This is a genomic window from Kitasatospora sp. NPDC091276, from assembly GCF_040684355.1.
Classification (GTDB): domain Bacteria; phylum Actinomycetota; class Actinomycetes; order Streptomycetales; family Streptomycetaceae; genus Kitasatospora.
The window spans coordinates 1-57,671 of record NZ_JBFBFU010000025.1; the positions used below are offsets into that span (position 1 = coordinate 1).

General features: G+C 72.3%; 39 protein-coding genes (1 of these 39 running past the window's edge). 23 read left to right on the top strand and 16 right to left on the bottom strand.

All coding sequences use genetic code 11. The features are described from left to right. From AB0O19_RS27615 to AB0O19_RS27630, 4 genes are all read right to left on the bottom strand, one after another. The coding region (locus AB0O19_RS27615; protein ID WP_363623291.1) for an amino acid adenylation domain-containing protein at window positions 1–8,832 on the bottom strand (8,832 nt) is incomplete at its 3' end. Between the two features lie 182 nt (window positions 8,833–9,014). Beyond that, window positions 9,015–9,227 (bottom strand): MbtH family protein, encoded by a 213-nt coding sequence (locus tag AB0O19_RS27620; RefSeq protein ID WP_363585184.1) that lies wholly within the window; start codon window positions 9,225–9,227, stop codon window positions 9,015–9,017. 61 nt (window positions 9,228–9,288) lie between these two features. Continuing rightward, entirely contained in the window at window positions 9,289–9,417 is a 129-nt protein-coding gene (locus tag AB0O19_RS27625) for a hypothetical protein (protein WP_363623293.1), read from the bottom strand. 358 nt (window positions 9,418–9,775) lie between these two features. Next, window positions 9,776–11,008, bottom strand: coding sequence for an IS256 family transposase (locus AB0O19_RS27630; protein ID WP_363623295.1), 1,233 nt, complete (start codon window positions 11,006–11,008; stop codon window positions 9,776–9,778). A 337-nt stretch (window positions 11,009–11,345) separates the two neighbouring features. Between AB0O19_RS27630 and AB0O19_RS27635 the strand changes: the two genes are divergently transcribed. Next, complete coding sequence (locus tag AB0O19_RS27635; RefSeq protein WP_363623297.1) at window positions 11,346–12,329, top strand: helix-turn-helix transcriptional regulator; 984 nt, start codon at window positions 11,346–11,348, stop codon at window positions 12,327–12,329. A 60-nt stretch (window positions 12,330–12,389) separates the two neighbouring features. Here the strand turns inward: AB0O19_RS27635 and AB0O19_RS27640 are convergent, their stop codons facing one another. The 4 genes from AB0O19_RS27640 to AB0O19_RS27655 all read right to left on the bottom strand — a co-directional run bounded on the left by AB0O19_RS27640 (window position 12,390) and on the right by AB0O19_RS27655 (window position 20,717). Then, window positions 12,390–14,906 carry an ABC transporter permease gene (locus AB0O19_RS27640; protein ID WP_363623299.1) on the bottom strand — a complete coding sequence of 839 codons (2,517 nt, stop codon included), beginning with the start codon at window positions 14,904–14,906 and terminating at the stop codon, window positions 12,390–12,392. Between the two features lie 56 nt (window positions 14,907–14,962). After that, complete coding sequence (locus AB0O19_RS27645; protein ID WP_363623301.1) at window positions 14,963–15,643, bottom strand: ABC transporter ATP-binding protein; 681 nt, start codon at window positions 15,641–15,643, stop codon at window positions 14,963–14,965. Between the two features lie 2 nt (window positions 15,644–15,645). Next, on the bottom strand, window positions 15,646–16,179 hold the full coding sequence (locus AB0O19_RS27650) for a PadR family transcriptional regulator (protein WP_363374032.1): 534 nt from the start codon (window positions 16,177–16,179) through the stop codon (window positions 15,646–15,648). Between the two features lie 158 nt (window positions 16,180–16,337). Continuing rightward, the gene (locus tag AB0O19_RS27655; RefSeq protein ID WP_363623303.1) at window positions 16,338–20,717 is read right to left on the bottom strand and encodes a LamG-like jellyroll fold domain-containing protein; all 4,380 of its coding nucleotides are present in this window, start codon (window positions 20,715–20,717) and stop codon (window positions 16,338–16,340) included. A gap of 524 nt (window positions 20,718–21,241) precedes the next feature. Between AB0O19_RS27655 and AB0O19_RS27660 the strand changes: the two genes are divergently transcribed. From AB0O19_RS27660 to AB0O19_RS27690, 7 genes are all read left to right on the top strand, one after another. Next, window positions 21,242–28,201: an RHS repeat-associated core domain-containing protein gene (locus AB0O19_RS27660; RefSeq protein WP_363623305.1), complete on the top strand. Its 6,960-nt coding sequence runs from the start codon at window positions 21,242–21,244 to the stop codon at window positions 28,199–28,201. 106 nt (window positions 28,202–28,307) lie between these two features. After that, complete coding sequence (locus tag AB0O19_RS27665; RefSeq protein ID WP_363623307.1) at window positions 28,308–28,721, top strand: hypothetical protein; 414 nt, start codon at window positions 28,308–28,310, stop codon at window positions 28,719–28,721. Between the two features lie 182 nt (window positions 28,722–28,903). Then, complete coding sequence (locus AB0O19_RS27670) at window positions 28,904–29,377, top strand: hypothetical protein (RefSeq protein ID WP_363623309.1); 474 nt, start codon at window positions 28,904–28,906, stop codon at window positions 29,375–29,377. A 280-nt stretch (window positions 29,378–29,657) separates the two neighbouring features. After that, window positions 29,658–29,855 (top strand): hypothetical protein, encoded by a 198-nt coding sequence (locus AB0O19_RS27675; RefSeq protein ID WP_363623311.1) that lies wholly within the window; start codon window positions 29,658–29,660, stop codon window positions 29,853–29,855. A 107-nt stretch (window positions 29,856–29,962) separates the two neighbouring features. Further along, window positions 29,963–30,385: a hypothetical protein gene (locus AB0O19_RS27680; protein WP_363623313.1), complete on the top strand. Its 423-nt coding sequence runs from the start codon at window positions 29,963–29,965 to the stop codon at window positions 30,383–30,385. 211 nt (window positions 30,386–30,596) lie between these two features. Beyond that, window positions 30,597–30,953 (top strand): hypothetical protein, encoded by a 357-nt coding sequence (locus tag AB0O19_RS27685; protein ID WP_363623315.1) that lies wholly within the window; start codon window positions 30,597–30,599, stop codon window positions 30,951–30,953. Beyond that, window positions 30,950–32,233 (top strand): hypothetical protein, encoded by a 1,284-nt coding sequence (locus AB0O19_RS27690; RefSeq protein ID WP_363623317.1) that lies wholly within the window; start codon window positions 30,950–30,952, stop codon window positions 32,231–32,233. Before AB0O19_RS27685 ends, AB0O19_RS27690 begins: the two co-directional genes overlap by 4 nt. A 57-nt stretch (window positions 32,234–32,290) precedes the next feature. On the opposite strand, the gene AB0O19_RS27695 is transcribed toward AB0O19_RS27690, so the two are convergent. Further along, window positions 32,291–33,733 carry a M1 family metallopeptidase gene (locus AB0O19_RS27695; RefSeq protein WP_363623319.1) on the bottom strand — a complete coding sequence of 481 codons (1,443 nt, stop codon included), beginning with the start codon at window positions 33,731–33,733 and terminating at the stop codon, window positions 32,291–32,293. Window positions 33,734–33,756: 23 nt separating this feature from the next. Next, window positions 33,757–34,740 carry a M20/M25/M40 family metallo-hydrolase gene (locus AB0O19_RS27700; protein ID WP_363623321.1) on the bottom strand — a complete coding sequence of 328 codons (984 nt, stop codon included), beginning with the start codon at window positions 34,738–34,740 and terminating at the stop codon, window positions 33,757–33,759. Window positions 34,741–34,883: 143 nt separating this feature from the next. Between AB0O19_RS27700 and AB0O19_RS27705 the strand changes: the two genes are divergently transcribed. The 6 genes from AB0O19_RS27705 to AB0O19_RS27730 all read left to right on the top strand — a co-directional run bounded on the left by AB0O19_RS27705 (window position 34,884) and on the right by AB0O19_RS27730 (window position 40,494). After that, on the top strand, window positions 34,884–35,609 hold the full coding sequence (locus AB0O19_RS27705) for a response regulator transcription factor (protein ID WP_350881019.1): 726 nt from the start codon (window positions 34,884–34,886) through the stop codon (window positions 35,607–35,609). After that, complete coding sequence (locus tag AB0O19_RS27710; RefSeq protein ID WP_363623324.1) at window positions 35,599–37,512, top strand: ATP-binding protein; 1,914 nt, start codon at window positions 35,599–35,601, stop codon at window positions 37,510–37,512. Before AB0O19_RS27705 ends, AB0O19_RS27710 begins: the two co-directional genes overlap by 11 nt. A gap of 44 nt (window positions 37,513–37,556) precedes the next feature. Next, on the top strand, window positions 37,557–37,922 hold the full coding sequence (locus AB0O19_RS27715) for a PadR family transcriptional regulator (protein ID WP_363585158.1): 366 nt from the start codon (window positions 37,557–37,559) through the stop codon (window positions 37,920–37,922). Beyond that, window positions 37,919–38,926 carry a hypothetical protein gene (locus AB0O19_RS27720; protein WP_363623326.1) on the top strand — a complete coding sequence of 336 codons (1,008 nt, stop codon included), beginning with the start codon at window positions 37,919–37,921 and terminating at the stop codon, window positions 38,924–38,926. The genes AB0O19_RS27715 and AB0O19_RS27720 overlap by 4 nt, the downstream gene beginning before the upstream one ends. A gap of 171 nt (window positions 38,927–39,097) precedes the next feature. After that, the gene (locus tag AB0O19_RS27725) at window positions 39,098–39,751 is read left to right on the top strand and encodes an RNA polymerase sigma factor (RefSeq protein ID WP_363623328.1); all 654 of its coding nucleotides are present in this window, start codon (window positions 39,098–39,100) and stop codon (window positions 39,749–39,751) included. Next, entirely contained in the window at window positions 39,748–40,494 is a 747-nt protein-coding gene (locus AB0O19_RS27730) for a hypothetical protein (protein WP_363623330.1), read from the top strand. The genes AB0O19_RS27725 and AB0O19_RS27730 overlap by 4 nt, the downstream gene beginning before the upstream one ends. 330 nt (window positions 40,495–40,824) lie before the next feature. Here the strand turns inward: AB0O19_RS27730 and AB0O19_RS27735 are convergent, their stop codons facing one another. The 4 genes from AB0O19_RS27735 to AB0O19_RS27750 form a co-directional block, all read right to left on the bottom strand. Further along, window positions 40,825–41,595 (bottom strand): ATP-binding cassette domain-containing protein, encoded by a 771-nt coding sequence (locus tag AB0O19_RS27735; protein WP_363623332.1) that lies wholly within the window; start codon window positions 41,593–41,595, stop codon window positions 40,825–40,827. A 166-nt stretch (window positions 41,596–41,761) separates the two neighbouring features. Next, entirely contained in the window at window positions 41,762–42,325 is a 564-nt protein-coding gene (locus AB0O19_RS27740) for a winged helix-turn-helix domain-containing protein (protein ID WP_363585150.1), read from the bottom strand. A gap of 359 nt (window positions 42,326–42,684) precedes the next feature. After that, window positions 42,685–43,314 carry a hypothetical protein gene (locus AB0O19_RS27745; protein WP_363623334.1) on the bottom strand — a complete coding sequence of 210 codons (630 nt, stop codon included), beginning with the start codon at window positions 43,312–43,314 and terminating at the stop codon, window positions 42,685–42,687. A gap of 715 nt (window positions 43,315–44,029) precedes the next feature. Then, complete coding sequence (locus AB0O19_RS27750; protein ID WP_363623336.1) at window positions 44,030–44,449, bottom strand: hypothetical protein; 420 nt, start codon at window positions 44,447–44,449, stop codon at window positions 44,030–44,032. Between the two features lie 329 nt (window positions 44,450–44,778). On the opposite strand from AB0O19_RS27750, the gene leuC reads away from it, so the two are divergent. Genes leuC through AB0O19_RS27775 form a run of 5 tightly spaced genes read left to right on the top strand, consistent with a single transcriptional unit; the run spans window position 44,779 to window position 50,423 of the window. After that, complete coding sequence (gene leuC, locus AB0O19_RS27755) at window positions 44,779–46,179, top strand: 3-isopropylmalate dehydratase large subunit (protein WP_363623338.1); 1,401 nt, start codon at window positions 44,779–44,781, stop codon at window positions 46,177–46,179. A 35-nt stretch (window positions 46,180–46,214) separates the two neighbouring features. Next, the gene (leuD, locus tag AB0O19_RS27760) at window positions 46,215–46,898 is read left to right on the top strand and encodes a 3-isopropylmalate dehydratase small subunit (protein WP_363585142.1); all 684 of its coding nucleotides are present in this window, start codon (window positions 46,215–46,217) and stop codon (window positions 46,896–46,898) included. Beyond that, window positions 46,895–48,094 (top strand): pyridoxal phosphate-dependent aminotransferase, encoded by a 1,200-nt coding sequence (locus AB0O19_RS27765; protein ID WP_363623340.1) that lies wholly within the window; start codon window positions 46,895–46,897, stop codon window positions 48,092–48,094. Before leuD ends, AB0O19_RS27765 begins: the two co-directional genes overlap by 4 nt. Further along, window positions 48,091–49,119, top strand: coding sequence for a TauD/TfdA family dioxygenase (locus tag AB0O19_RS27770; protein WP_363623342.1), 1,029 nt, complete (start codon window positions 48,091–48,093; stop codon window positions 49,117–49,119). Before AB0O19_RS27765 ends, AB0O19_RS27770 begins: the two co-directional genes overlap by 4 nt. Further along, the gene (locus tag AB0O19_RS27775) at window positions 49,116–50,423 is read left to right on the top strand and encodes an MFS transporter (protein WP_363623344.1); all 1,308 of its coding nucleotides are present in this window, start codon (window positions 49,116–49,118) and stop codon (window positions 50,421–50,423) included. The genes AB0O19_RS27770 and AB0O19_RS27775 overlap by 4 nt, the downstream gene beginning before the upstream one ends. 86 nt (window positions 50,424–50,509) lie before the next feature. Here the strand turns inward: AB0O19_RS27775 and AB0O19_RS27780 are convergent, their stop codons facing one another. Continuing rightward, the gene (locus AB0O19_RS27780; protein WP_350880992.1) at window positions 50,510–51,154 is read right to left on the bottom strand and encodes a response regulator transcription factor; all 645 of its coding nucleotides are present in this window, start codon (window positions 51,152–51,154) and stop codon (window positions 50,510–50,512) included. Continuing rightward, window positions 51,142–52,410 carry a sensor domain-containing protein gene (locus tag AB0O19_RS27785; protein ID WP_363585134.1) on the bottom strand — a complete coding sequence of 423 codons (1,269 nt, stop codon included), beginning with the start codon at window positions 52,408–52,410 and terminating at the stop codon, window positions 51,142–51,144. The genes AB0O19_RS27780 and AB0O19_RS27785 overlap by 13 nt, the downstream gene beginning before the upstream one ends. A 298-nt stretch (window positions 52,411–52,708) precedes the next feature. Here AB0O19_RS27785 and AB0O19_RS27790 point away from each other — a divergent pair, with 298 nt between their 5' ends. The 4 genes from AB0O19_RS27790 to AB0O19_RS27805 form a co-directional block, all read left to right on the top strand. Then, on the top strand, window positions 52,709–53,443 hold the full coding sequence (locus tag AB0O19_RS27790) for an ABC transporter ATP-binding protein (RefSeq protein ID WP_063351478.1): 735 nt from the start codon (window positions 52,709–52,711) through the stop codon (window positions 53,441–53,443). A gap of 3 nt (window positions 53,444–53,446) precedes the next feature. Further along, window positions 53,447–56,017: an FtsX-like permease family protein gene (locus tag AB0O19_RS27795; RefSeq protein WP_363623346.1), complete on the top strand. Its 2,571-nt coding sequence runs from the start codon at window positions 53,447–53,449 to the stop codon at window positions 56,015–56,017. Between the two features lie 298 nt (window positions 56,018–56,315). After that, complete coding sequence (locus AB0O19_RS27800) at window positions 56,316–57,530, top strand: serine hydrolase domain-containing protein (RefSeq protein WP_363623348.1); 1,215 nt, start codon at window positions 56,316–56,318, stop codon at window positions 57,528–57,530. 18 nt (window positions 57,531–57,548) lie between these two features. After that, a protein-coding gene (locus tag AB0O19_RS27805) for an amino acid adenylation domain-containing protein (protein ID WP_363623350.1) crosses the window boundary here: on the top strand, window positions 57,549–57,671 show its 5' end (the start). It continues 6,222 nt past the right edge of the window; the window shows 123 of its 6,345 coding nt (coding positions 1–123); it begins with the start codon at window positions 57,549–57,551; its stop codon lies beyond the right edge, outside the window.

Consider the following 57,671-nt stretch of genomic DNA (forward strand, 5'->3'; position numbering starts at 1 on the left):
GGCGGTGAGGGAGGGGCGGCCGGTGTAGCCGCGGGCGAGTCCGGCGCCGGCGATGTAGAGCTCGCCTGCCACGCCGGCGGGTACGGGCTGCAAGGCGGTGTCGAGCACGTATGTCCGGGTGTTGGCCAGCGGGCGGCCGATCGGCACCACGTTCGGGACCGCCGAGGCGGTCGGCATCGGGAACTGGGTCGCGCACAGCGTCGTCTCGGTCGGCCCGTACAGTGCCCGCACCGCGATGCCCGGGACGGCCTCCAGCACCCGGCGGACGGCCGGGGCGGAGACGACGTCCCCACCGGTCAGCACCTCGCGCACGCCGGTGAAGATGCCCGGGTCCTCCTCCGCGATGACGCGGAACAGCCCGGCGGTGACGTGCACGTGGGTGAGCCCGTGCGCCCGGACCAGCTCGCGGATGGCGGAGGCGTCCAGGTCGCCCTGCGGTGCGACGACCACCTGGCCGCCGGAGAGCAGCGGCGCCCACAGTTCGTAGGTCGAGGCGTCGAAGGCGTGCGGGGCGTGGAAGAGCACCCGCAGCCCGTCGGGGTGGTGCCAGCACGGGTCCGTCGCGAGCTGCACCACGTCCCGGTGGGTGATGGCGATGCCCTTGGGCACCCCGGTGGATCCGGAGGTGAACATCACGTACGCGAGCTGCTCAGGGTGGAGCCCGGCGGGCTGGGCGCGCCGCCTGCGCGGGCCGTCGAACCAGCCCTCGGTGAGCGGCAGGACGGGGCAGGGGGCGTCGGCGGCCAGCGGGTGGCCCTGGTGGGCGGGATCGACCAGGACGAGCGCCGCCCGCGTCTCGGCGGTGATCTGCCGCAGCCGCTCGGCCGGGTGCCGGTCGTCCAGCGGGACGTAGGTGCCGCCGGCCTTGGCCACCGCCAGGATCGCCGTCACCAGGTCGGCGGAGCGGTCCATCAGGAGGACCACCGGGGTGTCGGCGCCGACGCCCGACTCGGCGAGGTGGGCGGCCAAGTGTTCTGCCCGGGAGTCGAGTTCGGCGTAGCTGAGCTGTTCGGTGCCGGTGATCAGGGCGGGGGCGTCGGGGGTGGCGGCGGCCTGGGCCTCGAACAGCTGCGGCAGGGTGGCCTCGGGCACCGGCGCGGTCGGTCCGTTCCAGCCGGTGAGCAGGTGCTCGCGTTCGGCGGGGTCGAGGATCTCGATGCTGCCGATCGGGGTGTCCGGGTCGGCGGTGACGGCGCGCAGGACGCGCAGCAGGCGCTCGGCGAGGGCGGTGGCGGTGGCGTGGTCGAAGAGGTCGGCCGCGTACTCGACCGCCACCGACAGGCCCGCCTGGGAGCCCTGTTCGGTGAAGCGGAAGGACAGGTCGAACTTGGCCACGTCCAGCTCGAAGGGGTGGTCCGCGCAGGCCAGGTCGCCGAAGGCGGCGGGCACCGCCGGGCCGCTCTCCAGGGCGACGAGCGACTGGAAGAGGGGATGGCGGGTGGTGCGCGGGGGGTTGAGGTGTTCGACCAGGCGCTCGAAGGGGATGTCCTGGTGGTCGTAGGCGTCGAGGTCGGTGCGGCGGACGCGGTCCAGCAGTTCCCGGAAGGTGGGGTTGCCGGACGTGTCGGTGCGCAGCAGCAGGGTGTTGACGAAGAAGCCGACCAGGTCGTCGAGGGCTTCGTCGGTGCGGCCGGCGACGGGGGTGCCGAGCGGGAGGTCGGTGCCCGCGCCGAGGCGGGTGTAGAGGGTGGCGACGGCGGCTTGCAGGGCCATGAACAGGCTGGCGTTCTGCGTGCCGGCCAACTCGGCCAGGGCGGTGTGCAGTTCGGCGCCGACCTCGAACTCGGCGGAGCCGCCCCGGTGGCTGGGCGCGGTCGGGCGTGGCCGGTCGTAGGGGAGCGCCAGCTCCTCCGGGAGGCCGGACAACGCCTGCTGCCAGTGGGCGAGTTGTTCGGTGAGCAGGGTGGTGGGTTGTTGCGGGGTGCCGAGGAGTTCGTGTTGCCAGAGGGCGTAGTCGGCGTACTGCACCGGCAGCGGCTCCCACTGCGGTGCGGCGCCGGCCAGCCGGGCCTGGTACGCGGTGGCGAGGTCGCGCAGGAGCGGGGCGACGGACCAGCCGTCGGTGGCGATGTGGTGCATCAGGACGAGCAGGACGTGCTCGTCGTGCGGGAGGGAGAACAGCGTGGCGCGGACGGGCAGGTCGTGGGCGAGGTCGAAGACCTCCCCGCCGGCCTCGGCCAGGGCGGCCCGGAGCGCCTCCTCGGTGGCCACGGGTATGGCCCGCAGGATCGACTCGGGGGCCTCGGCGACCAGTTGGTGCGGCTGGCCGTCGGTGGTCGGGAAGACGGTGCGCAGCACCTCGTGTCGGGCCACCACGTCCCGCAGCGCGCCTTCCAGCGCGGTGCGGTCGAGGGTGCCGGTCAGCCGGAGGGCGACGGGGGTGTTGTAGAGCGCGCTCGGGCCCTCGAACTGCTCGATGAACCAGAGGCGTTGCTGCGCGGAGGACAGCGGGACGCGCTCCGGCCGGGTGGTGGGCCGCAGGGACGGGCGGGCCGCGCCGGAGGCGGGCAGGGCGGCGGCCAGGGCGGCCACCGTCGGGTGGTCGAAGAGCGCGCGGATCGGCAGCTCCGTGCCGAGGGCGGCGCGGACGCGGCTGACCAGCTTGGTGGCGAGCAGCGAGTGGCCGCCCAGGTCGAAGAAGCTGTCGTCGATGCCGACCGAGGCCAGTCCGAGGACCTCGGCGAAGAGCGTGCAGAGCGCCTGCTCGGTGCCGGTGCGCGGGGCCCGGCCGGCGGCGGCGCCGCTGTAGTCGGGGGCGGGCAGGGCGCGGCGGTCGACCTTGCCGTTGGGGGTGACGGGCAGCGCGTCGAGGGCGACGATCGCGGCGGGCACCATGTAGCCGGGCAGGCGGTCGGTGACGAAGGCGCGCAGTTCGTCGGGCCGGACGGGGCCCGTGACGTAGGCGACCAGGCGCTTGTCGCCCGGCTGGTCCTGGCGGACCATGGCGACGGCCTGGCCGACGGCCGGGTGGGCGGTGAACGCGGCCTCCACCTCGCCGAGTTCGATCCGGAAGCCGCGCAGCTTGACCTGGTCGTCGGCGCGGCCGACGAACTCCAGTTCGCCCGTGGTGGTCCAGCGCACCACGTCGCCGGTGCGGTACATCCGGCCGCCGGGCTCGCCGAAGGGGCAGGCCACGAAGCGCTCGGCGGTCAGGCCGGCGCGGCCGACGTAGCCCCGGGCCAGCCCGGCGCCCGCGACGTACAGCTCACCGGCGACGCCGACGGGGACCGGGCGCAGTCCGGCGTCCAACGCGTACACCCGGGTGTTGGGCAGCGGCCGCCCGATCGGTACGGCGGCCGGCACCTCGGCGGCGGTGGCCATCGGGTGGCGGGTCGCGAAGGTGGTCGTCTCCGTCGGCCCGTAGCCGTTCACCACCCGCAGGCCGGGGCAGTGCTCCAGCACCCGCCGGATGGCGGCCGGCGAGACGATGTCCCCGCCCGTCCACACCTCGCGCAGCCCGGCGAAGGTCTCCGGGGCCTCGGCGGCCAGCACGTTGAAGAGCCCGACCGTCATCCAGGCGGCGCCGACCCGCCCCCGGCCGATCGCGGTCGCCAGCTCGGCGACGCCGAGCCGCCCGGCCGGGGCGACCACCACGCGGCCGCCCGAGAGCAGTGGCACCCAGAGCTCGTAGGTGGAGGCGTCGAAGGCGACGGGGGAGTGCAGCAGGACGCGCTCGTGGCCGCCGCCCGCGAACGCCCCGCCGAGCGCGAGGTCCACCACGGACCGGTGGGTGACGCCGATGCCCTTGGGCACGCCGGTCGAGCCGGAGGTGTGCATCACGTACGCCAACTGGTCCGCGCTCAGAGGGAGTCCGAGGTTCCCGGCGGTCTCGTCGCCCTCGGGGTCGAGTACGTCCGAGGGATCGAGCACCTCCAGCCCGGCCAGCGCGGGGTGCGCCCGGTGGGCGGTGTCGGCCAGCACCAGCCGGGCCCCGGAGTCCGCGAGGACGGCCCGCAGGCGCTCGGCCGGCTGCGCGCCGTCCAGCGGCACGAAGGCGCCGCCGGCCTTGAGTACGGCCAGGATCGCCACCACCAGGGCGGCCGAGCGCTCCATCAGCAGTGCGACGGGAGTCTCCGGGCGGACCCCGGCCTCGACCAGCCGCACCGCCGACCCGTTGGCCCGTGCGTTGAGTTCGGCGTAGGTCAGCTCGACGTCGCCGGCCGTGAGCGCGACCGCGTCGGGCGTCGCGGCGGCCCGCGCCTCGAACAGCTCGGGCAGCGCGGCCTCCGGCAGCGGCGCGGTGGCGCCGGTCCCGCCGGTCAGCAGCCGTTCGCGCTCCTCCTCGGTCAACACCTGGACGGTGCCGACGAGTTCGGCCGGGTCGGCGACGATCCGGTCGAGCAGGGCGAGGAAGCGGTCCAGCAGGGTGCGCGCCTCGGCGGGGGTGAAGGCGTCGGGCCGGTGGTCCAGGCGCAGTTGGAGGCCGTCGCCCGGGGTGAGGGCCAGCAGCAGCGGGTAGTGCGCGCTGTCGACGTCCTCGACCAGGGTGACGTGGGTGGCGCCGCTCGGGTCGGCCTCGTCCAGGGCGGACGGGTCCGGGTAGTTGCCGTACACCGTGACGGTGTCGAACAGGCTTCCCAATCCGGCGAGTTGCTGGATCTCGGTGAGGCTGAGGTGCTGGTGGTCCAGCAGCGCGGACTGCTCGTGCTGGAGGCGCAGCAGCAGCTGCCCCCAGCTCTCGGCCGGGTCGAGGGTGACGCGCACCGGCACGGTGTTGATGAGCAGGCCCACCATCCGCTCCACGCCCGGCAGGTCGTGCGGCCGGCCGGAGACGGTGGTGCCGAAGAGCACGTCCTCGCGCCCGGTGAGCCGGGCCAGCAGCACGCCCCAGGCGGCCTGGACGAGGGTGTTGAGGGTGACGCCGTAGCGGCGGGCGGTGCGGGCCAGCGCCTCGGTGGCCGCCGGGGTGAGGCCGGTGTGCAGGCGCAGCGGCAGCTGCGGGGCGGCGGCCGAGCGGCCGGGGGCCAGCAGGGTGGGCTCGTCGGCGCCCGCCAGGGCCCGGGCCCAGGCGGCGCGGGCGGCGGCGCCGTCGCGCCGGGTGAGCCAGCGCAGGTACTCGCGGTAGGGGGCGGCCGGGGGCATCGGCTGCTGGAAGTACAGGCCCCACAGCTCCTCGGCGAACAGCGGGGTGGACCAGCCGTCGAGCAGGATGTGGTGCGCGGCGGCGATCAGCTGGTGGCGCCCGGGGGCGAGGGTGAGCAGGGTGTAGCGCAGCAGCGGCGGCCGGGCGAGGTCGAAGCGGCGGCCGTACTCGGCGGCGGCGATCCGCGCGGCCTCGGCCCGCGGGTCGGCGTGCGCCGTCAGATCGAGGACGGTGAAGGGCAGTTCGACGCCGTCCGGCACGGCCTGCACGGGCGGGCCGTCGGGGCGCTGGTGGAAGCCCGCCTTGAGGTTCGGGTGGCGCAGCAGCAGCGCCTCGGCGGCGGCGCGCAGCCGGTCGGCGTCCACCGGGCCGGTGAGGTCGAAGGTGCAGACGGAGGTGTAGACGTCGGCGCCGTCGGTGTCGTACGCCGCGTGGAAGGCCATGCCCTGCTGGAGCGGCGAGGTGGGCCAGACGTCCACCAGGCGGGCGGGGGCGTGGTGTTCGGCCAGCTGGTCCACGTCGGACTGGCCGAGCGTGACGAGCGGGAAGTCGGAGGGGGTGTGTCCGCCCGCGTCCGGCCGGTCGGCGTGCTCGGCGAGCGCGCGCAGCGCGGTGAACCACGCCTCGGCGAGCGCGGCCACCCGCTCCTCGGCGAGCAGCCCGGTGGCGTAGGACCACTGGGCGACCAGCAGCGGGCCCTGCGGGGTGTCGACGGTGGTGGCGTCCAGGCCGAGCACCCGGCCGAGCGCGAGGCCGGTCGCGGCACCCTCGCTCATCGCCTCGGTGCCGGCGAGCACGTCCTCGGCGGTGACGCCCTCCGGCGCGAAGCGGCCCAGGTAGTTGAACTCGACCTGCGGATCGGCGTACCCCTCCAGCACGGCGGCGGTGGCCGGGTTGAGGTGGCGCAGCAGGCCGTAGCCGATGCCGTTGTCCGGGACGGCGCGCAGCTGCTCCTTGACCCGGCCGAGGGCCCGGCCGAGCCCGGGGCCGGCGGCGGTGACCTCGGACCAGGGCAGCGCCCCGGGGGCGAGCCGGACGGGGTAGAGGGAGGTGAACCAGCCGGCGGTGCGGTGCAGGTCGACGCCGTCGACGATCTCCTCGCGGCCGTGGCCCTCCGCGGTCACCAGTACGGCGCCGTCCGGACCGGTGGTCGCCTCGCCGCGCCAGTGGCCGAGGGCGAGCGCCAGCGCGGTGAGCAGCACGTCGTTGACCTGCGCGTGGTAGGCGGCCGTGACCCGGGTCAGCAGCGCCTGGGTGGTCTCGGCGGGCAGCACGAGCCGCAGGACGCCCTCGGTGGCGTAGGTGTCCCGGGCCGGGTCGAGCGGGCGCGCGCCGAGCAGCGGGTCCGGGGTGGCCAGGGCGGCCTCCCAGAGCGGGAGTTCGGCGGCCCGGCGGTCGGTCCCGGCCTCGGCGGTGAGCCGCTGCGCCCAGCGGCGGAAGGAGGTGGGCACCGGCGCCAGCGCCACGGCCCGGCCCTCGCGGACGGCGGCGAGCGCGGCGAGCAGGTCCTCCTCGACGATGCGCCAGGTGACGCCGTCCACCGCCAGGTGGTGGATCACGAGCAGGAGCTGCGGGGGCAGGCCCGGCCCGGCGTCGAACCGGACGGCCTGGAGCATCCGGCCGTCCTCGGGCGAGAGGCGCTCGCGGGCGGCCTCGGTCTCGGCGCGCAGCGCCTGCTCGGTGGCCGGGCCCGCGACGTGCCGCAGCGCGGCCTCGGCGGGGACGGCGCCGGGGGCGGGGACGTGCAGCGTCCAGGGGCGCTCGGCGAGCGGGGAGGTGCGGGCGCGGAAGACGTCGTGGTGGTCGAGCAGCGCCTGGAGGGCCGTGGCCACGTGCTCGGGCCCGCTCCCGGCGGGGAGGGTGAGCAGGGTGGACTGGTAGAAGCTCTCGACGGCGCCGTGCTGCGCGGCCAGCCAGTGCACGATGGGCGTCGGCGGCACCTCGCCGAGGCCGGCCCCGGCGGGTTCGGCGACGACCGGCCCCTCCAGCGGTCGGGCGATCCGGGCCAGTGCCTCGACGGTCGGCGAGAGGAACACCTCGCGGGGGGTGAGCTGCAGCCCGGCGTGCCGGGCCCGGGAGACGAGCCGGATGGCCACGATGGAGTCCCCGCCGAGCTCGAAGAAGGAGTCCGTGACGCCCACCGCGGGCAGGCCCAGCACCTCGGCGAAGAGGCGGGCGAGGGCGTGCTCCAGCTCCCCGGCGGGGGCCCGGCCGCCCTCCTCGGCGGCGGCGAAGACCGGCGCGGGCAGGGCGCGCTTGTCCACCTTGCCGTTGGGCGTGAGCGGCAGCCGGTCGAGCACCACGACGGTGGGCACCATGTGGTCGGGCAGCCGCTCGGCGCAGTACGCGCGCAGCTCGGCCGGGTCGGCGGCGCCGACGGTGTAGCCGACCAGGCGGCGCTCGCCCGGGCGGTCCTCGCGGACCAGCACCACGGCCTGGCGCACCTCGGGGTGGGCGGAGAGGGCCTGCTCGACCTCGCCGAGCTCCACCCGGAAGCCGCGGATCTTCACCTGGTCGTCGGCCCGGCCGACGAAGTCCAGCTGCCCGTCCGGCCGTTGGCTGCCGAGGTCGCCGGTGCGGTACATCCGGTCGCCGGGCTCGCCGAAGGGGCAGGCGACGAAGCGCTCGGCGGTCAGGCCGGGGCGCCCGAGGTAGCCCCGGGCCAGGTGCGGGCCGGAGACGTACAGCTCGCCCACGGTGCCCGGCTCGACCGGGCGCAGCCGCTCGTCCAGCACGTGGATGCGCACGTCCTGGCAGGGGCGGCCGATCGGGGGCTGCTCCTCGCCGGTGAGCGGCTCGCTCATCGTGACGATGACGGTGGTCTCGGTCGGCCCGTAGCTGTTGAGCATCAGGCGGTCGCGGCCGCAGCGGGCGGCCAGTTCGCGCGGGATGGCCTCGCCGCCGCCGATCAGGGTGCGCAGGGAGGGCAGCGGCACGTCCGGCAGGGTGGCCGCCATCGCGGTGGCGATGTCGGCGTGGGTGACGCCGTACTGCTCGATCAGCGCGGCCAGCGGCTCGCCGACCAGCTGGCTCTGCTCGCGGGGGAGCACCAGGGCGGCGCCGGTGGAGAGCGCCACGGCCAGGTCGGAGACGGAGACGTCGAAGCTGAGCGAGGCGGCCTGGAGCACCCGGCTGCCGGGGCCGACCCCGGTGGCGGCGACCTGCGTGTCGATCATGCTGGGCAGCCCGGTGTGGGTGACGGCCACGCCCTTGGGCACTCCGGTGGAGCCGGAGGTGTAGATCACGTACGCGGTGTTCCCGGCGCTCAGCGGCCGCACCCGCTCGGCGGCCGTGAAGGGGGTGCCGGGCCGGGCGGCCAGCTCGGCGAGGTGCCCGGGGGAGTCGAGCAGCAGCCGGGGGGCGCCGGTCTCGGGCAACTGGGCGGCGGCCTCGGCGGTGGTGAGCACCAGGGCGGCGCGGGAGTCGGTCAGCATGTGGCGCAGCCGCTCGGCGGGGTAGGCCGGGTCGGCGGGCAGCCAGGCGGCGCCGGTCTTGGCCACGGCGAGGATCGCGGCGACGGCCTCGGGGGACTTCGGCAGGGCGAGCGCGACGATGTCCTCGGTGCCCAGGCCGCGGGCCGCGAGCACCCGGGCCAGCCGGTTGGCGCGGGCGTCCAGCTCGGCGTACGTGAGGGTGGTGCCCTCGGCGTACAGGGCGGGGGCCTGCGGGGTGCGGGACGTCTGGGCGTCGACCAGCGCGGTCAGGGTCGGCCGCCGGTCGGCTCTGTGCGTCTGCTGGACCCCGGACATGTGACTCTCTCCCTCGTACGGCTGGCCCCCGCGGTGGCGGGAACGGCTTGCTCGGCGACCTTCGGGGCGGTCGGCCCGGGCGGTCGATGGAGCGGCGGTGCGGTGGCGTGGTGGCGCGGTGCTGGTGGTTCCGGCTGTTCTGGTGGTTTTGGTGGTGCGGCTTCAGCGCTGGGCTGTCGCGGTCAGTGGCCGGACTGCTGGGCGAGCAGGCTCTTCGGCCGCAGGTCCTGCCAGTGCTGTTCGACGTAGTCGAGGCAGTCCTGCCGCCCGGCGGCGCCGAAGACCTGCTGCCAGCCGTCGGGCACCGGGCTGAAGACCGGCCACAGCGAGTGCTGGCCCTCGTCGTTCACCAGGACGAGGTAGCTGGCGTCGGGGTCCTCGAACGGGTTCGCCATCGTCGGTTTCCTCTTTGTTCGGAGAAGTTTCGGGGAGGGGGGAATTACGCCGGAGCGCGGCTCACGGACCCCAGCCGGAGTCGGCGTTGGGCGCCGAGACGGGGGTGGCGGCGGCCAGGGGTGAGGACGGGTCGGCGCTGCTCTGGACGCCCAGTCCGGCGACCAGCAGAACGGCGAGAATCCCGAGCATATGGTGAATGCGAACGGCAAGATTCTTCATCGTTAATTCCTTTTTCCGAGGGGGCGGTCGGCCCTCTTCGCTCGGAAATTCATCCTGCCGAGGCTCAAACGGGGGTGGAAGCTCTGGCCATGATCGGGAACACGCATTGCGGGAACCGGAAGCTCGAACAGATCATGTCAAAAACAGACAGATCTGATCCAAAGAGTGCCTGGCACTGTCAGATCAGTGGTGGGAACAGGTCACTGGCGAGGGTTTCGGTCAACCGCGCCCCCGGCGCGTCGGCGAGGGCGGCCCCGGCCCCCGGAAGCCGCCGAAGCCGCCGCGGGGGCGGGGGTTACGGAGCGCCAGGACAAGGGTTCACGGAGCGTCAGAAGTGGGAGCCCCGGCGCAGTTCCTCGCGGACGGCGGGCCAGTCACCGGTCCACGTCCGCCCCGCCGAGGCGGGTGACTCCAGGGCGATCGTCGCCAGGTAGGCGCGCTTGAGCGCGGCCCGCTCGTCCTGCACCCGGCCCGAGGCCTGCTCGATCCGGCGCAGCCGGGCGTGCAGCCGCTCCAGCGCGCCCCCGCCCGCGAGCAGGCGCCGCGCCTCGGGGCCGAAGCGGAAGCCGGCGGCGAGCAGCGGCCAGGCCGACCGCCACACCCGGAACACCTCGCGGTGGCCCGGACCCCACTCCCGCTCGGCCCGGGACAGCCGCGCCATCGCCGCCCGCTCGGTGGGCGCGGCACAGATCTCGCGCAGCGTCCGTGCGAGCGCACCCCAGTCCTCGCCGGGCGCGTGCCGCAGCGCGGCGGGCAGCAGGTGGGCCATCGAGCCGTGCACCAGGGTGCGCGGCCACCGCGCCGCCACCGCCTCGGCCAGGCCCCCGCCGGTGTCGCCGACCAGCACCCAGACCTCGCGCACCCCGCGCTCGGTGAGCTCGGCCAGCACCTGCGGCCAGTGCTCCCCGTCCGTGGCCGGCCACAGGCCCAGGACCTCGCGCCCGCCGTCGGCGGAGATCCCGAGCGCCAGGTGCACCAGCGGGCCGCCCGAGCGGCCGCTGCGCACCGCGTCGAGGAAGACCACCGGGTAGACGGGGTCGAGCGGGCACCGGCGCCGCTCGTCGAGTTCGTCGAGCACCTGGTCGGTGATGGCGGAGACGGTCTCCCGGCTGAGCTCCACGCCGTACACCTCGGCCAGGTGCGCCACCAGCTCGCCGGAGCTGAGGCCGCGCGCGGTGAGCGAGATGACCAGCCGGTCGAGGCCGGGCAGCCGGCGGGCCCGGGGGCGGACGGTCCGGGGGGTGAAGCTGCCCTGGCGGTCCCGGGGCACCCGCACCTCGACCGGGCCGACCTCGGTGAGCAGCCGTCTGGCCCGGGCGCCGTTGCGGACGTTGGCGCCGGGTTCGGCCCCGCGCAGGTGCTCCTGGAGTTCGAGCTCCAGGGCGTGCTCGATCAGCTGCTTGGCGAGCGTCTGGAACAGCCCGCCGTCGCCCAGCAGCCGGATCGCGCCGGAGCCGACCTGCTCGGCGGCGGCCTCCGCCAACTGCCGTACCAGCCGCTGGTCCACCAGCTCGGCCAGGTCCACGGGCGGGACCGCCGGGCCGGGATCAGCTCGCAACAAGGGGTGCCCTCCGTCTGTCGGCCGTTCGTCCGCCGGCCGTCCGCCCCGGCCGCCCTGACGGGGCGACGGGCGCGAGACGGCGGCCATCCGCCTGTCACCGCGGCCGGGTGCGCTCGGGTCCGCCACTGCCGCGGTCGGCTCCCCCGCCTCCGGGCGCGCTCGGCTTCGCCGTCGACCGCTGATTTCCGCGCCACTTGGGCGTACACTCACGGCAGTCAGAGCCCGGGGGGACGGCTTCCGAACGACAGGTGATTTCCATCCTGCCATTTCAGATGCCTTGCGGTGGCCGGTACGGGCATTCGTGAAACCGCAATGCCGAAGCCGGAAGGATGCCCAGATGTGCCTATCCCAGGACAACAGCGCGGGAATGGGGACACCGCAGCTCTGTGACCGGGGGATCGAGTTCTACCGGGTGGCGCTGGCCGAGGGCTGCGCCACCGGAGACGCCCCCGAGTGCCTGCTCGCGATGGGCCTGCTGCGCTCCGTACCCGGCTCCGGCGAGCGGCTGACCCCCGTCCCGCCCGACATCGCGGCCACCGGCCTGACCCGACCGATCGAACTCGCCGTGCTGGGCCACCAGGAGCGGCTCGCCGAACTGCGCACCGCCTTCACCGCCGCCGACCGCGCCTACCAGGACGTCATGCGCCGGGCCCAGCTGCCGGTCCGCCTCCTGACGGGCGAGGAGATCAACCCCGCGCTGGAGAAGGCCGTCGCCGCCTGCACCGAGGAACTGCGCACCGCCCAGCCCGGCGGCGGCCGCAGCCCCGAGCACCTCGCGGACGCCCTCCCGCGAGACCTCGCCCTCGCCGGGCGCGGCGTGCGCCAGCGCACCCTCTACCAGCACACCGTGCGCTCGCACGGCCCGACGCTGGCCTACATCGAGCAGGTCACGGCCCAGGGCGCCCGGATACGCACCCTGAACGAGGTGTTCGACCGGGTGATCATCTGCGACCGCTCCACGGCCTTCGTCCCGGCCGCGGCCGACCGCGAGGCCGCCGCGATGCTCATCCAGTTCCCGCCGCTGGTCGAGTACCTGCTCAAGATCTACGAGTTGATGTGGGAACGCGCCGAGCCGGTCACCTACCTGGAGGGCCGCCACCGCCCCCAGCTGCTCACCGACCGCACCCGCCAGAACGTCCTGCGCCTGATGGTCAACGGCTACACCGACGAGGCCATCGCCTCCCGCCTCGGCATGAGCACCCGTACGGTCTCCAGCCACATCCAGAAGGCCAGCGAACTCCTCGGCAGCCGCAGCCGCGGCCACCTCGGCTACATCATCGCCCGCGAGGGCGTCCTGGACGAACCCCTCGACGACCTGTGACCGGCACCGGCACCGGGGGCCGTCGCCGTCGCTCGGCGGGACGGCCCCCGGCGGCCGGTGCTACTCGTAGCGCAGTTCGGCCGGCCGCATCAGGCGCAGGAGCTGCGGCAGGCCGAGCGCGGTCGTGAGGAGGACGGCGCCGGCGGCGATCGCGGACATGGCCAGCATGGAGCCCCAGTCGAGGGCGAAGGGCAGGCCCGCCGTGTACTGGAGGACGGCTCCCATCAGCAGGCCGCCGACGGCGGCCAGCAGCATGCCCAGGGCCATCGGGACGAGGGTCTGCCACAGCACCGACAGGCCCAGGATCCGGCGGCGGGTGCCGACGGCGCTCAGCACGCCGAGGATGCGGCGCTGCTCCCGGAACCGCTCCAGCTGGCCGACCAGCAGGCTGAGGGCGACCAGCAGCAGGGTGACGGCGGAGCCGGCGGTGAGCAGGCGTTTGACGGCGAGGTAGGTCGGGTCGAGGGTGCGGTCGAGGGGGGACCCGGCGACGCCCTGCGGGTCGATCGCCATGACGTCGGTCGCGAGTTGCTCCTTCGGGTCCGGCAGCCCGGGGGCCATCGCGACCAGGACGGTCGCGGGCTGGCCGCGCAGTGCGGCGGCCGGGGCGGCGCCCGGGGTGAGGAGCAGCAGGCCGGAGCCGAGCCGCCCGTTGGGGTCGGCGCCCTCGACGGGCTCGACGGTGGCCGTCACGGCGGGCAGCGGCCAGGACGGCGGCTCGCCGTCACCGCGGAAGAAGGCGGCGTGGACGGTCGTGCCGGGCTTGGCCGCGGCGGCGGCGTCCGCGCCGGTGTTCGGACCGGTGTTCGGGCCGACGTCCGTGCCCGCGCTCGCGCCGACGTCCGTGCCCGCGCTCGCGCCGCCGCTCGTGCCGACGTCCGTGCCGGCGTCCGGTCGGGTGGTCCGGCCCTGGACGGCGAAGGCGTCACCGTCCTTGCAGTCGGGCAGGGTCGCGAAGCCGCGCAGCACGGCGCAGTCGGCGATCCGGACGGCGGGCAGGTCCCAGAGCTTGGCGGTGGGGGTCTCCAGGGCGAACTCGGTGTAGGCGGCGGTGGCCCGCACCCCGGGAGAGCGCGCCAGCGAGTCGGCGAGCCGGTCGGCCTGCGGGCCGCCGCCGGGGAAGGACACCGACTGCTGGTACGGCCCGACCGCGGCGCGGGGGCCGGGGCGGTCCTCGTAGCTCGCGCTGACACCGAGGAAGAGCGTCTGCAGGGCGATCGCCCCGGCGACGGCGACGACCACGCCGCTGACCGCGGCCGAGGCGGGGCCCGAGCTCAACTGGAGCCTCCGGATGGCGAGTTGCCAGGACACACCGCCGCCGGAGCGCCGGGTGGCGGCCTCCACCAGCCAGGGCAGCAGGGTGCAGACGCCCACCAGTATCAGCAGCACGCCGAACGCGACCAGCAGCGAACCACGCGTGTCCTGAACGGAGTTGAAGACGGCGGTGCGTCCCATCCCGGACGGGTTGTACTGCGTGGGCAGTGCCAGCGCGAGCGCCGTCAGGGCGAGGCCGGCCAGCGGCAGCGCCAGCCGCCACCCGATCCGGCGCCGGCCGGGGCCGGACCGGCGGACCACGCCGAGCGGGTCGACGGTGACCCGGCGCATCGCCAGCAGGCTCACGCCGATGCCGAGGAGCGGCACGACCACGGCGATCGCGGCGGCGATGGCGGGGTGCGGCGCGATGTCCTCGGGGTAGAAGCTGAAGCCCGCGAGCCGCAGGTGGCCGGTCAGCCGCCGGCCGAGCAGGAACAGCGCCGCGCCCGCGACCAGGCCCAGCACCGCGCCGACCAGGGACTCCCCGGCGGCGAGCCGGGCGGTCATCCGGCGGTCCGCGCCGACCAGGCGCAGCGCGGCGAGCCTGCGGTCGCGCCGTTCGCCGCCGAAGCGGGCGGCGGCGGCGAGGAAGACGCCGACCGGGGCCAGCATCACGGTCAGGCCGACCGCGTTGAGCAGGATCAGCCGGGGGTCCATCGGCTTGGGCGGCGAGAAGTGGCCGTACGAGGTGATGCGGGAGGCTCCGGCGTCCCGCGAGAGCCGGTCGCTGCCGAGCAGGTAGCCGGCCTGGCCGGGGCCGAGCAGGCCGTCCGGGCCGATGCCACCGACCACCGGGTAGGGGAGGCGGTCGCGCAGCAGCTGGTTGGCCGGGTCCTTCAGGAGCTCGGCCAGGGCGGGCGAGACGACCATCCGCCCCGGCGGCGGGTACGCGGCCACTCCGGGCGGGAGCGCCGCGTCCGGGCCCTCGGGCTGGACGACCCGTCCGCGGATCGCGGTGCCCCGGAAGGTGGTGTCGGCGGTGGCGATGAGGACCGTCCGGTCGCCGGGCGTGGGCAGGTCCTCGTCGCGGAAGGTGTCGTTCTGCACGTACAGGCGCTCGTTGCGGTGCTGGACGATGCCGGGGAAGGAGGCGGTGAACAGCAGCAGCGCCACCCCCAGGCCGACGCCGCAGGCGGTGAGCAGCAGCCGCCCCCAGCCGTCCCGTCCGTTGGTGAGGGCCAGCCGCACGCCGAGGCCGAGCTGGTCCAGGAACGGCGAGCGGACCCGGTCGGCGGCGGGGATGTTCGCGTCGGGGCTGCTCACGCCGGGGCTACTGGTGTCGGGGCTGCTCACGCCGGGGCCGCTCGTGGTGGAACTGCTCATATCGCGCCCGCCAGGTCGCGGGTGCGGCCGTCGCGGACGACGATCTCGCGGTCGGCGTAGGCGGCGACCCTGACCTCGTGGGTGACCAGGACGACGGCGGCGCCGCTCTCCCGGGCGGCCCGGGTGAGCAGCTTCATCACCCGCTCGCCGTTGAGGGAGTCGAGCGCGCCGGTCGGCTCGTCGGCGAAGACCGCCTTGGGCCCGGTGATCAGGGCCCGGGCGGCGCCGACCCGCTGCCCCTGGCCGCCGGAGACCTCGCCGGGGCGCTTGGCGGCCACGTCGTCGACCTCCAGGCGCTCCAGCCATTCGCGGGCCCGGGCCTCGGCGGCCCGGCGGCGCAGTCCGTTGAGGCGCAGCGGGAGCGCGACGTTCTCCAGGCAGGAGAGTTCCGGGACGAGCTGGCCGAACTGGAACAGGAAGCCGAACTCGGTGCGCCGCAGGGCGCTCAGCTCGGCGTCGGAACAGGCGGTGAGGTCGCGATCCCGGTAGCGGAGGCGGCCGCTGTCGGGTCGGGTGATCCCGGCGAGGCAGTGCAGCAGGGTGGACTTGCCGGAGCCCGACGGGCCCATCACGGCGACGAGTTCGCCGGCCGCGACGGTGAGCGAGGCCCCGCCGAGCGCCGGGGTGAGCCCGAAGTTCTTGTGCAGGTCGTGGGCGGCGAGCAGGGGTTCGGACATGGTCAACGCTGGGACTCCGTGATGCGGGCGGCGAGTTCGTCCAGGCGGGCGGCGGTGAGCTCCAGCCAGCGCAGGTCGGCTTCCAGGTGGAACAGGGCGTGGTCGCAGATCAGCTGGTCGGTGAGGTCGCCGGTGAGCTTGCGGCGGGTCAGCTCCCGCATCTCCTTGAGGTGTTCGGCCCGCTGCGCGTCCAGGACGTCGGCGCCGGAGCGGCCGGTCAGGAGGGCGAGCACGACCTTCTGGTAGAGCGTGCTCTGCAGGTACGGCTGCGGGCTCTCCGGGTGCGCGAGCCAGTTGGCGAGGTCGGTGACCCCGGCGTCGGTGATCGCGTACCGCTTGCGCTCCGGGCCGTCGCCGGCCTCGACGCCGTCGACCACCACCAGCCCGTTCTTCAGCAGCCGGGAGAGCGTCGCGTACACCTGCCCGTAGTGCAGGCCGCGGTCGCGCCCGAAGTGCTCGTCATGGAGGCGTTTGATGTCGTATCCGTGGCGGGGCTGGGTCTCCAGCAGGCCGAGGAACAGCTGTCCGAGTGACATGCTCCGGGACTATACAGGCCATGTATACACGCAGGTGTATAGCGGGCCCCCTGGGGGCCCGGCTGGCGGCGCCGATACGGCTCCGGCCTCCCCGAGCAGGACTCGGGGAGGCCGGAGCGGTTCGGTGCCCGGGTCAGTTCAGACCGTGGGCCCGGCGGTCAGGACGCCTGGGCGCGCACCAGCCAACGCTGGTTGGCATTGGCGGTGCAGGACCAGACCCCGAGCGCGGTGCCGTTCGCGTCGGCCCAACCGGGCAGTTCGAGGCACTTGTCGGAGATCGGGTTGTAGAGCGTGCCGTCGTAGCGACGGACCCAGGTCTGCGCGTCATCGGCGGCGCAGGTCTGGAAGGACACCTTGGTGCCGTTGCCGGCCGGCTTGTCGTTGGTGGTGATGCACCGGTCGGTGCCGGAGACCTTGAACTTGTTGTCGCTGGTCAGGGTGAAGTGCTGGGCGTTGCCGTTGTAGCAGTTGTAGAAGGCGACCGCCGTGCCGACGGAACCGCCCCAACTGTCGATGCACCTGCCGGGGTTGTAGGCGCTCTGGATCTGGACGCTGGAGCCGGCCGTGGCGAGCGAGTTGGCCTGCTGGTCGGTGAACGCGTACGGGTAGATCCGGACGTCGCTGACCGCGCCGTTCACGCGGCCGTCAGGCCCGGGGTACCGGGTGGTGGTCTCCCCGCCGATGTTCAGACTGCCGTTGGCCTTCCAGCCCGCAGGGACCTTCGCGCTTCCGGCCGCTCGGCCGTTGACGTACAGCGTCGCGGTCTGGGTGTCCGAGTTGAACGTCCCGGCGAGGTGGGTCCAGACGCCGATCTGGGGTTGCTCGGAGTCGACGGCCGCGTAGTACGTGGTGGGGCGGAGCTGGTCCGACGAGGGCAGGTTGAAGGCCCACTTGCCGTACGTCGCCGAGTACTGCAGGTAGAACGGACTGCGCTCGTTGCCGGTCAGGGAGACGGCGGTCTGGTAACCGTTGGTGTTGTTGACCTTGACCCAGGCGGCGACGGTGTAGCTCTGGCCGGTGTCGATGTTGGCCTGGTTGGTGCTGCGGTAGAGGGTGTTGCCGTCGAGGACGGTCGCCTTGCCCGCGGCGCCGTTGTGGTCGGTGGTGCGGGCGAACGTGCTCGGGTAGAGCGCGTTGGCGGCGTTGCTGTCGACGGCGGAGGTGCCGTCGAGTGCCCACCAGAGCGGGTTCACGGAGGTGTCCGCGGCCTGGGTCGGTCCGGCCTGCCAGGTGAAGGCGGCGTTGGGGCTGCCGGGGTTGGTGGGCGCGCCCCACCAGATGTCGATCTGGCCGTTGCCGCGCTTGCCCCAGAGACCGGCCGCGCCGTTGCCGGTGAGGTCCCCGTCCGAGCCGAGCGTCGGCCAGGTGTCCGGGGAGACGGAGCCGATCGTGACCGGGCTGGAGATCTGGGTCAGCGTCGGGACGGTGGCGGCGTTCCCGCTGCTGTCCAGTACGGGCCTGCCGTTGCGGTCGGTGGACACCACTGTCCCGGTGGTGAAGGTGTAGGCGAGCAGAGCGCCCTTGCCGCCGTCTGCGGCTGCCTCCAGGTTCCGGGCCCACAGGCCTGGGTGGCCCTGCTTGGCCCAGTCGCCAGGGGCGATGAGCTCCTTGTCCTTCCACCCGGAGGCGGCGAGCCGGACGGGCTTGCCAAGGGTCTGGAGCCTGGTCGTGGGGTAGTACCAGAGGGCGGCGTCGGCGCCGTTGGCGGTGCTCTCGACGGTGAGCAGGCCGCTCTTGTTCTTGAACTGCAGCTTGTAGTCGAGGTCCGTGTTCGCCGGGTCGCCGAGTGCGGCCACGCGGAGGGTGTTGGACCAGTCGGTGGCGTTGTATCCGGTGGCGGTGAGCCAGGAGCAGTCCTCGCTGGCCGTCGTGACGCACTTCGGCTTCGGGAGGACCGACCTCGAGTCGACCCGGCCGTAGTAGCCGGTGTTGCCCGGATTCCCGTAGAGGTAGAGGTCCTTGTCACCGGGGGCGTGGGCGACGATGTCGTCGATGTTGTTGCCGCCGGTCAGCGTGCCGCGGTGGGCGAACTGGATGTCGGCCCAGCCCCGTCCGGTGGGTGAGTCGTCGCGCTTGGCGACGAGGGAGACGGCAGGGCTCTTGGCGAGCGGGTTGCCGGCCACGGCGTAGGCGCGCAGGTCGCCCGACTGGTCGGGGGTGACGATGTCGGGCGCACCGTCACCGGTGACGTCGCCGAAGACCGGCGGCGGGCCGTCCGGGTTCCACGGGACGTAGAACGCGTACTGGGCCACCGGCGAGACGTTGCGGGCGTTGTCCATCACCTGGAGGTACACGATGTTGGTGCCCCAGCGGCCCGGCAGGACGCTGACGCCGCCCTGCGGGAGGGCGGATCCGCACTGCCACTGGGCGCCGGAGAGCTGTGGGTCCCAGGACCACCGGGCGCACGTGACACCCGACGGCGTGCCGCCGTTGGGGGCGGTGTCGGCGGCGGTGAAGGGGAGGATGCCCCACTCCCAGGCCTTCTTCCTGGTCACCTGTCCGTTGCCGGACGGCGGGAAGTGGTCGGCGAGCGAGCTCTCGGGAAGAGCGGTGTAGACGTCGGGGACGGACAGGCTCGGGGGAGTCAGGTCGACCCCGAAGCGGCATGCGGGGGCGTATCCCGACGAGGTGAAGTCGTCGGTGGCGAAGGAGCCCCAGCCGTAGACGTGCCCGTCCTTGATCACGTCGGAGCGCACCTGGAAGGCGGCGTTGCCTCCGTTGCCGACCAGACCCGATTTCCCGGAGTCGACCTCGGGCGCGCCCGGGAGGTTGTAGTCCCAGATCTTCGACCACGAGTAGAGCGAGTTCTGGACCGGGCTGTGCACGGTGGCGTTCAGGGACACCGCGCCGTTGAAGTTGCTGCCCGCGCCGAGCCAGCCGACCGAGGAACCGTCGCAGCCCTGGTTCTCGGCCCACGGCGACGCCGTGCCCGGCGGCGGCCAGACGTAGGTGTTGGTCGGGGTGTCCGGTGCGCGGTCGTACTCGACGACCACCACCGGGTTGTACGTCAGGCGCTTGAAGGCCATCTTGTTGGACTCGTCGCCGGCGAACACGCCGAAGGTCAGGTTGTCGTGGGTGGCGGCGCGTTCCCGGTAGACGGAGGTGACGTCGTACTGGAACTCGCGGTTGTCGTAGCAGCCGCTGCCGCCGGAGCCGGCGACGTCGGCGCGGCCGAGTCGGCCGCCCACCACGGCGGGCGGGTTGTTCCAGGTGGTCTGGTTGTCGATCGGCCCGGTGAAGTAGAGGTCCACCGGATAGGTGTTGGTGCAGGAGAAGTCCGAGGACTCGTACTCCCAGACCGACATGGTGGCCTTGTTGATGACCGTGCCGCCGAATCCGCGGGTGTCGATCTGGAAGTAGGACCGCTCGATTCCCTTGTCGACCTGGTATCCCTGGTACCCGACGCCGGGACGGGCGTACTGGCCGTCGGAGGCGGTGGTCTGCCCGTAGCGGGGCGTCTTCGGGTACGCCTGCTGGGTCCAGGTCCAGGCGTTGCCGCTGCGGGAGTCGTAGATCCACCCGGGATCGATGAACCAGGGGCCCTGACCCTTGCCGAGCACCGAGGCGTCGGTGGTCAGCTCGACGGCGTCGCCGGAGGCCGTGGTGGGCATGGTCGCGACCCTGGCGCCCGTGCCGGGCCCGTCCGCGCTACTGGGCTTGTCCGACTTGGCGGGAACACCGGCCTGGGCCGCGCCGTCGCCGTCGGCCGGGGCGGCCTGCGCGGCCGCGGCGGCCTTGCCGGCAGTGGCTGCGGGGACGGTGCCGGCCGCGCCGCCTGAGCTGTCCCACATCCGAGGGGCTGGGGCGTGCCAGCGGACCTTGCCGTCCTTGCCGGTGGCGGTGAGGTTGTTGGACCCGTCGTCCTTGACGGTGACGCCCTGACCGGTGGTACCGAAGCGGATCTTCTTCAGCTGCGGGTTGTTGGCGGCTTCGGCGGTCTTGACGATCAGGACGGTGCTGAGGCCGCCGAACTTGTCGGCGGTGGCCTTCAGGTCGATGCCGGGGGCGACGTCGGGGTAGACCAGGCCGTCGCCGTCGTCGTCGAGGGCCGGCTTGGTCAGCGGGAACGGCGAGTCGATGACGAGCTTCTCGCCGTCCGGGCTGGTCAGCGTGCCGAGGGGGCCGCTGCCGCCACCGGACAGGTGGACTCCGGAGGAGGCGGTCCGAGGGCGGTAGCCGCCCGCCGGGTCGGCGACGAGCTCGGCGTCCAGCGCGGCCCAGACGCCGTCCTGCCGCCTGACGCGTTGCTGGTCGGCGTGCTGGGAACGGGAGAGGTGGCCCGCGGGAGTGGCGACCGTTTCGCTGTACTCGTCCGTCAGTTCGGGTACGGGGACGGGCTTTCCGGTGGTCCTGGCCTGGGCGATCGCCCGGTCGGCGGCCGTAGCCGGAGGCTTTTCCTTGGTCTGCCTGGCGTCTGCGGCGGCCATGGCCGTCAGCAGGTCCGGGGGAAGCGTTCCGGGTGTGGTGGTGGGCGTGGTGGGCGCCGGGGCGGCGAACGCGACGGGTGCCACCGAGGTCAGGGCCAGGACGAGGCCCACGGCCGCGGCGGATGCGCGCGCGGACGGGGTCCGTGGACGAAGACGTGTGCAGGAGCGGGCGCCGGGCGGAGCAGCGGGCATGTGGTGAGGTTCCCCCCTCGGTATGACAATCGGGTCCGCCCCCTGGCCGATGGGTAAAGGCGCGGGCAGGGGGCGCCAGCAAGATCGCGCAATGGCAAACTGATGGTCAACTCATTTAGGTGTTCGACTGTCTGGTTTGGGGGTGGGCGAACCGCTTTGGTTCCCCTGTGACATGAATCACCACACGTCTTGATCGGTCGACTCCTCGACCCGGGGCCGCATTACCCCCTACTGTCCGCCACAGTCGTCTGTCCACGCCCTAGCTGAGGCGTGGCTACCTATGGGGGGTAACGGTGTCTGTTCGTCGTGTCCGTTTGCCGTGGTCGGCGGGGAGGGGAGCGCCGCCACCAGGGCGGCGTCGAAGCTCTCGTGTCGCTTTTGTGAGCGCTTTGACCGTGCTGAGTGCTCTTGTGTCACCTGTCGTCCCGGCGTTGGCTGCGCCGGTGGCGGACAAGGACAAGATCTGGTCGCCGCCGGGTACTCCGCTGCCGAAGACGGCTTCCGTACCGGGCTCACCAGAGCAGCCGAAGTCGGTGCCGGCGAAGAAGGGCTCACCGGACTGGGTGCCGCCGAAGGGCGCTCCGAAGAGTGCCTCGGGCTCGGCCGTCGCCCTGCTGGATCCCGCGCCGGCGCCCGGTGCGAAGGCCGTTCGCAAGGGTCCGGACGGCGCCGAGGTGTGGGAGCCGGCGGCCGGCGCCTCGAAGCGGGCCGGTGAACTGCCGGTGTGGCTGGCGCCCGTCGCGCCGGATACCGCGTCGAAGGCCTCGGGTGCTGCGCCGGGCGCGGACGCCGGTCCGGCCAACCCGCCGGTCAAGGTGAGTGTCGCCGACGCGAAGGCCACCGGTGCCGCCGGTGTGCAGGGAGCCCTGGTCACGCTGGAGCGCGCCGAGCAGACGGACGCGACGAAGGTGCGGCTGGGTCTGGACCTGTCCGGTGCCGGATTCGGTGGTGGCTTCGCCGAGCGGGCACAGCTGGTGTCGCTGCCCGCGTGTTCGCTGACCACGCCCGAGGTGGCCGGCTGCCTGGCGCGCACGCCGGTGCCCTCGCACTACGACGCGGAGGCGAAGAAGCTCGTCGCCGACATCGACCTGCCCGCCGTCGAAGCCGCTCTGACGAAGGGACAGCGAGCCGAGTCGAAGTCCGGGGACCAGGCGCCGTCCTTCGGCCCTGCACCCGCAGCCCCGGCGCGGATGGTGCTGGCGGCCGAGGGTACCCCGTCCAGCGGCCTCGGCACCTACAGCGCGACCTCGCTCTCCCCGAGCCAGGCGTGGACGGCCGGCAGCTCGTCGGGCTCGTTCACGTACAGCTACCCGGTCCAGTCCCCGCCGTCGCTCGGCGGCACGGCGCCCCAGGTGGCACTGGGATACGACTCGGCGGCGGTCGACGGGAGGACCTCGTCGACCAACTCCCAGGCGTCCTGGATCGGTGACGGCTGGGACTTCAGCTCGGGCTTCGTCGAGCGCTCCTACAAGGCGTGCGACAAGGCCGGGATCGCCGGATCCGGCGACCAGTGCTGGGGCGGGGCGAACCTGACCCTGTCGTTGGGCGGCCACTCGGGCGAACTCGTGCCCAACGACCCCTGCGCGTCCGGTGACGCCAAGTCCGAGCAGTCCACGTGCACCTGGCGGTTGAGGAACGACGACGGGACCAAGGTCGAGTTCCTCACCGGCGCCGACAACGGCACCTGGAACGGGTCGTACCTCAAGGTCACCGACAGCTCCGGCACGGTCTACTACTTCGGCCTCAACCACCTGCCCTCCGCGTCCGGTGCGCCGACCAGCACCGGCCCGGAGAGCAAGTCGGCCTGGACGGTGCCGGTGTACTCGCCGAACGCGGGTGACCCGTGCTACGACGCGGCCAAGGGCAAGGGCTCCTGGTGCCAGACGGCATGGCGCTGGAACCTCGACTACGTCGTCGACGCCCACAACAACCTGACCACCTACACCTACGCGCCGGAGGCCAACTGGTACGCCCGCGGTGGCGGCCAGAACCGCGGCAGTGGTGTGAACTCCTCGTACACCCGCGGCGGCACGCTCGCCTCGATCGGCTACGGGCAGTTGCTCTCCGACCAGCTCGGTGCGAACGGCGCGCACCAGCCCGCCGCGAAGATCGACTTCGAGACGGGCGAGCGCTGCGTCTCGGGCGCGGCGGCCTGCGACCCCGCGCAGCGGACCTCGGCCAACGCGGCCAACTGGCCGGACGTGCCGCTCGACAAGCAGTGCGCCGAGCAGGGCACCTGCTCCAGCTACGGGCCGACCTACTGGTCGACCAGGTGGCTGAACGCCGTCACCACCTCGATCCGCTCCGGCGGCTCGTACCGCCCGGTGGACCGCTACGAGCTCACGCACACGTTCAAGAAACCGGCCAACTCCGATGAGAACACGCAGATCCCGTGGCTCCAGGCGGTCAAGCGCATCGGCAAGGACACCTTCAACGGGCAGACCGACCAGGCCTTGCCGGAGGTCACCTTCGCGGACCTGATGCTGCCCAACCGGGTGGACGGCCTCGTCCCGGCCCGCCCCCGCTACTACCGGCCGCGGATCGAGGTGATCACCCTTGAGACCGGCGGCACGATCGCGGTGGACTACAACCGCGAATCGTGCATGCGCACCACGGGCAAGATGCCGTCCTCGGCGGACGGCAACACCATGAGCTGCTACAACGTGAAGTGGTACGACACGGGTGTGGCCGCGATGGTGGACGACTGGTTCCTGCGCTACCCGGTCGCCTCGGTGACCGTCGACCCGAACTCCAACCTCGTCGCCGGCTCGGTCACCAAGGTCACCGCCTACGAGTACGGGCCGGCCGCCTGGCACCGCAACGACGGCGCCCTGGTGGACGACAAGTCCCGTACCTGGGACCAGTTCCGCGGCTACGCCAAGGTGACCGCCGTGACCGGCTCGGGCAAGGACGGCGCGAAGTCCAAGACGTCGACCAGCTACCACCAGGGAATGGACGGTGACCTGAAGGCGGACGGATCGGCCCGGTCGGTGACGGTGTCCGGGCCGACGAGCGGCGCCCGCCGCGACGACGACTGGCTGTCCGGCCGGGTGCTGGAGAGCGACGTCTACGTCGATGCCGACGCGGCCGCACCCGAGGCGTCCACCGTGAACACCAGCAGTGGCCCGGTGACCACCGCGACCCACAAGCGGCCCGGTCTGCCGGACCTCGTCGCCCGGTACGCGGCCACCACCTCGACCAGCACCTCGACCAGCCGGACCACCACCGGAACCCGGGCGACCTCGACGGTGACCACCAGTGACCCGGCGAACGGCAACCGGATCAAGACCAGCCTCAGCACCGCCGACGGCACACCCGACGTCTGTGTCCGCAACTCCTACGCCACCGGCGCGAATCCGAGCATGACCGGGCTGGTGTCCGAGGCGCTGACCGTCTCCGGCGCGAACGCCTGCACGGCGACGCCGACCGCAGCGAACACCGTCTCCGGCGCCCGCACCCTGTACGACGGTGCGGCGTTCGGCTCAGCGGGCGCCAAGGGGGAACCGACCGGTGCGCAGGTGCTGGACCGCTACGACGGTTCCGGCGCAGCTCAGTTCGTGACCACCGGCACCTCCGCCTACGACGTCTACGGCCGTGCCACCAGCGCCACCGACGTGACGGCCACCGACAGCGCCAATCCGAACGGCGCCACCGTGACCACGACTTACGGCTCGGCGAACCCGGGCGAGCTGCCCAACCGGACCGTGACCGGCACCCCGGCCCCGGCGGGAGCGTCCGACGCCGGAGCCAAGCGCAACACCACCACCACGCTGAACCCGGCCCGCGCGTTGCCGATCACCACCACCGACCCCAACGCCCGTACCGTCACCCAGTCGTACGACTCCCTCGGTCGACTCAAGGCGGTCTGGACCCCGGGCCGGGCGACCAGCGCGAGAGCCAACTTCACCTTCGACTACACGGTGGACGGCACAGCCCGGCCGTCCACCGTCACCAGCCGGACGCTGCGCTCCAACGAGAGCTACGCGGTCTCCACCCAGATCGTGGACGGCCTGGCCCGGACCATCCAGACCCAGACCAACCCGGCCATCTCCGCCTACCACGGCCGACTGCTGACGGACACCTTCTACGACTCGCAGGGCCGCACCAACCGGACCTTCAACACCCACTACGACGACACCAGCGGTCCGAACACGGTCCGCTTCAACGCTACCCCCGCTGACGTGCCCGGTCAGACCTCCACCGCCTTCGACGGCATGGGCCGACCGGTGAGCACGCAGTTCATCGCCCTCGGCGTGCTGCAGAACACCACGACCACCGCCTACCCGGGCGCCGACCGGGTCGACGTGTCGCCGCCGGCCGGCGCCACCGCGACCAGCACCCTCACGGACGCCCGCGGCCGCACCAGCCAGCTGTGGCAGTACAGGACGCCGTCCGCTACCGGCAAGCAGGCCGACGCCGACGTCACCACGTACACCTACACCCCGAGCGGCCAGGCCGCGACGCGAGTCGACGCCGCCGGGAACAGCTGGAGCTACGGCTACGACCAGCGCGGCCGTCAGGTGAAGGCCGACGACCCGGACACCGGCGTCTCGACCCGCACCTACGACAGTGCGGGCCGCCTGGCCACCACCACGGACGCGCGCGGTCAGTCGATGGCGCTCACCTACGACCTGCTCGGCCGCAAGACCGGCACCTACAACGGCACGGTCAACCCGGCCAACCAGCTCACCGGCTACACCTACGACACCGTCGCCAAGGGCCAGGCCGCCAGCTCCACCCGGTACGTCGGGGGCGCCGGCGGAGCGGCCTACACCAAGGCCGTCACGGAGCTGGACCCGGAATACCGGCCGACCAAGTCCACCGTGTCGATCCCCGGCAGCGAGATCGGCAAGACCGGGCAGGCGACCTACGAGTACGAGACCGTCTACGACCCGATCACCGGCGCCGTGACCACCGAGTACCGGGCCGCCGTCGGCAACCTCGCCTACGAGTCGATCGGCTACAACTACGAGATCTACGGCCTGCTGCACGACATGGGCGGGGCCGACGACACCTACCTCCGTCAGTCCGACTGGGACGCCTACGGGCGCAACATCCGCTCCACCGTCAACCCGTTCGGCTGGCAGATCGTCGCCACCAACACCTACGACGTGTCCACCGGGCGTCCGCTGACGCAGTACGTCGACAAGCAGACCTCCACCGACGGCACGGTCCAGAACACGACCTACGCCTACAACCAGGCCGGCCGGATCACGGCGATCCGGAGCATCCCGAACAACACCCCGGCCGCCACCGACCTGCAGTGCTTCTCCTACGACTACCTGGGCCGCCTCACCACCGCGTGGAGCGACACCGGGCGGCTCGAGCAGCCCACCCCGTCCCTGGCAGGCCAGGGGGCGTGCGCCAACTCCACTCCCACCAGCGGGGCTTCGGCGCCTTCGAAGACGACGGTGGGTGGCAACGCCGCCTACTGGCAGGACTACACCTACGACCTGACCGGCAACCGCACCAAGCTCGTCGACCACAACCCGGCCGGTGACCAGTCCAAGGACGTGAAGGTCGACCAGACCTTCCCGACCCCCGGCACCCGCAACACGCCGACCACCGCGGCCGGCACGGGCGGCGGCACCGGCGGCCCGCACGCACTCGCCAGTGGCACGTACACCTACGGCTCGGCCACCGCCCCCCAGGGCACCGACGAGTACGACGCGGCCGGCAACACCACGAAGATCAACAACCCCAACGGCATCAAGATCCTCAACGCCGGGTCCGTCCTCAAAGCCGGTGAGAGCGTGCGCTCCAACAGCGTCCGACTCGCCATGCAGGACGACGGCAACCTGGTGCTCAGCTCGCTGCGCACCGGTCAGGTCCTCTGGTCCACCAACACCCAGAACCACCCGGGAGCCTGGGCCACCATGCAGGACGACGGCAACTTCGTCGTCTACGACTCCCAGCGCGTCGCGCTCTGGTCCTCGCAGACCTGGGCGGGTAACGCCAGCGGCTACTTCGCGACCGTCCAGGACGACGGCAAGTTCATCGTCTACGCGCCCGGTTGGAATTCCAAGTGGGGCACCTCGACCTGGAACGCCGCCGACTCGGCCAATGCCTCCACGCTGACCTGGGACGTCGAGGGCAAGCTCGCCTCGCTCGCTCAGGGTTCGGCCGTCACGACGTACGTCTACGACGCCGACGGCAACCAACTGATCCGCCGCAACCCTGGCAAGGTCACCGTCAACCTCGGCGGCGGCGACGAACTCACCTACGACACCGGTACCAAGACCAGCACCGGTACCCGCTACTACAGCATCCCCGGCGGCATCACCCTGGTCCGCGAGAGCCCGACCAAGCTCACCTACCAGTTCGCCGACCACCACGGCACCAACCCCCTGTCCATCGGCCGCGACAGCCTCGCCGAGACCCGCCGCCCCACCGACCCCTTCGGCGCCCCGCGCGGCACCACCTCCAGCACCACCGCCTGGGCCGGCGACAAGGGCTACGTGGGAGGCCTCAAGGACGACGCCACCGGCTTCACCAACCTCGGCGCCAGGCAGTACCAGCCCACCACCGGCCGCTTCCTCAGCCCGGACCCGCTGCTCCTGCCTGCGGACCCGCAGCAGTGGAACGCGTACGTGTACAGCAACAATGACCCGGTCAACAAGACGGACCCCACCGGCATGGCCCTGGAGGAGTGCGCCAGCGGGATGGCCAAGTGCTCCAACATGGGCACCAAGATCGAGGGCGAGGGCGAGAACTACCAGAAGATCGTCGCGCAGATCCAGGCGCAGGCTGGCGCACGGCGGGATGGGTACGAGCGCTTTCTGCAGCACCAGTCGATGGCAAAGACTTCGAAGTGGGTTGGCGCGGCGCCCAGCACGGAGGAGATGGAGAAAAGCATGCGGCAGATGCGGCGTGCTACGGGACTGGAGCTGGAGAAGGACTACATTGCGAAGTCGCCCTACCCGACCTCGCTGCAGGAAGGACAGTCCACGATCAAGATTGGCAAAGTCAACACCGCCGAGGTGGATGTCTGCGCTGCCCTCAACGCCATCACTTGCCTCGACGCCTGGGGCATCAAGGATTGGTCAGAGGAGATGGTGGCTAAGGAGTATCCGGGAATCGGGGATAGGGACGACCGTGTCAACTCCTTTCGGCACCTCATGTGGCAGGCGCGACTCTCCTACGAGCAAGGCGCGGAGAATGCCGAACACTGGGCAATCGCACATGAGGCCTTTGGGCCCCAACCGGATCTGTCCGACTACAACTACCGCGACCATCTCTCGGACCTGGTGAACAATGCCCGCGGCCGGAACATCGGCGTCGAGGCCAGCAGGTACGGGAATGGGCATAGTCGAGACCAGGCCATGCAGTACATCCTTGATGCTGTCAGGGCGGATATCAGGAACGGGCTCTACGCCCGAAGAGATGACTTCCTGCCGCAATAGGATTCAATACCGCAAGTAAGTAAGCGAGACCGGGCTGGTATAGCGTCAGCCCGGTCTCGCACCACCTATGAAAGGCTGGAGAGCTGTGGCTGGTCGATGGAAGCACTTGAAGTCCCGGGAGGGCGTTGTCCTGCTCGTGGGTGTTCTGCTAATCGCGGGTCTGGCGGGGTATCTGAAGGTCCGGTCGGGAGGGCCGGATCCGAAGGACTACGTGGGGCGTTGGGCGTCGCGGGACGAGGTGATCGAGTTGCTGGAGGGGGGCCGGCTCGGTGAGGTGCGGCTCGACGGGTACTTCTGCGCGAAGGATCCCGTCGGGCAGGGGGCGGCGTTGGGGGAGTACCAGGGGAGTTGGCGGACGGGGAGTGTGGACGACGCGGGGTCGGGAGTCTTTGTGGTGCTGCGGGACTACTACTCCGGGGGTGACTGCGAGATCTATCTGCAGGAGGAACGAAAAGGTGCGGTGGCCAGTCTGGGCGGTCAGCCGCGGGGGAGCGCGGAGCGGGTCTTCTCCAGGGTGTAAAGGCTCGAAGAACGATGGCTCCAGCACTGGGTGTCAGGGGGTGTCGGGATTCCGGCGGCGATTGTTGGATGTTGTCAGGGTGGGTGTCGACATCTTCCGCCGCCTGATGCGCCTGGTGCCACTGTGATTGCCGCAATGCGTCGACCGGGGTGTCGCCGTACGGCGGGCTGGCGGTGCCGGCGGTGCCAGCTCTGAACGGGGCGCTGGTGGTCGACTTCGGGCCGTACCTACCAGAATGGCTGGTGTGTATCAGGGTGTTGATTGACGGATTGAATCGAGTTGGCCGCTGGTTCGGTCGGGCGCTGCTGAGATATCTTGTGGTGTGCGTGGCTCCCGTGTGCGTTGTTGTGTTCGTTCTTTCAGCATTTGCGCCCGGAGGGCATGATGCGAATGGATTCTCTCGATCCGACTCCCTGGACAGCCTCAAGCTGCTGGCGCTTATCTCGCTCACAATAACTGTCCCGACACTGTTCTTTCTCTTCCTGGTCTCTTTTTGGGCGGCCAGGGGGAGGAGTGTTCGGGGGGTGGCTGCCGTGTTGTTTGCTCTGCCTCCACTGCTCTATCTCTTTGCGGGTGCCTGGCCCTTCCTGCCGATGAGCGCACTCGGTGTGATCTACGCAATGGTAGTGATGCCCGCGCCTGTGCCCAGATCCTGATTTTGCGACGTTCGGGTCCCCAGGCGCGTGATGCATGTCGGGGGCCCAGATATTTATTCCGGGTACTTGCAGTAACTGTCTGTTCAATCCCTGGTGGGGCTCGCCGAGTAATCGCTCGGCGAGCCCGCCGCGAGTGGGGGAGCGTGGAGGGGAGATGGAGAGTGGCAGGAATCTTGGTGCTCACTCGGGATTCGAGGGTCCAGGCGAACCGATGGATTGTCAGTTCCAGCTGGACGGTGCTACCGTATGCGGTCCTTGTCCTGTGAGGTCGGGAGTTTTGATGGTCGTCCTTGGAATGCTGATACCGATTGTCCTGGGATTGGCCATGGTCACGAATTTTCGTGGGACCCGAGACTTCTTCGTGGAGGGTGCTGAGAAGAAGTCGATCCCGGTGATCGCGCTGATTGTCGGCTGGTTCTTCATCGTGGTTCCTGGGGCGGCTGTCCTGGGTATGGCTGTGAAGGCACTCCTGCACTGACCTGTTCGGACTGCCGCAGATGGTGGCGCACGACTTCTGTGGCGGCGGGGCGGTCTTCGAGACGGCCCCGCCGCCGGTCGTTTCAGAGATCCTTTGATGGAGGGTGCGTGAAGGGGCGGCGAATTGTCCTGTGGAGTGTGCTCGGTGGGTTGCTGGGTGTCCTCGGGGTGGGCTGGGCCGTGTGGATGATGGTCCGACTTCCGGGCCCTGACGTGCCGGATCCGGTCGGACGGTGGAGCGGTGGAACGGCGGCTGTCGAGCTTCTCCCGGAAGGGCGGGTCGGATCGGCGCAAGTGCCGGCCCGCGTGTGCGGCGTTGCCTCGGCGGATCGCGAACGGCCGACGGAGATCGAGGGGCGCTGGAAGAAGGCGATCCTCGATGACGTGGGGCCGGGGGTCTACGTGGACGCGACCCGGAAGGACGGGAGCGGTAGTTGTCGGTTCTGGCTGACGGCTGAGGAGAACGGGAAGGACCTGTGGGTCCTGGTCCGCCAGGGGTTCGTCATGAAGAAGGGCTTCTCCGGGGTGTAGGGGCTCGGAGGGTGCCGGCTTCGGCGCCGGGTGTCAGGGGGGTGTCAGGAGTGGGGCGGTGATCGTTGGGATGTCGTCAAGAGGGGGTGGGGCTGGGGGTGGGATCGGGTGAGGTGGGTGGGTGCCGACTCCTCCGTTGCCTGATGTGCCTGGTCCCACTGGTGGTTACCGCAATGCGCCTACCGGGGTGCCGCCGTACGGCGGGCCGGCGGTGCCGACGCTGCCGGCTCTGGACGGGACGTTGGTGGTCGACTTCGCGCTGGTCGGCAAGGCCGGGGCGGATGCGGGCAAGGCGGCCGAGGGCATGGCTGCCGCCTGGACGGCGCTCAGCTCGGCGGCCCTGTTCGGTGCGGCGCCCTGGGGGGATGATCCGGCGCTCGGGCAGGGCTTCGACCAGGTCTTCGCCCAGCCGCGGGACGATCTGCTGAAGGCGGTGCAGGCGCTGCCGGACACCCTGCGCAAGCTGGCCGATGCCCTCGGTGCCACGCGCAGCACGTTCGAGAGGGCCGACGAGCACGCCACGGAACTCGCCTGGACGTTCCCGGGGCCCGGTAGCGGCGGCGCGTGATGGCGGTCGACGCCCCCAACGCCTCGCTGCCGGACGGGTTGCAGAACCTGCTGATGATCCTGGTGGGCAACAAGTGGCCCACCGGGAACGAGAGCGCGCTGCGGGCCGAGGCTGATGCCTGGACCGAGGCGGCGAAGTCGATCCGTGCCTGCGTCCTGGACCTGGCGGACGCCAAGTCCCAGCTCGACCAGGGTCTGAGCGGTGCCAGCAAGGACGCGTTCGACGCCTATCTGGCCAGGCTCGCCGTCGCCGACGACGCCGCGCTGCCGCTCATCGCCCAGTGCTGCGACGCCGCCGCCGACGCGCTGCACAACCTGGCGAACCAGATCGAGACCCTGCGCATCGAGATCATCGGTGCGCTGGTGGTCCTGGCCGTTCAACTGGCCATCGACGCCGCGTTTTTCCTTTTCGGCGGGGCCGAGGCGGCGCCTGCGGAGATCGCCTTCACCAGGGCCCTGGTGTGGGCCTTCCTGCGCAAGGCGCTGATCAGCGCGGTGACCCGGGTCGCCGAGTCGGTGCTGGCCCAGGTGGGCTTCGACCTGTTGGCCCAGGTGATCGAGCTGGGCCAGGGCCACCGCACGTCGATCGACGGCGGCGAACTGGGTACGGCCACCGTCAACGGGGCGGTGGGCGGCGCGGTCGGCGTCGGCGCCGGGTGGCTGGGCAAGGGGCTGGGCAAGGGCCTGGGGAAGGGGCTCGGGAAGGGCTTCACCTCGCTGACCGGCAAGGAGGCCGGCGCGTTCGCCAAGGGCGCGGCCGGGCTGGTCTGGAACACCGGCTACGGGGCGCTGACCGGGATGGCCGAAGGCGCGGCGCAGGACGCGGTGTTCGGGCTGTCGGGTGACTACGTCTCCGGCGCGGCCAACGGCGCGTTCGCCGGGGCGTGGGGGTGGCGGCACGGGGCGATGAACCCCGGGAACAAGTTCTCCATCTCGCCGGGCGACCACATCGAGGGCTGGTTGAACGGCAGGCTGGAGGGCCCGCGCCCACCGCGCGGCGGTACGACGGGGGGCGGTACGACGGGGGATGGTACGCCAGGGGGCGGCCCGTCGGAGATCGAGCTCGTCCCGGTGGGGGACCTGCCCCATGAGCTGCCGCCGCTGCCGCCGCAGGACACGGACCTCTCGGGCCTGTTCCACGAGATGGGCCACTTCCCTGCCCCCGTCGGCGACTTCAGGCCGACGCACGGCGGCACCCCGGCTCCACAGCGTCCGCAGCCGCGGACCGTCTCCGACGCCATCCTGGAGGAGCTCAATCCGGGCGTGCACCAGCCCTCCTGATGGGACGTCAGGAGAGCTGGTGTCGGTGCGGGGGAGGGGGCTGGGGGCTGGGGGGTGTTACTGGCTGCCCGCCGGGGCGAGGGGGGCCAGGGTGCCGGGGTAGAGGTATTCCTTCGGGGGGATCGTGGTGCCGTGGGCCCAGGCGTCGAAGAAGCCCTTGAGGTCCTTGCCGGAGACCTTGGCGGCGAGGGCCTCGAACTGGGGGAAGGAGGCGTTGCCGTAGGCGTGGTCGGCGGTCCAGCGCTTGAGGGTGGCGAAGAACGTGTCGTCGCCGACGGTGCGCCGCAGCGCGTGCATCATCAGGGAGCCCTTGAAGTAGAGGGCCGAGGCGAGTTCCTGGCCCTGCCCGGGGTCGTAGAGCTTGGTGGACCAGTACTCCGGCTTGTTCCGGTTCTCCTCGACGCCGGGGGCGTAGAAGCCGGTGTCGAGGTTGCTGCCCTGGTGCTCGTCCCACAGCTGGTTGGCGTACTGGGCGACGCATTCGGCGATGCAGCCGTCGCGCCAGTCGGTGAACGAGACGCTGTCGCCGAACCACTGGTGGGTGATCTCGTGGACGGCCGCGGAGTCCCAGAAGTAGTTGGTGTAGGTGGGCCGGCTCTGGGTCTCCAGGTCCGGCGCGCCGGTGCCCGTCTCCTTGGTCCAGCTGCGGACGATGGCACCCGCGGAGGAGAACGGGTACGGCCCGAACTTGGAGGCCAGGAAGGCGATGATCTCCGGCTGCTGGGCCTCGGTCGCCTTGGCCATGTCGTCGATCGGCACGTCCGGGCCGTAGGCCGTGATGACCGGCGTCCCGTCGGGCAGCGCCGAGCGGTGGACGGTGAACTTGTCGATGGCGACGGTGCTGAGGTAGGTCGCCATCGGCTTGTCCTCGCGCCAGCGGAAGGTCGTCGAGCCGTCCTTGCTGGTGGTCTGGCCGGGCCGGCCGTTGCCGATGGCGGTCCAGCCGTCGGGGACGGTCGCGGCGAGCGAGAAGGTGGCCTTGTCGGACGGGTGGTCGTTGGACGGGAACCAGGAGGTCGCCGAGTGCGGCTCGCCCATCGCGTTGACGCCGCCGGACACCAGCTGGTGCCAGCCCTCGGGGTCGGGCTTGCCCGCGTACACCACCCGCACCGCGAAGGTGGCGCCGCCGGCCACCCGGCGGGCGGGCACGATGTCCAGCTTGTGCGTGCCGGAGCGGGAGAACGACTTGGCCGGGGTGCCGTTCACGGTGACGGAGGCGACTTGGAAGCCCTTGAGGTCCAGGGAGAGGCGGTCGAGCGACTGGAGGGCCCGGGCGGTGACGGTCGTGTCGCCGTTCAACTGGTCGGGGTGAGCCGGGTCGTAGGCGATCCGGACGTCGTAGTTCGCCACGTCGTAGCCGACGTTGCCGTCCTCGGGGAAGTACGGGTCCCCGATCCCGGTCGCTCCCGCGGGGGCGGCGGTCAGGGCGGCTCCGAGGGCGGTGGCGGCGGCCACCAGGGTGACGGCCTTGCGGCGGTGGCGACTCGGCGGTGTGCGCATCTGTGGCTCCTGGGGACGGGCGGTCAGGACCGGGCGGCGGCGGGGACGGTGGTGGCCGGAGCGGTGGTGGCCGGAGCGGCGGGGGCGGCGGGCTTGGCGGCTGCGGGTTTGGCGGTGGCGAACTGCCAGACCACGCCGATCATGGCGTTGGTGCTGGTCGCCTGCGTCGCGGGGTCGACGTTGGCGAGGTTGTCGCACGCGCTGTGGAGGCAGTCCGAGACGCCGCTGCTGAAGCCGGACGACGGGATGCCCGCGTCCCCGAACGGCTGGCTGTCGGAGCTGTCCAGCGGGATGTCGAAGGTGGCCAGGCCCCGGTCGGTGAACCACTTCTCGAAGGCCTGGAAGGCCGCGGTCTCGTTGTTCTTCGCGTCCTTCACCAGGAGGTACTGCTGGAGGTTCTTGCTGCCCGCCTGGTCGAGGTTGAGGTACAGGTCGATGGCCTTGCGGTCGCCGGCGGACAGGTTCTTGACGTAGTCCGCCGAGCCGACCATCCCCAGCTCCTCCGCCCCCCACCAGGCGAAGCGCAGGTGCCGCTCGGGCTTCAGCTTGGCCTTGGCCACCTGGAGGGCGGTGGTCAGGACGGCCGCCGAGCCGGAGCCGTTGTCGTTGATCCCCGGGCCCATCGGGACGCTGTCCAGGTGGGCGCCGGTGAGCAGCACGTGGTCGGGGTCGCCGCCCTGCCAGTCGGCGATCAGGTTGTAGCCGTCCTTGCCGTCGTGGGAGAAGCGGCGCAGCTGCGTCTGGAAGCCGGCCCGGTCCAGCGCGTGCTTCACGTACGCCACCGACTCCGCGTACCCCTTGGTGCCGTGCGCGCGGTTGCCGCCGTTGCGGTCCGCGATCCGCTGCAGGGCCTGGAGGTGCGGCATCACCTCGGCCGCCTCCACGGTGGGCGCGGCCGGGGCGGGCCTGTGCTCGGCGGCCGTGGCCGCGGCGGCGGGGACGGTGGACAGCAGCAGGGCGGTCCCGATGACGTGGGCGGCGAGGGACACCAGGCGGCGGGAGGGCATCACACGGGAGCCTTTCGGAGGCGGGGCCGGGGGGCTTCCCCCGGCGGACTCCGTCCACCCTGGTCCGTCGATGTCAGGAACTTGTCGAGAGGCTGTCGGGAACCGGTAGGGGTGCTTCCGGAGGGCGACTTACGATCATCCTCATGTGCGCACATGTCGTGGTCGCCGAGGACGATCCCAAGCAGGCCGACCTGGCCCGCCTGTACCTGGAGCGGGAAGGACATCGCGTGGTCGTCGTCCACGACGGCCGGGCCGCGCTGGAGCAGGCCCGGCGCGGCCCGGCGGACCTCCTGGTCCTCGACGTGATGATGCCCGTCATGGACGGGCTCGACGTCTGCCGTGCCCTGCGTGCCGAATCCGCCCTGCCGGTGCTGATGCTGACGGCCCGCACCGCCGAGGAGGACCTGCTGCTCGGACTCGACCTCGGCGCCGACGACTACCTCACCAAGCCGTACAGCCCGCGCGAGCTCGTGGCCCGGGTCCGGGCCCTGCTGCGCCGCGGGTCCCGCCCGCTGCCCCAGCAGGCGGCGACCCCCGCCGCCGCGCCCCCGGCCGTACTGACCGCCGGGGCCCTCACCGTCGACCCCCTGCGCCACGAGGTCACCGCCGACGGACGGCCCGTCAGCTGCACGCCCGGCGAGTTCCGGCTGCTCCAGGTGCTGGCCGCCCAGCCCGGCCGGGTCTTCACCCGGGCCCAGCTGCTGGAGCACCTGCACGGCATCGACCGGTACATCACCACCCGGACCGTCGACACCCACGTGATGAACCTGCGCCGCAAGATCGAGCCCCAACCGCGCCGCCCCACCCGCCTGCTGACGGTCTACGGCATCGGCTACAAGCTCGCGGAGGGGCCGCGCGGTGCGTCGTGACGCCCCGCCGCGCCGCAGCCTGCTGATCCGGCTGCTCGCCCTCTCCGCCCTGGTCTCGCTCTGTTCGATCGCCGCGACGGCCTGGCTGACCGCCCGCACCACGACGGGCGCGATCAGGCAGGAGCAGCGCCAGGTCCTCGCGGACCAGGCCCGGATCTACCACGAACTGCTCGGCTACGCCGCGACCCACCCCGACTGGACGGGTGCGGAGAGCACCGTGCGGCGGCTCGCCGCCGACACCGGGCAGCGCATCCTGCTGACCAGTCCGCGCTTCGAGCCGGTCGTCGACTCCGCGGCCACCGCACCCGGGCCGCCGGCCGCCACCTCCGGGACCCCCGCCCCCGCCCCCGGGTCACCGCCCCCGGGCGCCACGCCGTCGGCACCGTCCCCGGGCGCCGCCGACCGGACGGTGCTGCCCCGGACGCCCACCACCACGGTCGACCCGCTCTCCGTCGACCTCGCCATGCTGCCCGACGCCCCGGCCGACCGGATCGACGCCCGTGCCGTGGGCCCGTTCCGGCTGACGACCGCCGAGCGCGCGGCCATGGAGGAGGCCGCGCGGAACCGGGCCGGCTGCCTGCGGTCGGAACTGGGCGTCGAGGCGACCGTCACCGACGACGCCGCCGGCCGCCCCGTGGTGAGCGTCCCCGGCGGCCGACCGCTCGGCGTGCGCTGCGCGCCCCCGCTGGTGCTGGACGCCCCGACCCGCACCGAGAGCGCCGCCCTCGCCGACCTCACCGCGCTCGTCAACGCCTGCCTGGAGCGCCAGCAGATCCGGCCCGTGACGCTGTCCCTGGGGTTGCAGTGGGCCCCGGCCCGCGACCGGGAGCAGGAGCAGGTGATCTCCGCCTGCCTCGCCAACTCCCGCCGGCAGCAGCTCGTCCGGTACGTGGCGCCGCCCGTGCTGCTGTTCGTCGGCGCGCCCGCCGGCGCGGCGGACCAGACCCCCGTGCTGTCCGCCCCGCACCGCGGGCGGGTCGCCGAGGTCGCCGCGCTGGTGCTGGCGGTCACCGTGGCGATCACCACGATCGTCGGCCTGCGGCTCTCCCGGCCGCTGAACGCGCTCACCCGCGCCGCCCGGCGGATGACCGACGGGGACCTCTCCGCCCGGGTGACCGCGACCGGTCGCGACGAGATCGCCGGACTCGCCGCCGCCTTCAACGCCATGGCGCAGCGCCGGGAGCAGCTGGAGGAGCTACGGCGGGCGATGGTCGGCGACATCGCGCACGAGCTGCGCACCCCACTCAGCAACATCCGCGGCTGGCTGGAGGCCGTCGAGGACGGCGTCGTCACCGCCGACGGCGCCCTGACGAGTTCGCTGCTGGAGGAGGCCCTGCAACTCCAGCACCTGATCGACGACCTGCGGGACCTCGCCGATGCCGACGCCGGTGAACTGGCCCTGCACCGCGAGCCCGTGGACGTCGAGGACCTGCTGGCCCAGGTCGCCACCGCGCACGGCGCCCGGGCGCAGGCGTCGGGCGTGGCCCTGGTCGTCGAGACCGCCGACGCCCCGGCCGGGTACGAGGTGTTCGCCGACCCGGTGCGCCTGCGCCAGCTGGTGGGCAACCTGGTCGCCAACGCCGTCCGGCACACCCCGGCGGGCGGCACGGTCACCCTGCGGACCCGGACGGAGTCCGACGCCCTGCTCATCGAGGTCGCCGACACCGGAGGCGGCATCGCCGAGGCGGACCTGCCGTTGGTGTTCGAGCGCTTCTGGCGGGCCGACAAGTCCCGCAACCGGCAGAGCGGCGGCAGCGGTCTGGGCCTCGCCATCGTCCGCAAGCTCGCCGAGCTCCACGGCGGCGGCGTCCACGCGGCCAGCAGCCCCGGCGCGGGCTCGGTGTTCACCGTGCGCCTGCCCGCTCCGGCGGCCGCCGGGTACGGGGGTGGAGCGGACCGATAGCTAAATCATCGACATATGTTTGCCATTGATCTATGCTCACGGCCATGGCTAACCGTCAACTACAGGAGCCGACCCGGCTCGTGCTCACCGCGCTCGCCGATGCCCCGCGGCACGGCTACGCGATCGTCCAGGAAGTCCTGGCCATCTCCGACGGCCGGACCAAGCTGCTCACCGGCACCCTCTACACCGCGCTGGACCGGCTCCTCCAGCAGGGGCTGATCCGGATCGACCACGAGGAGGTCGTCGGCGGCCGGATGCGGCGCACCTTCGCCCTCACCGAGGACGGCCGGGATGTCCTGGGCGCGGAGACGGAACGGCTGCGGGCCGGAGTCGTCGAGGCCGAGCGCAGGCTCGCGCTCGGGCGGGGGCCGCGTCTCGGGGCGCTCCGGCTGAGCGGCGGTGCGGCATGACCGCGCAGCAGGCCGGGGCGCTGCCCGGCAGGCTCCCGCTGATCGGCATCTACCCCGCCGCCTACCGGGCCTCGCACGGCGAGGAGATCGCCGCCGTCTTCGCCGAGTCCGTCGAGGGCGCCGACCGGCGCACCGTGCTGCGCGAGTGGGTCACCCTGGCCGCGCACGCCGCCCGGCTGCGGACCCGGCTCAGCTCCGGAGACCCCGCGGGCCGGGCGCTCGCCGGCGCCGCGCCGTACCTGCTGGCCGGCGGGGCGGCGCTGGCCTTCGTCCAGCTGGTGATGACCTTCTTCGTCGCGGACACGCGCTTCGAGCTGATGGGCCTGCACACCACGGCCGCGACCGCGGTGGGCGCGGTGCAGGCCGCCCCCTGGGTCCTCGCGCTGCTCGGCGCCGGCCTCGGGCACTGGGGCGCCGCCCGCCTCCTGGTGCTGGTCGGCGTCCTCGCCCGGATCGGCGCCGCGGTCGGCTACGCCGTCCACCCGGCCGGGGTGCTCTTCCTGTCCCTCCATCAGCTGCCCCTCTGGCTCCTGCTCGGGGTGCCGCTGCTCATCGCCCCGCCCGACGGCGTCGACCAGCGCGTCCGCGCCCGGGTCGGGACGGTCGTCGCGGCGGCCGTCATCGCGCTGCCGATGAGCGCGCTCGTCCTCGCCTGGCCCTGGCGCGACCTGGGGGACTACTCCGAGGTCATCTTCCCGCGCAGCACCCGGATGCTGCTCGACGCGTCGTCGGCCTGGCCCGCCGTGGTGATGGCGACCGCCTTCTTCGTCCACTTCGCCGCCCGCCGGCCCGACCGGCCGCGCGCCGTCGGCGTGGCGCTGGCCGCCCTCCCCTGGGCGGTCATGCTCCCCGCGCCCTACTACTTGGCACTGCCGCGCGACCTCGCCGACCTCGGGCGCAACCTCGCGGTCGTGGTCGGCCTGCTGGCCGTCGCCGCCGCCCTCGCCGCGTTCGGCCGCACCCTGGCCGCCTCCCGGAAACCGGAGCCGATCGAGCCGGCCTGACCGCGGGGGCGGCGCCCCGAACCGACCGCCGGTGTCGGGCCGGCCGGTCCGAGGATCCCCGAGTCCCTTCTTCCGGAAGGGGCTCGGGGATCCTTCGTCGATGGCGGGGCGGCCCGGCGCGGTGTGGCGTGGATCACGGCAACGGGTGGCGGCGGCGGGACAGGAGCTGGTGTGGAGAATTCGATACGCGCCCGGGTGCGCGCTGGGGACGCGGCGGCGTTCGGGCTGGTCTTCGAGGACCACGCCCAGGCGGTGTACCGGCACGCCGTGCGGATGACCGGGGACTGGGCCGTCGCCGAGGACGTGGTCTCGCTGACGTTCCTGGAGGCGTGGCGGCTGCGCGCGCGGGTCGATCCCGAGGGGGAGAGCCTGCGGCCGTGGCTGCTGGGGATCGCGGGCAACGTCATCCGCAACACCCGTCGGGCCGCGCGGCGCCACCAGCGGGCGCTGGCCAAGCTGCCGCCGCGCGAGGCGATGCCGGACTTCGCCGGGGAGTTGGCGGGTCGGATCGCCGACGCCGAGGAGCTGGCCGCCGCGAAGGCCGCGCTGGAACGGCTGCGGCCGGCGGAGCGCGAGGTGTTCGCGCTTTGCGTGTGGGAGGGCCTGGACCACGCGGCCGTCGCCGAGGCGCTGGGCCGGCCGGTGGGGACGATCCGCTCGCGGTTGTCGCGGGCCCGGGCCCGGCTGCGGGAGTTGACGGCGAAGGAGCTCGCCGCGTCACGGTCCGAGCGCTCGGGAAGAGGTGGGCAACGCCCGGGCGCCGGCGGACAGGTAGCAGGTGACCGCGACCTCGCGGTCCGGCCGTACAAGGAGACGACCCGATGAACGCCACCCCCCGGGACCGGTCCGAGCAGACCGAGCGGGAGGAACTGGTCCGGCTGCTGCCGGCCCCGGCGGCCCCGGAGCTCCCCCCGGGCCGCCACCTCCTGCTGAAGGAACACCTGATGGACACCGTCACCGACAACTCCCGGCGCACGGCCCGGCGGCGCAGCCTGGCGCTGCGCCTGGCCCTCCCGGCGGGCCTGGCCGCCGCCCTGGTCGGCGCCCTCCTCGCCACGGGCCCCGGCCGCCCCGCCCCGGACGCCCGGCACCAGGCCGCCCAGCACCCGGCCGACGGCACCGGCCACGCGCTGGGCCGCGTCGACAACGCCGCGTACACCCTCGAAGGCGGTGACGACCTCGTCAAACTCACCATCCTGGAGCAGTACAAGCCGGTGGACCCGGACCAACTGCAGCGCGACCTGGACCGGTTCGGGATCCCCGCCCGGGTCTACGCCGGCCAGCCCGGTTGCCGCGCCCCCGAGCCGGAGACCCCGGACAACCAGGAGGGCCAGGACAGTTGGGACATGCATACGGAGGGCGCCGGCCCGCTCGTCCTCACCGTCCGCCCCCGCGCCGTCCCGGCCGGTCTCAAGCTCTTCATCTACCTGCCCTTCGCCGGGACCGACCCCGCCCACAGCTCGCGCGAGATGCACACCGGCCTCATGCGGAGCCCGGGCCCGGCCTGCATGCCGTCCAAGGTCTACTTCAACCCCCTGGCGAGTCTGATCCCGACCCCGCCGCACTGAGCGGCTGACGGCTGACGGCTGACGACCGGCGGCTGACGACCGACGGGTGCGCGGCGGCAGCGGTAGCCGGCGGAGGCAGGCCGAGGCAGGCGATGGCAGGGGTGTCCGCCCGGGGCCTGCCGGGGGGTGTCGCCGGACGGGCCGGCGGGTGCGGGGCTGCGGTCCGGGATGCGCCGGCGCGGTGCGCCGGAGGACGCACGGGGCGCGGGGGCCGCGGCTGGGGAAGCGCTGTGCACCGCTTGACCGGGGGGCGCCGGGGAGGGCGAGGGGCACCGGGGAAGGGGCGCCGGGGGCGCCCTGGGAGAGGGGCGCCGGGGAAGGCGGGGCGGATCAGGTGGTCGAGCCTCTTCGGAGGTGCTGGAGGCAGTCGGCGATCTCGGCGGGGGTGGAGGGTCCGAGGGCGTCGGCGAGGCGGCCGTGGTGGAGGAAGACGACGCTGTCCGCGCACGCGGCGGCTTCCGGGTCGGTGGTGACGAGGACCGCCGTGAGGTCGAGGGCGCGGACCGCGCGGCGGAGTGAGGCGCCGATGGCGCGGGCGAGTTCGGGCGAGTCGTCGTGGCCGGGGGTGTCGACCAGCAGCAGGCGCGGGGAACCGGCCAGCAGCCGGGCCAGCATGGCGTTGTGCTGCTGGACCCGGCCCAGCCTCCGGAGCGGCCGCCGCCAGCGCCACAGTCGGGTGATCCGACTGATCTGCCAGGCCTGGCGGCGGCCGAGTGCGGAAACGCCCGGATCGACGAATTCACGAACCGTCACATTCGGGTGGACGGGCTCGTGTTGGCCCCAGAGCGCGCCGACGGAACCCCGTTCACCGTCGGCCCAGTGGACCGTTCCGGTGGACGGGGTGGTGACGCCGGCCATGCACTCCAGGAGTGCCGTGGTGCTGGCGCGTTCGTCTCCCATGACGGCACAGAAGCGGCCTTTTCGTACGCCGAGTGAGAACTCGCGCAGGACCGCTGTGGGACCGTTCGTGCCCGGGTGGATTTTCGACACGTTTTCCAGCGTGACGGCACAGTCTGGGGCGGCTTCCCGCTCAGCTGGTCCACCTCCCATCATGAATCCGCTCCCAGGCTTCCGTAAATGATGCGTGCGGCGACAAGGCATCGTGCTTGCATGCCCAGAACCTACTCGCTCGTAATGGGTTTAGGCCATGCTGCCCGCATCCGTATGTATGGTGCACTTTCCTAGACCATCCGTGTCAGATCGAGATCGCTCCTCGGGGCGTGTTGCGGGTTCGTTACTTCGGGAATCGTCGGTATAGGGCGAATTGTCAGACCAACGGATCCCCACGAAGAAGAGCCCCGCCCAGGGGGGTCAGGGTGTGGTGCACTTTGTTGAGCGAGCGCAGGGTGGTGATAAGTCCGGCCGCCCGCAGGACGGCGGTGTGCTGGCTCGCGGCGGCGGTGGAGATGCCCACCAGCTCGCCGACCTCGGTGGTGGTGCAGGTGGTCGTCAACACCTGGAGGACGGCCGCCCGGGTGCGCCCCAGCAGGGCCCCCAGGGCCTGGTCGCCGTCGGGCGCCGGGTCCCACAGGTTCTCCCGGTCGCGCGGGACGGGGATCGGGTAGAGCAGCAGCAGGGGCCGGTCGCCCTGCTGTTCGACCAGGATCGGCGACCGGGAGAACAGGAACAGCGACGGCGCTATCTCCAGGCCGGTCGACTCCAGTTTGATGTCGTGCCCCGTCCCGGGGACCTCCAGCACCGGGGGACGCCAGCGGATCGCCGGGTGCAGGGTGCTGAGCAACTGGTCGACGCCGCCGCTCATCATGATCTGGGCCCGGGCGTTCCGGTCGACTTCGAGCAGGGTCGACACCTGGCTCCAGTAGGGCTCCACGGCGATCCGGTGGAATGTCTCCAGATCGCGCAGAACCCGCGGTCGGAATTCGTTCCCGGATCCGGCCGCGGAGGAGTTTTCGAGAATTCTGTAGAGATCCGGGAAAGGCCGTACGGTGCGGGCGAGTTCGGCCAGCGCCCGGCCGTCCCGCTCACCCGCGACCCGTCGTCGCCAGGAATGGAAGACGGGGCCTCCGCCGCCCGTCGCGAAGGTTTCGAGGGCGCACAGCGCCTCTCGCATCGGATCCAGATGAGCGGCCGACGATACTTTGGCCAGGCTCGCCGGACTGAAGAATATGCGTCGCATTGCTGTTTTCCCCCTTGAAGTTCCGATGCTGTCGCGATCGGAGGTCATCGGTCTCAGGCCGGCATCGCTGCCGCTTCGATCACGCCCTCGGTCGCACAGTTCGGTCCGTCGGGGAGAATGGGGTAGAAGAGCGTCGGTCCGTCGGCAATGGTGTGGTCGTCCACCAGGACCGGGGAATCGGGTGCCAGGAAGTAGGACGGCGCAATGGTCAGCCCGACCTCCTCCAGTTGCACGTCCTCGTTCTGTCCGGGTATCTCCAGCGAGCAGGTGGAGAGCCGGACGGTCGGGTGAAGGGTGCTCAGCAGGCCGCGCGCGCCGCAGTCCTGGAGGATTTCCAGTCGCTTCTTCCGGTCGCTCTGGACGGTGAGGGAGATCACGTCCCAGTGCGGGGCGACCATGATGCGGTAGAAGGACTCCAGGTCCCGGAGCAGGCGCAGGTCGGCGCCGTTCCCGGAGTGCCGGGCGCGCCGGACCATGATGTCCATGTCGGGGAACGGGCGGATGGTCCGGGCGAGTTCGACGAGCCGCTGGGTGGACCCGAGCCGGTGGGTGGGACCCAGCCGGCGGGCCGGCCCCACGGGGCGGGTCTTATGCCATCGGAGCCGGCGTTTCGCCTGGCGGTGCCGGGAAGAGAGCAGGTCCAGGGCGAAGAGTGATTCGCTGACCCAGTCCGGGGTCGGCATGATACGCGTTCTCAACAGGCTTGCCGACGTGAAGTGCAGACGTGGCACGAGTCCCCCATGAATGCCGTTGATGTAGGCGGGTCGGGAGCCGGGATCCACGGTGAGGTGGATGGTCGATCGTGCGTGACCGCATCTTCGACATGGCCATGCCCGTTCCCGTACCGACTACGCTACGTGGCGCTTTAGGGGGGTGACAGTCGAGTCTTCGCCAGTTCGAAGGTGCAGTTCTCTGCACCTGATCCGGATAGCGGACTCGACTCGGTTCGACCGCCCCCTGAGGGGTCGTGTGACCCGTGGGGCGGTTGGGGAGAGAGGGGTCTGTTGGGGCCGGAGTCGCGCCGGACGTGGGTCCGCGCTCTCGGCCTACCTGCCAAGAGCGCGGAAGTTCCTCAGGCGCGGATTCGATCTGCTCGTCAGATCGTGATAAGCACGTTGATCAGAACGCCAACGGCGACCACCGCGAGGACGACCCAGGGCCACATCGGGCGTTCCTTAGTGGGCTTCCAGCCGGTCGAATCGGGCATGACTGCTCCTGGCTTGTATTGGTACGGGGAGATTTACGGCCGGGCCCCCCGGAAGACGGGGGACCCAACGAGGGGCCCGGCCAAGGGAATCGGTGGGGGAACTGTTAGTGCCCTGTTCACCGATTCCGGTCTGTGGTCACCGTGCGCGCTCCGGGAGGCTCAACGGTGACGCTGGTTCGGAAGCCCAGTCATCACGGGTAGTCGTGGTGGTCGAGGCAGGTCTGGCGCAGTTCCTTGATGCGGTCGTTCTGCTCACCGATGTAACCGACCACGGTGCGCACCGCACCCTTCTCGCGGATGTCGGCGTTGCGCATCTTGTCGGCGGTCGACTGGATCGCATTGCGGAGCTTGTCGTCCCCGGCCTGCTTGGCCAGCCCGTCGAGCTCGTCGGCCCGGTCGCGCATCTTCTTGCGGGCCTCCTCCACGTTGTCCGGGAACGGATCGGTGAAGGTCTTGCCGAAGATCTTCGCGCACAGCTCGATCCGGTCGGCGGCCTTGGTACTGACCTGGCAGGCGGATGTTCCGGCGCCGACCAGGAGGACGGCGGCCAGGGTCAGCACGACCGTCCTGCTCCGCCGGCGTCCGGGTTCGGTCCCGTGGCTCCTGCGCATCGGGTACATGCTTCCTCCCTGGGTCCCGTGGGATCCGATGATCTTCTGCCCGTCGTCCCGGCGTTGGTTCCGCCTTCGATGACTCCATCCTGAACCCGGGCGCCGCCGATTTCATGGGGGCTTACTTCCGATCCGAGGTGCAGTTCTCTGCACCTTTCTTCGTGCACGTGATCGCCTGTGCTGGGCGTTTTCGCACCGGCTTAAAGACGTGGTGGGCGGTGGGTGGCGCCATGGAGGCTGAGGTCCGTACGGCCGGGACGGCATGCGGTGGCCGGGGTTCCGCCCCAGGGCCGTGGCGCACGGACAGCGCAGGGGAGAGAGGGACGACGATGGGCCCAGCACGGACACTCGCGGAGAAGCTGTGGGAGCGCCACGTCGTGGCGTCCCGGCCCGGCGGACCGGACCTCCTCTACATCGACCTCCACCTCACCCACGAGGCCACCTCCCCGCAGGCCTTCGACGGGCTGCGGCTGGCCGGCCGCGGCGTCCGGCGGCCGGGGCTGACCCTGGCGCTGGAGGACCACAACGTCGCCACCACGGCGACCGCGGTGCTCGACCCGGTCAGCCTGGTCCAGCTGGACACGCTGCGCCGCAACTGCGCCGAACAGGGCGTCGAGCTCTACTCGGTCGGCCACCGGCGGCAGGGGATCGTGCACGTCGTCGGACCCGAACTCGGCCTGGTGCAGCCCGGCATGACGATCGTCTGCGGGGACAGCCACACCGCCACGCACGGCGCGTTCGGCGCGCTCGCCTTCGGCATCGGCACCAGCGACGTGGAGCACGTCCTGGCCACCCAGTGCCTGGAGATCGGCCGGCCGCGCACCCTGGCCGTCGAGTTCACCGGCCAACTCCCCCCGGAGGTCGGGGCGAAGGAGATGATCCTCGCGCTGATCGCCCGGATCGGGGCCAACGGGGCGCAGGGCCACCTCATCGAGTACCGGGGCGACGCGGTGCGCGGGCTCTCCATGGAGGCCCGGATGACGCTCTGCAACATGAGCATCGAGGCCGGCGCCCGGGCCGGGATCGTCGCACCCGACGAGACCACCCTGGAGTACCTGCGCGGCCGTCCGCACGCCCCCGCCGGGGCGGACTGGGACGCCGCCGTCGCCGACTGGTCCACCCTGGCCACCGACCCCGGCGCCGTGTTCGACCGGACGGTCGTGCTCGACGTGGGCGGGCTCACCCCGCTCGTCACCTGGGGCACCAACCCCGCGCAGACCGTGCCGCTCGCCGCCGCCGTGCCCGACCCGCAGACCTTCACCGACCCGCTCGAACGCGCCTCGGCGCAGAAGGCGCTGGCCTACATGGGCCTGCGGCCCGGGACCTCGATGCGGGACCTCGCGATCGACGTCGTCTTCGTCGGCTCCTGCACCAACGGCCGGATCGAGGACCTCCGCTCCGCGGCCGGGGTGCTGCGCGGGCGCACCGTCGCCGGCGGCACCCGGATGCTGGTCGTCCCCGGCTCGATGCAGGTGCGGGCCGAGGCCGAGGCGGAGGGGCTGCACGAGGTCTTCCTGGCCGCCGGCGCCGAGTGGCGGCTGCCCGGTTGCTCGATGTGCCTGGGGATGAACACCGACCGTCTCGAGGGTGTCGAGCGCTGCGCCTCCACCTCGAACCGTAACTTCGAAGGCCGCCAAGGGGCGCGGGCCCGCACCCACCTGGTGTCGCCCGCGGTCGCCGCCGCGACGGCGGTGGCCGGGCGGCTCGCGGCCCCGGCCGACCTGGCCTGACAGCGCCGGCCCGGCCGGAGAGAGGACAGCTGAGTATGGAACCCTTCGTCGAACACCACGGTCGCGCGGTCGCCCTGCGCCGCGACGACGTCGACACCGACCAGATCCTGCCCGCGGAGTACTGCAAGCGGGTCACCAAGAGCGGCTACGAGGACGCGCTGTTCGCCCGCTGGCGCGCCGAGGACGGCTTCGTCCTGGAGCAGCCGCGCCACGCGGGCGCGACGGTCCTGCTGGCCGGCCGGGACTTCGGCATCGGCAGCTCCCGCGAGCACGCCGTCTGGGCGCTGCGCGACTGGGGGTTCCGCGCCGTCGTCGCCACCGGCTTCGGCGACATCTTCCGCCGCAACGCCCTCAACAACGGCCTCGTCCCGGTCGACCTGCCGACCCCCGTGGTCGAGGAGCTGATGGACCTCGCGGAGTCCGCCGAGGGCCTGCGGCTCACCGTGGACCTGCGGGCCGGCCTGCTGCGCCGGCCGGGCGGCGAGCACCCGTTCACGGTCGACGCGCGGGCCCGGGCCCGGCTGCTCGAAGGGCAGGACGTGATCGCGGAGACCCTGCTCAGGAGCGGGGACATCGAGGCGTACGAGGCGGGCCGCCCGTCCTGGCTGCCCGAGATCCCGCGCGGCGCCTTCGACCGGGCCGAACAGCGGCTCCGGGGCGAAGCGCCGCTCCAGACCGAACAGCGGCTCCGGACCGACGCCGCGGGAGTGAGCCGATGAGCGCCACCACGCACCATGACACCCCGGCCCGCCGCGCCCTGGGCGCCGAGCGGGTGGCCGGGCTGCCCGGCGGGGGGCTGGCCGCGCTGCTGCTGGAGGGGCTGCCGCCGGACACCGTCGACCTGGCGGTCGGCACCCCGGCCTACCCCGACACGCCGCCCGGGCTGGTCGAGGCGGCGGTCGCCGCGCTGCGCGCCGGTGTCCACCAGTACCAGGACCCGGCCGGGTTGGCGCTGCTGCGCGAGCGGATCGCCGCGGCCCTGCCCGGCGCCCCGGACCCGGGCTCCGAGATCACCGTCACCGTCGGCGGCAGCGAGGGGCTGGCCGTCGCCCTGCTCTCGTTCGTCGACCCCGGCGACGAGGTGATCGTGTTCGAGCCCTTCTACGAGAACTTCCTCAGCGCCATCGCCCTCACCGGCGCCCGCCCGCGCCCGGTCCGGCTGCGGGAGCCCGACTGGAGCGTCGACCCGGACGAGCTGGCCGCGGCCTTCGGACCGCGCACCCGCGCCGTCATCGTGAACAGCCCGGCCAACCCGACCGGCGTCGTCCTGGAGCGCGGCACCCTCGACCTGCTCGCCGAGCTGTGCCGGCGCTGGGGCGCCGTGGTGATCTCGGACGAGGTGTACGCCGGGTACGTCTACGAGTCGGCCGGCTACCGCTCGGTCGCCGAGATCGAGGGCCTGGCAGACCGCTCCGTGGTGGTCGGCAGCCTCTCCAAGAGCCATGCGATCAGCGGCTGGCGGCTCGGCTTCCTGCGCGCGGCGCCGGAGCTCACCGCCCTGCTGCGCAAGGTGCACGTGGCCACCACCGGCGGCGCTGCGGCCGCGCTCCAGCACGCCGCGGCCAACGCGGACCTGCTGCTGCCGGAGCGCTGGGACCACGCGGCGGGGATGCGCGAGCGGCGCGACCGGACGGTGACCCTGCTGCGGGACGCCGGATTCGACTTCACGCCCCCGGCCGGCGGCTGCTACGTGCTGGCCCGGATCGACGGGCTGACCGACGAGCCCAGCCCGCGCTTCGTCCGCACGCTGCTCGCCGAGACCGGTGTGCTGGTGGCGCCGGGCACCTCGTTCTTCGTCGATCCGGCCGATGGCGAGCGCTACGTCCGGATCGCCTTCAACCGTCCACTCCAGACCCTCGACACCGCTGCCGAGCGGCTTCGCGCCCGCAGCCCGCAGAAGGGAGTCACTCCGTGACAACCGCCATCAGCATCTCGACCGAAGCGCGGCACGACGGACTGGTCCTCGGGATCACCGCCGAGACCGCGGGCAACCGGCTGGTCGACCTCGGCAAGGAGCAGGGGGAGTTCATCCGCCAGCGGATCACCGAGCACGGCGCGGTCGTGCTCAGCGGCTTCGACTGGCAGGAGTGGCCGGAGCTGGACACCTTCGTCAACGCCGTCGTCGGCCGGCCGCTCGACTACACCGAGCGCTCCTCGCCGCGCACCGAGCTGCACCCCGGGGTGTTCACGGCCACCGACCACCCGGCGACCGAGGAGATCTTCCTCCACACCGAGCAGTCGTACAACCTGAACGTCCCGCGCTACCTGTTCTTCTTCTGCCGCCAGGAGTCGCCCGACGGCGGCGCCAGCCTGCTGGCCGACTGCCGCGCCCTGCACGCCGGGCTGCCCAGGGAGACCGCCGAGCGGTTCGAGCGCGAGGGCTACCTGCTCGTCCGTAACTTCCGCCCCGGCCTGGGCCTCTCCTGGCAGGAGGCGTTCGGCACCAGCGACCCGGACGAGGTCAAGGCCTACTGCGACGCCAACAGCATCGAGCTGGAGTGGCTGGAGCGCAACCACCTGAGGACCCGTCAGCTCCGCTGGGCCGTCTCCACCCACCCGGAGACCGGCGTCCGCTCCTGGTTCAACCACCTGACCTTCTTCCACGCCCGCACCCTGCGCGAGGACGTCGCCGACTTCCTGCTGGAGGAGTACGGCCCGTGGGGGATGCCCACCAACACCTTCTACGCGGACGGCAGCGAGATCCCGGACGAGGTCGTCCGGCAGCTCCAGGCCGCCTACCGGGCGCAGCAGATCGACGTCAACGTGCACACCGGTGAGGTCCTGATCGTGGACAACATCAGCGTGGCGCACGGGCGGGCCCCCTTCGTGCCGCCGCGCGACCTGTTCGTCAGCATGGCCGGGGCGCACGCGTGGTCCGAACTCCGCCCGGTGGAGCGGACGTCGGCGCCCGCGGTGGCGCTGCCGACCCCGCCGCAGTGACCTCGGGCAGTACGACGGCCGATGCCGCCGTGGCGGCCGAGCCGGGCCCGCCGCCGCTGTCCCGCAACCGCGAGTACAACGTGCTGTGGACCGCGAACATGGTCTCCCAGCTGGGGGCGCAGGGCACGCTGATCGCGTACCCGCTGCTGGTGCTCGGGCTCGGCGGCTCCGCCTTCGAGGCCTCGCTGGCCGAGTTCGCGATCGCCGGGTCGCGGGCGCTCTCGGCGCTTCCCTCGGGGGCGCTGGCGGACCGGGTCAGCCGCAAGACGCTGATGCTGGTCTCGGAGTTCGGGCGGGCCGTGGCGCTGGGCCTGCTCGCGCTGCTGGTGGCGATCGGGCACGCGCCGCTGGCGGCCATCGTGGTGGTGGCGGTGGTCGAAGGGGTGTGCACCTCGCTGTTCGGCACCGCCGACCAGGCGCTGCTGCCGAGCGTCGTGCCGTCCTCGCAACTCGCCGACGCCGTCACCCGCAACACCGCCCGCTACTACCTCGCGACCATCGTGGGTCCGGGGATCGGCGGATTCCTGTACGGCGTCCAGCGGTTGCTGCCGTTCGTCGCCCAGGCGGTGACCTCGGCGATCGCCTTCGTCACGCTGCTGTTCCTGCGGCTGCCGGCGCCGGCGCCGGCACCCGCACCGGCGTCGTCGCCGGAGGACAAGGGCGAGGGCGGGGGCGCGGACCGGGCCGAGAGCGCGTTGCAGGCGATGGCGTCGGGGCTGCGCTGGCTGCGCGGCAACCCGGCGGTGCGGGCCACCGTGCTGTTCGGCACCGCCTTCAACCTGGTGTTCAGCGGCCTGCTGATCGCCGTGGTGGTGATGGCCCAGCAGGACGGGCGGTCCGGTGCCGAGGTCGGCGCCATCGGCGCCCTGGTCGGCGCGGGCGGCGTGTCGGGTGCGCTGGCGGCCGGGCGGCTGCGCCGCTCGCTCTCGCCGTTCACGGCGCTCATGGTGCTGACCTGGGCCTCCGCGGTGCTGGTGCCGCTGCTCGCGGTGGTGCCGACCGGCTGGCCGGCCGGGCTGGTGCTGGGGGCCGCCGCGTTCCTCGCGCCCACCGCCACCGCTCTGGTGGCGGGTCATCAGATGATGGTCACTCCCGATGAGATGCGCGGCCGGCTGGCCGGTCTGATCGGGGTCTCGATGGGCGCGGGCGCGGCGCTCGGCCCGCTGCTGTGCGGGCTGCTGCTGGAGACCGTGCACGCCGTGCCCACCGTGCTGAGCTGTGCGGCGGCGTTCCTGCTGATCGCACTCGGCGTGGCCGTCACCCCCGCGGTCCGCGCCTTCCCCGCCCTGCCCGACAACCGGTAGCAACCGTCCGGGAGTTGAGGAGGGGAAGCGGAGAGGGGCGGCGCCCGACCGGCGCCGCCCCTCTCCGCGTGTCGTCCTTCGGCCGTTCAGGCCCGCAGGTAGGTGAGCACGGCGAGCACCCGGCGGTGGCCGCTGTCCGGCGTGGGCATGTTCAGCTTGGCGAAGATGTTGCCGATGTGCTTGTTCACCGAACTCTCCGCGATGAACAGCATCTCGGCGATGGTGCCGTTGTTGCGGCCCTCCGCCATCAGCGCCAGGACCTCGCGCTCGCGCTGGGTCAGCGAGGACAGCGGGTCGTCGCCGGCCCGGCGGACCATCAGCTGCGAGATGACCTCCGGGTCCATCGCGGTGCCGCCGTCGGCGACCCGCTCCAGCGCGAGCAGGAACTCCTCGGCGCGCCCCACCCGGTCCTTCAGCAGGTAGCCGACCCCGGAGGCGCTCTGCGCCAGCAGCTCCGTCGCGTACGCCCGTTCGACGTACTGCGAGAGCACCAGGACGGGCAGGTTGGGCAGTTGCTTGCGGGCCTCGACGACGGCGCGCAGGCCCTCGTCCCGGAACGTCGGCGGCAGCCGGACGTCCACCACGGCGACGTCCGGGCGGTGTGCGAGCAGCGCGGGCAGCAGGTCGTCCCCGTTGTCCACGGTGGCGCACACCTCGTGCCCCTCGCTGTTCAGTAACAGGACCAGCCCCTCACGGAGCAGGGCGTTGTCCTCGGCGATCAGGATCCGCATGGAATCTCCACCTTCAGTACGGTCGGGCCCCCGGGCGGGCTGAACAGGTCGGTGGTGCCGTCGAAGGCGGCGACCCGGCGCCGGAGTCCGAGGATCCCGCTCCCCGTGCCCTCGGTGGCGCCGCCCTTGCCGTCGTCCTCGACCCTGATCGAGATGGCGTCCGACGCGATCCGCAGCCACACCAGCGCGCTACGCGCCCCGCTGTGCTTCGTGATGTTGGTGAGCGCCTCGGAGATCACGAAGTAGGCCGCGGCCTCGGCGGCGGCGGGCGCGCGGGGCGCCGCGCCGGCCGACTCGTCGATGTCTATCCGGGTCGGGACCCCGCACAGCGCGGTGAGCGCCCGGACGGCGTCGGTCAGCCCGCGGTCGGCGAGCACCGGCGGGTAGATGCCGCGGACGAGGTGGCGTAGCGACTCCAACGCCTGTTCGGCGAGGTTCTGGGCCGCGTCCACCATCTCCGGGACCTGCTCGGGCCGTTGGCCGAGCGCGCGCTTGATCATGCCGAGGCGCAGCGAGACGGCGACGATGCCGGCCTGCGCCCCGTCGTGCAGGTCGCGTTCGATCCGGCGCAGTTCGGCGTCGTGCGCGTCGAGCGCCTCGGCGCGGGTCACGGAGAGTTCGCGGACCCGCTGCGCGAGCGCGACCCGGGGGCGGGCGGTCAGCAGCCGGCGGGACATCCGGGCGTGCACGAGGGCCAGCCCGCGCATCGCGGCCATCGCCACCACGGCGTAGCCGATGCCGATGAACACCGCGACGAAGGACTTCAGCCACGAGTCGACGTTCATCAGGATGATCGAGTTGCGCTCGCCCGACGCGAGCTTCCACCACACCGGTGCGGACAGCCAGTTGAAGGCGTTGCCGCAGATGCTCAGGGCGAAGATGCACAGGGCCGAGCCGACGACGCCGTGGGTGATCACCCAGAGCAGGTCCTTGCGGACGGCCGGGTCGCGCAGGGAGGGCTTGCGGGGGCCGGTGCGGCCGGGTTCCAGGTCGCGGTAGGGCGTGCGGACCTCGGTCTCCAGCAGCCGGCCGACCCACCGGCGGTGGACCTCGGCGTACCTGCGCAGCACCCGCAGTGTCCTGGGCAGCAGCAGGAAGCCCGTTCCGACCAGGCAGAGCGCGAAGATGATGGCGATCAGGTAGAACAGCAGCAGCCCGGCGAGTCCGGTCATCAGGCAGAGCAGGACGTAGCCCGCGGCCGGAGGGAAACGGATCACCGTCTGGCGGACCCACTGCTCGGGCTGTAAGCGTCGCAACTCGGCAATGCTGGGGGCGCGCACGGCTCCTAAAACCCTCCGAGTCGTCATCCCGATCACCCTACCACCGTCCCAAATGCGGCGGTGGGTGGCACTTTTCTGCACCATCGACTCTCCAGTTCGTGCCCTGGTTCCGTACCTGCTCCAGGACTTACCTTCGTGAACGTCAAGTAGTGCGTGCGAGTGGTGGAGGCCGGAAGTGAGCAGAAAGGGACGCGGAGCGCGGACGGAGGAGTTCCAGGGCGCGGCCGCGGAGGAGGAGTACGCGGCGCCGCCGCGACCGGACGGCAGTGCCGCGCTGGACGCTCACTGGGTCGTCCGCCTCGACGGGGTCCGGAAGACGTACGGCAAGGGCGCCGGGGCCGTGCACGCGCTGCGCGATCTGTCCCTCGCCTTCGCCCGGGGCACCTTCACCGCGGTGATGGGCCCGTCCGGGGCGGGCAAGAGCACCTTCCTGCACTGCGCCGCCGGGCTGGACCGCCCGGACGCCGGCTCGGTGGTGCTCGGCGGTACCGAGCTGGCGCAGCTCAGCGAGGTCGATCTGACCATCATGCGCCGGGAGCGGGTCGGCTTCATCTTCCAGGCGTACAACCTGATGGCGGCGTTGACCGTCGCGGACAACATCACCCTGCCGCTGATGCTGGCCGGCCGCCAGCCGGACCACCAGTGGTTGCAGCAGGTCGTGACGCAGGTGGGTCTCGCCGACCGGATGAGCCACCGGCCCTCGGAGCTGTCCGGCGGCCAGCAGCAGCGGGTGGCCATCGCCCGGGCGCTGGCGGCGCGGCCCGAGGTGGTCTTCGCGGACGAGCCGACCGGCGCGCTGGACACCCGCACCGCCAAGCAGGTGCTGACGCTGCTGCGCGAGGTCGTGGACAGCCTCGGACAGACGGTGATCATGGTGACCCACGACCCGATCGCCGCCTCCTACGCGCACCGCGTGGTGTTCCTCGCGGACGGGAGCTACGCGGAGGAGATGACGCATCCCACGCCGGACCGGGTGGCCGAGCGCATGACCCGGCTGGGGGAGTGGTGAGACGTGTTCAGGCTCGTCGTACAGACCGTCAAGGAGCGTAAGGCCGGGTTCGTCGGGGCGTTCGTCGCCCTGTTCGGCGCGTCCGTGCTCGTCACGGCCTTCGGAATCATCCTGCAGTCCGGCATCGGCAACGGGGTGCCGGTCCAGCGCTACTCCGGCGCTGCGGTCGTGGTCGGCGGTCAGAAGCACTTCACGGTCCACGAGGCCAAGAAGAGCAAGTCCAAGGACCTCAAGGACGCCGTCGGCGTCCCGATCGACCTGGTCGACAAGGTCGCCAGGACCGAGGGCGTCGACAAGGCCGTCCCGGTGCTCACCTTCCCCGCGCAGGTCGTCTCCAACGACGGCGAGGAACTGGTCAAGGGCGCCGACGACCGGACGTCCAACGGCACCAACTGGGGCGCGGCCGCGCTCGGCCCGTACGACCGCAACGGCGACGAGCCGAAGCGGGCCGGCGAGGTGGTGCTGGAGAAGTCCGTCGCCGACCACCGCAAGGTGAAGGTGGGCGACAGCGTCAAGATCGCCTCCACCCGGGACGCCAGCTCGTACAAGGTCGTCGGCATCGTCACCTACAAGGGCGGGGGCGGGGCGCTGCGCACCCCGCCGGTGTTCTTCTCCGACGACGAGGCGCGCACCCTGTTCGGCCGCACCGACCAGGTGAGCGCCATCGGCGTGCTGGCGCCCAAGGACACCAACGCCGGCAAGCTCGGCGACCGGATCGACAAGGCGCTCAAGGGCTCCGCGATCGACGTCTACACCGGTGACGGGCGCAGCAGCGTCGAGAACCCGGACGTCGCCTCGGCCCGGGGCAGCCTGAAGGAGCTGGCGGGCTCCCTCGGCGGCACCGTCGTGCTGATCACCATGATGGTGGTGGGCAGCACCCTGGCGCTCAGCGTGCACCAGCGCCGGCGCGAGCTGGCGCTGTTGCGCGCGGTCGGCGCGACGCCCAAGCAGATCCACAAGATGATCTCGGGCGAGGCCCTGGTGATCTCGCTGGTGGCCTCGATCCTGGGCTGCTTCCCCGGCATGCTGGCCGCCGGGGTGCTGCGCGGGGCGCTCGGTGCGATCGGCATCCTGCCGGACGACTTCGAGTTCTCCTACGGGCCGATCCCGGCGATCGCCGCGGTCGGCATCGGCGTGATCGCCGCGCAGGTGGCGGCGTTCGCGGTGGCCCGCCGGGTGGTGTCGATCCGGCCGGTGGAGGCGCTCAGCGAGGCCCAGACCGAGCAGCCGGGCATCGGCGGCGCCCGGGTGGCCATCGGGATCCTGCTGTTCGTCCTCGGATTCTGCGCGTCGCTGCTGCCGCTGTTCTTCGGCAGCATCTTCGCGGTGGCCGCGGCCGGCAGCGGCGGCCTGATCATGGTGATCGCGATCCTCATGCTGGCCCCGCCGGTGGTGGCGAAGGCGACCAGGCTGATGGCCGCGCCGTTCCAGCGCCGGTTCGGGACCCTCGGGTTCCTGGCCGTGGCAAACACCCGGGCCAACGCCCGGCGGCTGGCGGCCGGCATCGGCCCGCTGATCCTGGCGATCGGCTTCGCCTCGGTGCAGCTGTTCATCCCGACCACCACGTCGGGTGCGGCCGAGGCGCAGGCCCAGGCGGGCGTCGTCGCCGACTACACGGTGACCAGCGAGTCCGGCGGCCTGCCGGTCACCGCGCCGAAGTTCATCGCCGGCCTGGACGGGGTGGACGCCGCGGCCGGGACGGTGCGGGTGGACCTGTTCGCCTCGACGAAGATGCTCGGCTCGCCGGAGATCTTCGACTACAAGGCGCAGGGGCTGACCCCGGGCAACCTGAGCCGGGTCGTCGACCTGGACGTCTCCGAGGGCTCCCTGGACAACCTGTCCACGGACACGGTGGCGATCAGCAGCGGGGCTTCGGCCACGCTCGGCGCCAACGTCGGCGGCCAGATCAAGGTGCACATGCCCGACGGGCAGACGCTGGAGCCGAAGGTGATCGCCGTGTACAAGCGCGGCCTGGGCTTCGGCGACATCACCCTGTCCTACGACACCGTGCTCCAGCACAGTTCGCGCCGGATGTACGACTCGGTGCTGGTGCGGGCCAAGGACGGCGCCGACAAGAAGAAGGTGATCAGGGAGCTCACCGGGCTCAACGACCGCTACCCCGGGGTGCACGTCCAGGACAAGGGCGGCCTGTCCGCCGCCCAGGAGAAGGCCGGCACGGCCAACCTGTTCGGCAGCGCGCTGCCGCTGGTCCTGGTCTTCGGGTACATCGCGGTGGCCGTCGCCAACACCCTGGTGATGACCACGCTGTCCAGAGCACGGGAGTTCGCGCTGCTGCGGCTGGTGGGCGCGACCCCCGAACAGGTCATGCGGATGATGCGCACCGAGACGCTGATGCTGATCCTGATCGCGGTGGTGGTCGGCAGTCTGGTGCCCATCGTGCCGTTGATGACGGTGAGCATGGGCCTGACCGGGTCCCTGGTTCCGCACATTCCTCCGCTGCTCTACCTGGCGATCGTGGCGGCGACCTCGGCCCTGGCCGCGGCGGCCGTTCTGGTGCCGACCAAGCTCGCCCTGCGCGCCCGCCCGGTGGAGGCCATCGGACTGCGCGAGTAGCTCCGCCCGCACCATTGCCACACCGACCCGCCGATGGGGTCCGCGACCGCGGACCCCATCGGCGTTTTCGGGTTTCCGGGCAGGTCGAACGGCGTTTCGCAGTGCGGCAACCAGGGTCATTCGGCTGCCGCTTAACGACCCTGACCGGCCCCGCCGCCCGGTGTTAGCCTGCATTCACCAGAGCGAATTCCCCTTTTGCGTAATCCCCGTACCGACGAGCCGTGGACGGAACACGGCCGAACGGGGCTGTTGTGCTGCGCCTTTTTCGGATTCCGGTGAATGCGGTGGGTGGGTTTTAGTGAATTCACAGTCATGGCGTGAAAAGGCCGGACGGCTCGCGCGCGAACACGGTGTGCGCTCCCTCCGGTGCGCCTTCTACGACGCCGGCGAACTCCACGTCGCCGAGGCGGGTGCGGAGCCCGGGCCGGCGCCCGCCGCGCCGTTCGCCTCGCTCACCAAGCTCTTCACCGCGACGCTGGCCATGCAGCTGGCCTTCGACGGCGACCTCGACCTGGACCTGCCGGTCGGCGAGTACCTCACCGAACCTCACTTCGCCGAGCTGAGACTGACGACCCGACACCTGCTCAGCCACTCCTCCGGGATGGTCTGCGACGGCCCCGGCGACGGCGGGCTGCGGGCCGCCGTCGCGGCCGGCCCGCTGTTCGCCCCCGGCACCGCGTTCTCGTACTCCAACGCCGGGTTCGCCCTGGCCGGAAAGGTCATCGAGGCCGCCGCCGGGGTGAGTTGGCGCAACGCCGTGACGGACTTCCTGCTCCGGCCGCTGGACATCGAGCCGGCCTTCCTGGCGGCCGGCGAGATCCCCCGCGACCTGGCCCCCGCCGCCGCGATCGCCGGCACCGTCACCGACCTGGTCGCGTTCGCCCGGCTCCACCTGGACGACCGCGACGCCTCGCACGCAGCCCTGCTCGACCAGGAGGCCGTCCGGGAACTGGCCGAACCGCCCTTCGACACCCTCCCGTTCGGCCTGGCCGACGGCTGGGGCCACGGCTGGGCCCGGTACGGCAACGGCGCCGACCGCTGGCTCGGCCTCGACGGCGTGGGCGCGGGCGCCACCTGCCACCTGCGGATCCAGCCGGAACGCGGCACCGTGATCGCCCTCCAGGCCGACTCCGCGGCCGGCCTCGGCGCCTGGCAGGACCTGCTGGCCCAGCTCCGGGCCGAGGGCGTGGACGTCGCCGGCTACGCGCCGGGCCCCGCCGCCGGCGCCGCGCAGGACCTGTCGGACCGCGTCGGGCAGTGGGCCAACGGCGAGACCGTGTACCGGATCCGCCCCGGCGCCGACGCGGCGGACGGCGCGCACCCCGGCGCCACCGTCCTGGTCGACGACGACGGGATGGAGTACGACCTGACCGGCCGAGGCGAGGGCTTCTTCGCCGCCCGGCACCCGCGGCTGCCCGAGGTGGAACACCTCGGCCGCTTCCTGCTCGACCCGGAGACCGGGCGCGCGGACCACATGCAGTTCGGCGGCCGCGTCCTGCGACGCGTCGCCTGAACAGGCTGGAGAGCGAACGTGACGATCACCAACGACAGTGTCCTGTCGCCGGCGCAGCAGCGCCTGTGGTTCCTGAACCGCTTCCAGGAGGGCGCCGCCGGCCACACCCACACGGTGGCGCTGCGGCTGGCCGGCGGCCTG

Excerpts from the sequence above, each read along its gene's own strand:
- AB0O19_RS27715 (WP_363585158.1), top strand. The coding sequence starts at position 37,557 with ATGGCTAACCGTCAACTACAGGAGCCGACCCGGCTCGTGCTCACCGCG.
- AB0O19_RS27745 (WP_363623334.1), bottom strand. The coding sequence starts at position 43,314 with ATGCCGACCCCGGACTGGGTCAGCGAATCACTCTTCGCCCTGGACCTG.
- AB0O19_RS27750 (WP_363623336.1), bottom strand. The coding sequence starts at position 44,449 with ATGCGCAGGAGCCACGGGACCGAACCCGGACGCCGGCGGAGCAGGACG.
- AB0O19_RS27650 (WP_363374032.1), bottom strand. The coding sequence starts at position 16,179 with ATGTCACTCGGACAGCTGTTCCTCGGCCTGCTGGAGACCCAGCCCCGC.
- leuD (WP_363585142.1), top strand. The coding sequence starts at position 46,215 with ATGGAACCCTTCGTCGAACACCACGGTCGCGCGGTCGCCCTGCGCCGC.
- AB0O19_RS27705 (WP_350881019.1), top strand. The coding sequence starts at position 34,884 with ATGTGCGCACATGTCGTGGTCGCCGAGGACGATCCCAAGCAGGCCGAC.
- AB0O19_RS27730 (WP_363623330.1), top strand. The coding sequence starts at position 39,748 with ATGAACGCCACCCCCCGGGACCGGTCCGAGCAGACCGAGCGGGAGGAA.
- AB0O19_RS27625 (WP_363623293.1), bottom strand. The coding sequence starts at position 9,417 with ATGCTCGGGATTCTCGCCGTTCTGCTGGTCGCCGGACTGGGCGTCCAG.
- AB0O19_RS27675 (WP_363623311.1), top strand. The coding sequence starts at position 29,658 with ATGGTCGTCCTTGGAATGCTGATACCGATTGTCCTGGGATTGGCCATG.
- AB0O19_RS27780 (WP_350880992.1), bottom strand. The coding sequence starts at position 51,154 with ATGCGGATCCTGATCGCCGAGGACAACGCCCTGCTCCGTGAGGGGCTG.
- AB0O19_RS27700 (WP_363623321.1), bottom strand. The coding sequence starts at position 34,740 with ATGCCCTCCCGCCGCCTGGTGTCCCTCGCCGCCCACGTCATCGGGACC.
- AB0O19_RS27645 (WP_363623301.1), bottom strand. The coding sequence starts at position 15,643 with ATGTCCGAACCCCTGCTCGCCGCCCACGACCTGCACAAGAACTTCGGG.
- AB0O19_RS27620 (WP_363585184.1), bottom strand. The coding sequence starts at position 9,227 with ATGGCGAACCCGTTCGAGGACCCCGACGCCAGCTACCTCGTCCTGGTG.
- AB0O19_RS27635 (WP_363623297.1), top strand. The coding sequence starts at position 11,346 with ATGTGCCTATCCCAGGACAACAGCGCGGGAATGGGGACACCGCAGCTC.
- AB0O19_RS27695 (WP_363623319.1), bottom strand. The coding sequence starts at position 33,733 with ATGCGCACACCGCCGAGTCGCCACCGCCGCAAGGCCGTCACCCTGGTG.
- leuC (WP_363623338.1), top strand. The coding sequence starts at position 44,779 with ATGGGCCCAGCACGGACACTCGCGGAGAAGCTGTGGGAGCGCCACGTC.
- AB0O19_RS27720 (WP_363623326.1), top strand. The coding sequence starts at position 37,919 with ATGACCGCGCAGCAGGCCGGGGCGCTGCCCGGCAGGCTCCCGCTGATC.
- AB0O19_RS27735 (WP_363623332.1), bottom strand. The coding sequence starts at position 41,595 with ATGCCTTGTCGCCGCACGCATCATTTACGGAAGCCTGGGAGCGGATTC.
- AB0O19_RS27765 (WP_363623340.1), top strand. The coding sequence starts at position 46,895 with ATGAGCGCCACCACGCACCATGACACCCCGGCCCGCCGCGCCCTGGGC.